This is a genomic window from Candidatus Nomurabacteria bacterium (genome assembly GCA_020632075.1).
Classification (GTDB): Bacteria; Patescibacteriota; Minisyncoccia; order Phycocordibacterales; family UBA918; genus OLB19.
In genome coordinates this window covers 1-55,595 of record JACKGH010000002.1, presented here as the reverse complement: position 1 = coordinate 55,595, position 55,595 = coordinate 1, and the positions used below count along the sequence as shown (strand labels likewise).

59 protein-coding genes, 5 tRNA genes and 1 other RNA gene (1 of these 65 running past the window's edge) are annotated in these 55,595 nt (G+C 49.1%); 33 read left to right on the top strand and 32 right to left on the bottom strand.

Annotated elements, in window-relative coordinates:
• A protein-coding gene (locus tag H6786_05315; GenBank protein ID MCB9816784.1) for a hypothetical protein crosses the window boundary here: on the bottom strand, window positions 1-92 show its beginning. 715 nt of this gene lie to the left of the window's left edge; the window shows 92 of its 807 coding nt (coding positions 1-92); the start codon lies at window positions 90-92; its stop codon lies beyond the left edge, outside the window.
• Between the two features lie 38 nt (window positions 93-130).
• On the opposite strand from H6786_05315, the gene H6786_05310 reads away from it, so the two are divergent.
• From H6786_05310 to H6786_05290, 5 genes are all read left to right on the top strand, one after another.
• Window positions 131-1,105, top strand: coding sequence for a D-glycerate dehydrogenase (locus H6786_05310; GenBank protein MCB9816783.1), 975 nt, complete (start codon window positions 131-133; stop codon window positions 1,103-1,105).
• Between the two features lie 186 nt (window positions 1,106-1,291).
• Window positions 1,292-1,687, top strand: coding sequence for a cupin domain-containing protein (locus tag H6786_05305; GenBank protein MCB9816782.1), 396 nt, complete (start codon window positions 1,292-1,294; stop codon window positions 1,685-1,687).
• A 67-nt stretch (window positions 1,688-1,754) separates the two neighbouring features.
• Window positions 1,755-2,030 carry a hypothetical protein gene (locus H6786_05300; GenBank protein MCB9816781.1) on the top strand — a complete coding sequence of 92 codons (276 nt, stop codon included), beginning with the start codon at window positions 1,755-1,757 and terminating at the stop codon, window positions 2,028-2,030.
• A gap of 156 nt (window positions 2,031-2,186) precedes the next feature.
• Window positions 2,187-2,675, top strand: a complete 489-nt coding sequence (msrA, locus tag H6786_05295; protein MCB9816780.1) for a peptide-methionine (S)-S-oxide reductase MsrA — start codon at window positions 2,187-2,189, stop codon at window positions 2,673-2,675.
• A gap of 48 nt (window positions 2,676-2,723) precedes the next feature.
• Entirely contained in the window at window positions 2,724-4,241 is a 1,518-nt protein-coding gene (locus H6786_05290) for a LamG domain-containing protein (GenBank protein ID MCB9816779.1), read from the top strand.
• Window positions 4,242-4,389: 148 nt separating this feature from the next.
• Here H6786_05290 and H6786_05285 read toward each other — a convergent pair whose 3' ends face one another.
• The gene (locus tag H6786_05285; GenBank protein MCB9816778.1) at window positions 4,390-5,673 is read right to left on the bottom strand and encodes a DEAD/DEAH box helicase; all 1,284 of its coding nucleotides are present in this window, start codon (window positions 5,671-5,673) and stop codon (window positions 4,390-4,392) included.
• Between the two features lie 276 nt (window positions 5,674-5,949).
• Between H6786_05285 and H6786_05280 the strand changes: the two genes are divergently transcribed.
• The 13 genes from H6786_05280 to H6786_05220 all read left to right on the top strand — a co-directional run bounded on the left by H6786_05280 (window position 5,950) and on the right by H6786_05220 (window position 19,830).
• Window positions 5,950-6,441, top strand: coding sequence for a hypothetical protein (locus H6786_05280; GenBank protein ID MCB9816777.1), 492 nt, complete (start codon window positions 5,950-5,952; stop codon window positions 6,439-6,441).
• A gap of 84 nt (window positions 6,442-6,525) precedes the next feature.
• Window positions 6,526-7,914 (top strand): phosphomannomutase/phosphoglucomutase, encoded by a 1,389-nt coding sequence (locus H6786_05275; protein ID MCB9816776.1) that lies wholly within the window; start codon window positions 6,526-6,528, stop codon window positions 7,912-7,914.
• A gap of 77 nt (window positions 7,915-7,991) precedes the next feature.
• Window positions 7,992-8,363, top strand: a complete 372-nt coding sequence (locus H6786_05270) for a hypothetical protein (GenBank protein ID MCB9816775.1) — start codon at window positions 7,992-7,994, stop codon at window positions 8,361-8,363.
• Window positions 8,364-8,496: 133 nt separating this feature from the next.
• On the top strand, window positions 8,497-9,258 hold the full coding sequence (gene rlmB, locus H6786_05265; GenBank protein ID MCB9816774.1) for a 23S rRNA (guanosine(2251)-2'-O)-methyltransferase RlmB: 762 nt from the start codon (window positions 8,497-8,499) through the stop codon (window positions 9,256-9,258).
• A gap of 179 nt (window positions 9,259-9,437) precedes the next feature.
• Window positions 9,438-10,223 carry a SurA N-terminal domain-containing protein gene (locus H6786_05260; protein MCB9816773.1) on the top strand — a complete coding sequence of 262 codons (786 nt, stop codon included), beginning with the start codon at window positions 9,438-9,440 and terminating at the stop codon, window positions 10,221-10,223.
• A 107-nt stretch (window positions 10,224-10,330) separates the two neighbouring features.
• Entirely contained in the window at window positions 10,331-11,584 is a 1,254-nt protein-coding gene (locus H6786_05255; protein MCB9816772.1) for a magnesium transporter, read from the top strand.
• Between the two features lie 21 nt (window positions 11,585-11,605).
• Complete coding sequence (locus tag H6786_05250) at window positions 11,606-12,193, top strand: DUF192 domain-containing protein (protein MCB9816771.1); 588 nt, start codon at window positions 11,606-11,608, stop codon at window positions 12,191-12,193.
• 29 nt (window positions 12,194-12,222) lie between these two features.
• An RNA gene (rnpB, locus tag H6786_05245) (RNase P RNA component class A) lies at window positions 12,223-12,631 on the top strand.
• Window positions 12,632-12,695: 64 nt separating this feature from the next.
• The gene (locus tag H6786_05240; GenBank protein ID MCB9816770.1) at window positions 12,696-15,272 is read left to right on the top strand and encodes a hypothetical protein; all 2,577 of its coding nucleotides are present in this window, start codon (window positions 12,696-12,698) and stop codon (window positions 15,270-15,272) included.
• Between the two features lie 9 nt (window positions 15,273-15,281).
• Window positions 15,282-16,946: an oligosaccharide flippase family protein gene (locus H6786_05235; GenBank protein MCB9816769.1), complete on the top strand. Its 1,665-nt coding sequence runs from the start codon at window positions 15,282-15,284 to the stop codon at window positions 16,944-16,946.
• 39 nt (window positions 16,947-16,985) lie between these two features.
• The gene (lepA, locus tag H6786_05230) at window positions 16,986-18,776 is read left to right on the top strand and encodes an elongation factor 4 (GenBank protein ID MCB9816768.1); all 1,791 of its coding nucleotides are present in this window, start codon (window positions 16,986-16,988) and stop codon (window positions 18,774-18,776) included.
• A gap of 343 nt (window positions 18,777-19,119) precedes the next feature.
• Entirely contained in the window at window positions 19,120-19,503 is a 384-nt protein-coding gene (locus tag H6786_05225) for a septum formation initiator family protein (GenBank protein MCB9816767.1), read from the top strand.
• Window positions 19,504-19,566: 63 nt separating this feature from the next.
• A complete protein-coding gene (locus tag H6786_05220) occupies window positions 19,567-19,830 on the top strand; it encodes a glutaredoxin family protein (GenBank protein ID MCB9816766.1) in 264 nt (87 codons plus the stop codon).
• A gap of 39 nt (window positions 19,831-19,869) precedes the next feature.
• Here the strand turns inward: H6786_05220 and H6786_05215 are convergent, their stop codons facing one another.
• On the bottom strand, window positions 19,870-20,544 hold the full coding sequence (locus H6786_05215; GenBank protein MCB9816765.1) for a hypothetical protein: 675 nt from the start codon (window positions 20,542-20,544) through the stop codon (window positions 19,870-19,872).
• 2 nt (window positions 20,545-20,546) lie between these two features.
• Window positions 20,547-20,618, bottom strand: a tRNA-Arg gene (locus tag H6786_05210).
• A 64-nt stretch (window positions 20,619-20,682) separates the two neighbouring features.
• Here H6786_05210 and H6786_05205 point away from each other — a divergent pair.
• The 4 genes from H6786_05205 to H6786_05190 all read left to right on the top strand — a co-directional run bounded on the left by H6786_05205 (window position 20,683) and on the right by H6786_05190 (window position 22,108).
• The gene (locus H6786_05205; protein ID MCB9816764.1) at window positions 20,683-20,988 is read left to right on the top strand and encodes a hypothetical protein; all 306 of its coding nucleotides are present in this window, start codon (window positions 20,683-20,685) and stop codon (window positions 20,986-20,988) included.
• 45 nt (window positions 20,989-21,033) lie between these two features.
• A tRNA-Phe gene (locus H6786_05200) sits at window positions 21,034-21,106 on the top strand.
• Window positions 21,107-21,183: 77 nt separating this feature from the next.
• Window positions 21,184-21,498 carry a phosphoribosyl-ATP pyrophosphohydrolase gene (locus H6786_05195; protein ID MCB9816763.1) on the top strand — a complete coding sequence of 105 codons (315 nt, stop codon included), beginning with the start codon at window positions 21,184-21,186 and terminating at the stop codon, window positions 21,496-21,498.
• A 406-nt stretch (window positions 21,499-21,904) separates the two neighbouring features.
• Window positions 21,905-22,108 (top strand): hypothetical protein, encoded by a 204-nt coding sequence (locus tag H6786_05190; protein MCB9816762.1) that lies wholly within the window; start codon window positions 21,905-21,907, stop codon window positions 22,106-22,108.
• A gap of 50 nt (window positions 22,109-22,158) precedes the next feature.
• Here the strand turns inward: H6786_05190 and H6786_05185 are convergent, their stop codons facing one another.
• From H6786_05185 to H6786_05165, 5 genes are all read right to left on the bottom strand, one after another.
• Window positions 22,159-22,665, bottom strand: coding sequence for an Hsp20/alpha crystallin family protein (locus H6786_05185; protein ID MCB9816761.1), 507 nt, complete (start codon window positions 22,663-22,665; stop codon window positions 22,159-22,161).
• The gene (locus H6786_05180) at window positions 22,662-23,366 is read right to left on the bottom strand and encodes a PrsW family intramembrane metalloprotease (protein ID MCB9816760.1); all 705 of its coding nucleotides are present in this window, start codon (window positions 23,364-23,366) and stop codon (window positions 22,662-22,664) included. The genes H6786_05185 and H6786_05180 overlap by 4 nt, the downstream gene beginning before the upstream one ends.
• Before the next feature lie 67 nt (window positions 23,367-23,433).
• Window positions 23,434-26,346, bottom strand: coding sequence for a hypothetical protein (locus H6786_05175; protein ID MCB9816759.1), 2,913 nt, complete (start codon window positions 26,344-26,346; stop codon window positions 23,434-23,436).
• On the bottom strand, window positions 26,324-26,680 hold the full coding sequence (locus tag H6786_05170; GenBank protein MCB9816758.1) for a hypothetical protein: 357 nt from the start codon (window positions 26,678-26,680) through the stop codon (window positions 26,324-26,326). Before H6786_05170 ends, H6786_05175 begins: the two co-directional genes overlap by 23 nt.
• Before the next feature lie 97 nt (window positions 26,681-26,777).
• Window positions 26,778-27,563 (bottom strand): hypothetical protein, encoded by a 786-nt coding sequence (locus H6786_05165; GenBank protein MCB9816757.1) that lies wholly within the window; start codon window positions 27,561-27,563, stop codon window positions 26,778-26,780.
• Window positions 27,564-28,229: 666 nt separating this feature from the next.
• Between H6786_05165 and H6786_05160 the strand changes: the two genes are divergently transcribed.
• Complete coding sequence (locus H6786_05160) at window positions 28,230-28,781, top strand: threonylcarbamoyl-AMP synthase (protein ID MCB9816756.1); 552 nt, start codon at window positions 28,230-28,232, stop codon at window positions 28,779-28,781.
• A 51-nt stretch (window positions 28,782-28,832) separates the two neighbouring features.
• Here H6786_05160 and tsaD read toward each other — a convergent pair whose 3' ends face one another.
• Entirely contained in the window at window positions 28,833-30,008 is a 1,176-nt protein-coding gene (gene tsaD / locus H6786_05155) for a tRNA (adenosine(37)-N6)-threonylcarbamoyltransferase complex transferase subunit TsaD (protein ID MCB9816755.1), read from the bottom strand.
• A 55-nt stretch (window positions 30,009-30,063) separates the two neighbouring features.
• Here tsaD and H6786_05150 point away from each other — a divergent pair, with 55 nt between their 5' ends.
• Window positions 30,064-30,948, top strand: a complete 885-nt coding sequence (locus tag H6786_05150; protein MCB9816754.1) for an MYG1 family protein — start codon at window positions 30,064-30,066, stop codon at window positions 30,946-30,948.
• Between the two features lie 216 nt (window positions 30,949-31,164).
• Here H6786_05150 and H6786_05145 read toward each other — a convergent pair.
• Window positions 31,165-31,237, bottom strand: a tRNA-Val gene (locus H6786_05145).
• 142 nt (window positions 31,238-31,379) lie between these two features.
• On the opposite strand from H6786_05145, the gene H6786_05140 reads away from it, so the two are divergent.
• Entirely contained in the window at window positions 31,380-31,658 is a 279-nt protein-coding gene (locus H6786_05140; GenBank protein MCB9816753.1) for a hypothetical protein, read from the top strand.
• Window positions 31,659-31,710: 52 nt separating this feature from the next.
• On the opposite strand, the gene H6786_05135 is transcribed toward H6786_05140, so the two are convergent.
• Window positions 31,711-32,610 (bottom strand): hypothetical protein, encoded by a 900-nt coding sequence (locus tag H6786_05135; GenBank protein MCB9816752.1) that lies wholly within the window; start codon window positions 32,608-32,610, stop codon window positions 31,711-31,713.
• A gap of 93 nt (window positions 32,611-32,703) precedes the next feature.
• Between H6786_05135 and H6786_05130 the strand changes: the two genes are divergently transcribed.
• Window positions 32,704-34,542 carry an ABC transporter ATP-binding protein gene (locus tag H6786_05130; GenBank protein ID MCB9816751.1) on the top strand — a complete coding sequence of 613 codons (1,839 nt, stop codon included), beginning with the start codon at window positions 32,704-32,706 and terminating at the stop codon, window positions 34,540-34,542.
• 24 nt (window positions 34,543-34,566) lie between these two features.
• Window positions 34,567-36,381: a glutamine--fructose-6-phosphate transaminase (isomerizing) gene (glmS, locus tag H6786_05125; GenBank protein MCB9816750.1), complete on the top strand. Its 1,815-nt coding sequence runs from the start codon at window positions 34,567-34,569 to the stop codon at window positions 36,379-36,381.
• Here glmS and H6786_05120 read toward each other — a convergent pair.
• The 8 genes from H6786_05120 to H6786_05085 form a co-directional block, all read right to left on the bottom strand.
• On the bottom strand, window positions 36,355-36,873 hold the full coding sequence (locus tag H6786_05120; protein ID MCB9816749.1) for a hypothetical protein: 519 nt from the start codon (window positions 36,871-36,873) through the stop codon (window positions 36,355-36,357). The genes glmS and H6786_05120 overlap by 27 nt on opposite strands.
• A gap of 22 nt (window positions 36,874-36,895) precedes the next feature.
• Window positions 36,896-36,984: transfer RNA gene (locus H6786_05115), tRNA-Ser, on the bottom strand.
• Window positions 36,985-37,034: 50 nt separating this feature from the next.
• On the bottom strand, window positions 37,035-37,817 hold the full coding sequence (locus H6786_05110; GenBank protein MCB9816748.1) for a protein phosphatase 2C domain-containing protein: 783 nt from the start codon (window positions 37,815-37,817) through the stop codon (window positions 37,035-37,037).
• A 95-nt stretch (window positions 37,818-37,912) separates the two neighbouring features.
• Window positions 37,913-38,422, bottom strand: a complete 510-nt coding sequence (locus H6786_05105) for a hypothetical protein (GenBank protein ID MCB9816747.1) — start codon at window positions 38,420-38,422, stop codon at window positions 37,913-37,915.
• Window positions 38,423-38,556: 134 nt separating this feature from the next.
• Entirely contained in the window at window positions 38,557-39,123 is a 567-nt protein-coding gene (locus H6786_05100) for a hypothetical protein (GenBank protein ID MCB9816746.1), read from the bottom strand.
• 117 nt (window positions 39,124-39,240) lie between these two features.
• A complete protein-coding gene (locus H6786_05095) occupies window positions 39,241-39,468 on the bottom strand; it encodes a hypothetical protein (protein ID MCB9816745.1) in 228 nt (75 codons plus the stop codon).
• Between the two features lie 234 nt (window positions 39,469-39,702).
• Window positions 39,703-40,167: a Gmad2 immunoglobulin-like domain-containing protein gene (locus H6786_05090; protein ID MCB9816744.1), complete on the bottom strand. Its 465-nt coding sequence runs from the start codon at window positions 40,165-40,167 to the stop codon at window positions 39,703-39,705.
• A 24-nt stretch (window positions 40,168-40,191) separates the two neighbouring features.
• On the bottom strand, window positions 40,192-40,716 hold the full coding sequence (locus H6786_05085) for a DUF2127 domain-containing protein (GenBank protein ID MCB9816743.1): 525 nt from the start codon (window positions 40,714-40,716) through the stop codon (window positions 40,192-40,194).
• 14 nt (window positions 40,717-40,730) lie between these two features.
• Between H6786_05085 and H6786_05080 the strand changes: the two genes are divergently transcribed.
• Window positions 40,731-41,273 carry an NADAR family protein gene (locus H6786_05080; GenBank protein MCB9816742.1) on the top strand — a complete coding sequence of 181 codons (543 nt, stop codon included), beginning with the start codon at window positions 40,731-40,733 and terminating at the stop codon, window positions 41,271-41,273.
• A 54-nt stretch (window positions 41,274-41,327) separates the two neighbouring features.
• On the opposite strand, the gene H6786_05075 is transcribed toward H6786_05080, so the two are convergent.
• A complete protein-coding gene (locus tag H6786_05075) occupies window positions 41,328-42,923 on the bottom strand; it encodes a VCBS repeat-containing protein (GenBank protein MCB9816741.1) in 1,596 nt (531 codons plus the stop codon).
• Window positions 42,924-43,109: 186 nt separating this feature from the next.
• On the opposite strand from H6786_05075, the gene H6786_05070 reads away from it, so the two are divergent.
• From H6786_05070 to H6786_05060, 3 genes are all read left to right on the top strand, one after another.
• Window positions 43,110-43,664 carry a sigma-70 family RNA polymerase sigma factor gene (locus H6786_05070; GenBank protein MCB9816740.1) on the top strand — a complete coding sequence of 185 codons (555 nt, stop codon included), beginning with the start codon at window positions 43,110-43,112 and terminating at the stop codon, window positions 43,662-43,664.
• 10 nt (window positions 43,665-43,674) lie between these two features.
• Complete coding sequence (locus tag H6786_05065) at window positions 43,675-44,577, top strand: hypothetical protein (protein MCB9816739.1); 903 nt, start codon at window positions 43,675-43,677, stop codon at window positions 44,575-44,577.
• Window positions 44,578-44,652: 75 nt separating this feature from the next.
• Window positions 44,653-45,165 carry a hypothetical protein gene (locus H6786_05060; GenBank protein ID MCB9816738.1) on the top strand — a complete coding sequence of 171 codons (513 nt, stop codon included), beginning with the start codon at window positions 44,653-44,655 and terminating at the stop codon, window positions 45,163-45,165.
• Window positions 45,166-45,377: 212 nt separating this feature from the next.
• Here H6786_05060 and H6786_05055 read toward each other — a convergent pair whose 3' ends face one another.
• The 3 genes from H6786_05055 to H6786_05045 form a co-directional block, all read right to left on the bottom strand.
• Entirely contained in the window at window positions 45,378-45,617 is a 240-nt protein-coding gene (locus H6786_05055; protein ID MCB9816737.1) for a hypothetical protein, read from the bottom strand.
• A gap of 130 nt (window positions 45,618-45,747) precedes the next feature.
• Window positions 45,748-46,332, bottom strand: coding sequence for a hypothetical protein (locus H6786_05050; protein MCB9816736.1), 585 nt, complete (start codon window positions 46,330-46,332; stop codon window positions 45,748-45,750).
• 86 nt (window positions 46,333-46,418) lie between these two features.
• Window positions 46,419-46,490: transfer RNA gene (locus H6786_05045), tRNA-Glu, on the bottom strand.
• A 113-nt stretch (window positions 46,491-46,603) separates the two neighbouring features.
• Between H6786_05045 and H6786_05040 the strand changes: the two genes are divergently transcribed.
• The gene (locus tag H6786_05040; GenBank protein MCB9816735.1) at window positions 46,604-47,329 is read left to right on the top strand and encodes a VIT1/CCC1 transporter family protein; all 726 of its coding nucleotides are present in this window, start codon (window positions 46,604-46,606) and stop codon (window positions 47,327-47,329) included.
• Window positions 47,330-47,417: 88 nt separating this feature from the next.
• Here the strand turns inward: H6786_05040 and H6786_05035 are convergent, their stop codons facing one another.
• The 8 genes from H6786_05035 to lepB all read right to left on the bottom strand — a co-directional run bounded on the left by H6786_05035 (window position 47,418) and on the right by lepB (window position 54,624).
• Complete coding sequence (locus tag H6786_05035; GenBank protein ID MCB9816734.1) at window positions 47,418-47,816, bottom strand: hypothetical protein; 399 nt, start codon at window positions 47,814-47,816, stop codon at window positions 47,418-47,420.
• A gap of 503 nt (window positions 47,817-48,319) precedes the next feature.
• Entirely contained in the window at window positions 48,320-49,243 is a 924-nt protein-coding gene (locus tag H6786_05030) for an FAD-dependent oxidoreductase (protein ID MCB9816733.1), read from the bottom strand.
• Window positions 49,244-49,386: 143 nt separating this feature from the next.
• Window positions 49,387-50,637 (bottom strand): cell division protein FtsZ, encoded by a 1,251-nt coding sequence (ftsZ, locus tag H6786_05025; GenBank protein ID MCB9816732.1) that lies wholly within the window; start codon window positions 50,635-50,637, stop codon window positions 49,387-49,389.
• A gap of 173 nt (window positions 50,638-50,810) precedes the next feature.
• Window positions 50,811-51,977, bottom strand: a complete 1,167-nt coding sequence (gene ftsA, locus H6786_05020) for a cell division protein FtsA (GenBank protein ID MCB9816731.1) — start codon at window positions 51,975-51,977, stop codon at window positions 50,811-50,813.
• Window positions 51,978-51,979: 2 nt separating this feature from the next.
• Window positions 51,980-52,363, bottom strand: a complete 384-nt coding sequence (gene ybeY, locus H6786_05015) for an rRNA maturation RNase YbeY (protein MCB9816730.1) — start codon at window positions 52,361-52,363, stop codon at window positions 51,980-51,982.
• 78 nt (window positions 52,364-52,441) lie between these two features.
• A complete protein-coding gene (locus tag H6786_05010) occupies window positions 52,442-52,687 on the bottom strand; it encodes a hypothetical protein (protein ID MCB9816729.1) in 246 nt (81 codons plus the stop codon).
• Window positions 52,688-52,787: 100 nt separating this feature from the next.
• Window positions 52,788-53,957, bottom strand: a complete 1,170-nt coding sequence (locus H6786_05005; GenBank protein MCB9816728.1) for a hypothetical protein — start codon at window positions 53,955-53,957, stop codon at window positions 52,788-52,790.
• A gap of 19 nt (window positions 53,958-53,976) precedes the next feature.
• Window positions 53,977-54,624, bottom strand: coding sequence for a signal peptidase I (gene lepB / locus H6786_05000; protein MCB9816727.1), 648 nt, complete (start codon window positions 54,622-54,624; stop codon window positions 53,977-53,979).
• 111 nt (window positions 54,625-54,735) lie between these two features.
• Between lepB and H6786_04995 the strand changes: the two genes are divergently transcribed.
• A complete protein-coding gene (locus tag H6786_04995) occupies window positions 54,736-55,323 on the top strand; it encodes an aminoacyl-tRNA hydrolase (GenBank protein ID MCB9816726.1) in 588 nt (195 codons plus the stop codon).
• The last annotated feature ends 272 nt before the right edge of the window (window positions 55,324-55,595 follow it).

Sequence of the window (55,595 nt, the reverse complement as noted above, 5' to 3'; positions counted from 1 at the left end):
TTGCTTATATATGTATCATACGCGCTTGTGTCGATACTTTGGGCAGAGGAATGTGGATTGTGCGCAGTTGGGTTCTTATGACTTCCTGACATGCTACTATATGTGCATATTGGTAATGTTCTATTAGCATATGGCGTTGATCTTTGTTACTCGAAAAATTCCTGACATCGGTTTGGATTGGATGCGTGACGGTGGTCACGAAGTGGTGGTCAGTGAAAAGGATGGAGTTCTTACCGAAACAGAACTCAAAAAGGCACTTGCGGCGCGGCCGTACGATGGTGTGGTCTCGTTGCTCACTGATACCATCAATATGGATATACTGTCGGCCGCGCCGCAGGCGAAGATCGTGGCTAACTACGCCGTTGGTTTCAATAATATTGATGTAAAAGGTCTCACTGAAGCTGGTATCACGATCACCAACACACCAGGGGTACTCACTGACACGGTGGCTGAATACGCAGTTTCATTGATCTTATCGCTCGCCAAGCGCATTCCTGAAGCAGACAAATTTACACGCGCTGGGAAGTACAAAGGTTGGGCGCCGGAGCTGCTCCTTGGTAGCGACTTGATGGGTAAGACGCTTGGAATCGTGGGTGCTGGTCGGATCGGTTCGGGAGTGGCGAAGCGCCTCGCGAATGGTTTTGGTATGAAGGTGAAGTACTACGACATTGCACGCTCAGAAGCACTCGAAGCCGATGTGGCGTGTGAGTATTATGAATCCCTCGATGAACTACTGCAGGTGGCTGATGTGGTATCAGTCCATGTGCCACTCTTGCCAGCAACCAAGCACCTGATCAATGCTGAACGACTCGCGATGATGAAGTCGTCTGCATACCTGATCAACACCTCGCGCGGTCCGGTGGTGGACGAAAAAGCGCTCGTGAAGGCACTCAAGGCTAAGGTGATCCGCGGTGCTGGACTTGATGTATTTGAGGATGAACCAAAGCTCGCACCGGGTCTTGCGAAGCTCGATAATGTCGTACTGACGCCACATATCGCATCAGCCAGTGAAGAGACGCGCGGTAAGATGTCTGAGCTGGTGGCATACAACATCAATGAATTCTTCCTTGGTCACGATGTGCCAAACCCAGTGTTGCCAAAGTAACTGAAAGAATCGTTTGCTTGCACGAGTACTAGAGGTGTGAGACAGTTGTCTTGACTGTTTATCAGTGTAGCTAATTGTTGAGCTAGTCATTCTTCACACGCTCCGATGTTCACAAACTCGGTGTAGCACTGAGTCCCCGCGGACGCTCAGAATAACTAGCTCAACAATTCAGGTAATATCGAAACTATGAAAAAAGGATATTTTGGAAATATTGAAGATTTAACAACTGAAAACACCAACTTCCGAAAGGTGTTGTATACCGGCGAGAAGATGCAGCTCGTACTCATGACCCTGCAGCCAGGTGAAGAGATCGGTGCTGAAGTGCACGATGGCCATGACCAGTTCTTCCGCTTTGAGGAAGGGGTCGGAAAAGTGATCGTAAATGAATCTGAGTATGAAGTGGGTGATGGCGACTCGGTGATCGTGCCGTCAGGAGCGAATCATAACGTGATCAACACTTCAGACAGTGAGTTGCTCAAGTTGTACACGATCTACACACCGCCGGAGCACAAAGAAGGAACACTACACGCAACCAAAGTTGAAGCGGTCGAAGAACATTTTGATGGCACTACGACCGAGTAGTGAATAAGAAAACAGCCGGCGCCCCTTCGGGGCGCCGGCTGTTTTCGTTGTAGTACAATATCTTCATATGGGATTTTTTACGAAGCTACCAAAACGGGTGCGACCAGAGGAGATGCGCGAGATCATGCAGCGTCTCTACGGCAAACTCGATGAAGATGAACGGAACGAAGTCGAAAAACTGTTTCGAGCTGACCTCTACGAACCGGGCGAAGAAAGTGGCATCAGCCAAGCTGAATTTGATGCGGCGATGGATTGGCTGCAGCAAAATCCAGATAAGCACGTACTAGAAACTGATGATATTGAACTCATCAAGCAATACTTCAAAGAGCATTTACAAGACTAAATTAAAAAACATGACTAGGAAAGCTGTGTTAGCTGGCGGGCGCTTTGGGGGTGAGAAAGCCTGGGAGGCTTTCGCAAGACCTTGCCAGCACGTTTGTGACGTAAGGAAACAAACGGGCGACAAGGTGTACAGCTCCTGTAAGGAGTCGAAGATCGTATGACAAAGAAAAGTGTTTTGGCCGGAGGCTGCTTTTGGGGACTCGAAGACTTAATCCGCACCCAATCGGGGGTGGTGAATACAGAAGTGGGGTACTGTGGGGGAGAAAATGATAATCCGACGTATGAGCATCACCCCGGCCATGCCGAGGCGGTAGAGATCGAGTACGATCCTGAAAAGATTGACTACAAACACCTCCTGGATTTCTTCTTCCAGATCCACAATCCAACCACATTCAATCAGCAGGGCAATGACCGTGGCACTTCATATCGGTCGGCGATCTTCTATGCGAATGATGAAGAGAAGAGGATCGCTGAAGAAATGATCAATGTTGTAAATGAGTCAGAGCGCTGGCCTGATCCGGTGGTGACCACCCTCGAGCCGCTGCGGCGCTTCTGGCCGGCTGAAGAGTATCATCAGGATTATCTGGAGAAGAACCCAGGCGGTTATACCTGCCATGCGATCTATTTTGATAGTTACCTGAAGTAGCAGATGACCGGCGCCCTTCGGGCGCCGGCCATCTGCTATAATTCCACCATGTCTACTCAAGCAGATTTCGATCCGCGCTCCGTTTCCTATGGCAAGTATTTGCTTATTTTAATGCTGTTGGCAGGAGGGGTGTATCTGCTGCTTGGTCCACTGCAAAACTTTGTCTCTGCAACACTAAGAACCTCCACCACACCTTTCAACAACTCTCTCAATGACAGTCTCGTACTTCACTACACCTTCGACGGACCAGATGTTAATTGGAACGATACAGGTTCTGAGGTCAAAGATGCAAGTGGCAACAGCAATAATGCGAACGCGCTTTTAGGAATGAGCGCAACCACCTCTCCAGTCGTGGGAGTGATAGGCCAGGCTATGTACTTTGAGGGTAGTAATCAGGTAAAGAGTGGATCGATCAGTGAAAGTTGTAGTAGAGACCGATCGACTGCTCTGTGGATAAAAGCTGATAGTGATTTTTCAACCGGGGCATTGTTTGAAGGGCAGGGGTGTGGTCTGTGGTTGGTATACTTTGAACAGTCAACCGAGAGGTTGCACTTTTATCCATTTTCAGGCTCTCCGTACACAACAGGAAGCGGAGTTGTTCCGGCGGATGGTGCTTGGCACCACGTTATCTTTACTTCAGAACAGATAAATGGAACCCAAGTCCGTGCTCGTATATACGTGGATGGTAGTTACATTGGGTATCAAGACAAGACTTTTGGTGGCACCTTCTCAACTAATTATTTTTCTATCGGTTCACGTTGGACACCAGGTAATTATTTCAAAGGGTCAGTAGATGATTTTCATTTTTACAATCACACACTTTCCTTCACCGAGGTCAAACAGCTTTACAGTATGAATGAAGGGGTGAAAGTGGCTTCCACCCTAACTGGTCCTGACTCTCTCCAAACCGGTCTCGTCGGCCACTGGACCTTCGATGGACCGGATGTTGACTGGAGTAGTTCGACGGCTGAAATTGAGGATGTGAGTGGCAATGGTAATGATGGTGATGCGCAGGGTGGGATGAGTACGCGGTCTGTTACGCCGGGTAAGCTAGGGCAGGCGATGGGTTTTGATGGCTCTGACGACACAATTGATCTCGGTTTACCGACGGAGTTGGATCTCTCCGGAGAAATGAGTATTGCTGGTTGGATAAGGACCGACAATCTCACAAGCACACAAGGTATTGTGCATAGTGGAACCACACTGCAGCCAACGGGTAGATTTCAGCTGCTCTTTGGGTATACAGACGGTACCTTTGATTGGGTACAGAATAATAATGTTTCAAGTTACGCAACTGCTGGTACTGTGGTCACTGATACAGACTGGCATTTTTTTGCTGCGGTTCGTACCGGTAGTTCGGGTAATTGGACTATTACATTCTATGTTGATGATGCGGTAACAACCGATACTCTCAGTACAGACCCAGCTAGTTTTACGGGTGAAGTATCTATTGGTAGCCTGTACAACGGATTTGGCGCACTGGATGGTGATCTTGATGATATTCGTATTTACAATCGAGCACTATCTGCAAAGGAGGTGGAAATGCTATATCAGCTGGGGCAGTAGATCTTCCGTAGAGCAAACAGTGATCACTGCAGCGAAGTTGTCCGTAGCACAAATACCCTGAGCAAGGACACCACTGAGTTGCAGTGGTCACTGCTTGCGGGAGAGAAAAGCGGCGGCTCCCGAAGGGAGCCGCCGCTTTTTCTTTAAGTTAGTGCTTTGGCACAAAAGTGAGTGCCTCACCACGCATGGTTCCGCGACCAGTACGACCAATACGGTGTACGTAGTCTTCGAAGGTGTTCGGGAGATCGTAGTTGATCACGTGTGACACATTGTCGACATGAATACCGCGCGCGGCCACGTCAGTGGCGACGAGCACACGAGCATTACCGCTCTTGAATGTCTTGAGTGAATTCTGGCGCTGGCCATGACTCTTGTTGCCATGGATCGATTCAGCCTTGATGCCGTGCTTGCAAAGCTCCTTAGAGAGCTTTTCTACACTATGCTTCATGGCACCGAAGATGATGACGCGCTTGAGTTCGTCCTTTGCAAGGAGTGCAAGCAACGTATCGAACTTATGAGCGTGATCAAACGGCACCACGTCTTGTTTGATGCTGTTTGCAGTTTCTTTTTTCTTCACTGAGACAGTGACTGGCTTGATCATAAAATCATTCACTAGCGCTTCAGCCTCTTTGGTCATGGTAGCTGAGAAAAAGAGAGTTTGTCGATCATTGGTCACGTGACTCAAGATCTTGCGCATGTCATGGATGAATCCCATGTCGAGCATACGGTCAGCTTCATCGAGGACGATGTTGTTGATCTTGTCGGTCTTGAGGTCGCCGCGATCAATAAGGTCGAGCACACGCCCGGGTGTACCAATGATGAAGTGTTGGAAACGCTTCAGTGAACGGATCTGTGGGTTGATATTGGTTCCTCCCACGAGACAAGTCGCCCAGAGCTTGAAGTTGCCACCAAACTTTACAAACTCAGCCTTCACCTGAAGGGCGAGTTCACGAGTAGGGCAGAGGATAAGGGTCTGCTGATTCTTCGCCGTCAATGTCTTTTGGATGAGCGGCAAGAGAAACGCAGCAGTCTTTCCGGTACCGGTTTCAGCGAGACCGATCACATCATTGCCATCAAGGATAAGTGGGATCACTTGGTCCTGGATCGGCGAAGGTGACTCGATCTTCATGTCTTTGATCGCACCAACGATCCGTGGATGCAGCCCAAAATCACCAAAATTGTGCTTTGGTACGTACACCTCTTCGGTCACATTGACCGGATTGTGGTTGATGAATTGTGATGGGTCGAACGTTGGTTGCTTACGGCCACCGCCTGAGCGGCTGCCGCTGCGGTTTCGTCCAGCAGAAGAGCGACTGACTCCACCATGGCGTCGGTTGTTGCCACGACGATTACGAGTAAATGATGATCCAGGTCGTCCTGAACCAGCGTGTGTGCGCCGGCCGCTTGACCGTCGCGTAGTTTGAGTTGGCATCTAAATAATTTCTTTTATAGAAAGGGCGCGCAATAGCGCGTCATTTCAGGGCGTGCGGTAGTAAATACAGTCACAGGAAGGTTTCTTGTCATTCCAAGCTGCCGCCAGTGCGCCCACACGAGATACAATAGCGTGCGTACATAATACATTACTCATGGTCGTTGTCAATAGTTTGGTGGATTATATTGACACATTAATAAAAAAATGTCATTATTCATTCTGAATAAGTTGTATTTTAACGCCATTTCTATAGGCAATTATGTAAGGAGGGTCTAAATGGACAGTCAAAAAGCGGTCGTTCTCGTCATTGCAAAAGTCGATCCGCGGAATGTGAATGCCAGGGGTATTCTTACCAGGACACCGGAGCTCGACAGTCTGAGTAGTCACGTCGAGTTTCTGGCCGACACTATGCCTGGTGGTCGGAGACTGACCGTAGAGAGTGGTTTTGCGTACATCACCACTCCGTCTTCACAGAATCGTCTCTTCGAGACTATCGGTAGTCCGAGTGAGGAGGTGGTCGGCATGCTCACGGCTGAAGTGCCGGTCGGTGTGTTGGTCTTCGAGGGAAAGAATGCTCACAAGACGATTGCTAGCATCCTTGGGCGCGGCGATGGTCGCGGTAAGAAAGGGAAGAAAGATTCTTACCGAAATATCCATGTCGGACCGAAGGGCAAGATGCAATACCTGTTCGTTTCGCCGGACCAGGCGAAGTCGACTGCCCTCCTTGAGTTCTTCTTCACTAACCGCCGCGTGCACCGTCTTTCGTAGGCGGATATGTAAGGCAACACCAAATGGGCAGGTCCAGAAATGGACCTGCTTTTTAGTATGTTGGGTACGGTATACTACTCGCATATGACAATGACACTACAAGCAGACTACAAACGAGCCTTTAAGGATGCTGATATCCGTGCGATCTATCCAACTGAAATTGATGATGAGTTGGTATATTTTGTGGCCCGTGCGTTTGTGGAAGAGTTTAAATACAAGAAAGTCCTCGTAGCCCGAGATATGCGCTTGTCGACACCAGCACTTCATGCTGCTTTTGTGAAAGGTGCGACCGATTCTGGAGCTGATGTGATCGACCTTGGACAAGTGCATACACCAGCACTCTATTTTGCTTCTGGCACCATGAACTTACCGGGTGTTATGATCACCGCCTCACACAGTCCGAAGCAGTACAACGGTCTCAAGCTCGTACATGCACAAGCGATCCCGCTCACCGAGAAGTATGGTCTCGGTGCCATTCGTCGGCGGATTGAGCGAGGGAAATTCATTGACGCTGCAAAGCGCGGCAAGGTAACGAGCAAGAATGTGCTCAAAGCGTATCAGAAGTTTGTACTGAAGGGTTATCAAGCCAAGAAACTCGATGGGATCAAGATCGCTGCCGATGCTGGTAACGGTATGGCGAGTGTACTGCTGCCGCTCCTTCAGGAGAAGCTCCCAGCTAAGTTTGATGTGATGTTCGGCAAGCTCGATGGCAGCTTCCCAAATCGCGGTTCTGACCCGACGCTGTATGATCATCAGAAGCCACTCCGCGATCGATTGCAGAAAAAGAAATATGATTTCGGCGTGGCGTTTGATGGAGACTCTGATCGCATCGCGTTTCTCGATGAAAACGGTCGCTACATCAATAGCGCGGTGATTGGTGGACTGATCGCAGAACAATTCTTAAAGCGTCAGCCAAAAGCGAAGATCGGTATCACTGGTCTCACGAGCCGGAGCTTTGAAGAAGCGGTTAAGCAGGCTGGTGGCAAGCCGGTCCTTATGCGCGTGGGACACGCGTTTATTAAGGAAAGTATGCGCAAGAGAGACGTGCTCTTTGCAGCTGAGCACTCAGGGCATTTCTACTTTAAGGATTATTTCTACACTGACTCGGTGACGCTCACGCTGCTGGCGGTGCTTGATGCCTACGCCGAAGCGAAGAAAGGAGGAAAGACTTTTAGTGAGATGATGGCACCGCATCTTGAGTACGAACAGACCGAAGACACGATTGTGATGGTGAAAAGCAAAGAGGTGGCGCTGGCGAAGACTGAACAGTATCTGAAGTCACTCAAACCAAAGTCGCTCAAGAAGTTTGACGGCTACCTTGTCGACTTTGGTGAGGTGTGGGGGATGGTGAAGCCGAGTGTGACGGAGTTTGCGATCAAGATGATGTTTGAATCGAAGAAAAAGAAAGACGCATTGAGGGTGCAGAAGGAGATGGTGCAGTTTGTGAAAAGTGTGGCGAAGGATGTTTCGTGAGTCTGAATCCTGCCGGCGCGTGGAAAAATTGACAATATGCCATTTGTAACGTATTGTTTTGTTTGGTACATAAGCATTTGACAAATGGAGGATGTACAATGGCAGAAGACGTGAAGCGCTATCGTTTAGGTAACCGGCCAGAATCATATCCAGTGCTGGATAGTTATGTTGGCTGGTTGCCGGAGGGCTACAAAAGCTGGGATGATTTTCTGTGGGATGCCCCCGATGGCGAGATTGGCCCCCGGGGTCCATATGAAGTTCCTGAAATGCTTAAGCTCGCGAGTGATAGTGGTGGGCAGATCGTGGATCTGATTCCTTATCAGATTATCAGCAAAGACGCTTTTCCTTTGGAGTTCTATGGTGAAGAACGCGCAAAGGATTGGACACATTTTCTCATCGTCGGTGCAGCAGGCATGCCTGATGAGAGGTTTATCATCCCTATGTATTAGGGTAAGCACAACCGCCAAGGAACGCGCGTTTCTCGGCGGGTTTCTTTTATTCGCATTTTGTACAACAAGTTCGAACATCATTCTATAAGGAGAGCTTTCTTTTAGTCCAACCTTCTGCTACGATGCGCTCATTATGAAAGCAGAGATTGAATATATTTTCGGGAAGCATGCCGTCCACGAAGTGCTCAAGAAGCGGCCGGATGTGGTCGTGGAGGTGCACGCGGCGGCGGATTTTTCAAGTGGGTCAATTTTGGACCTAGTGGATTCGCTGCGCATCAATCTCAAAATTCTCAACCTGAAAAATCCGCCGCGGGGCGTCTCGTCAAAAGCGGCGCATCAAGGTATTGTGGCTGGCATCCTCCCTGAGAAGCTCACTACTCCATATAAAGAATTCAAAAAGACCCTTACTGCTACTCCAGACTCGGCGCTCCTTGTGCTTGGCGAGGTGCAAGATCCCCACAATGTCGGCGCAGTCATCCGCTCGGCAGCAGCTTTTGGTATTAAAGGGGTGCTCATCCCGCCGCACAATCAAGCACCAGTCACCGGCACGGTCGTGAAAGTATCAGCTGGTATGGCGTTTCGCATCCCACTGGTGACCATTTCAAATGTAAACAGCACACTTCATGACCTCAAAGAGATGGGCTTCTGGGTGTATGGTCTTGAGGGTGATGGTACGGTCTCGACGGTGACTGAAAAATACACCAAACCATCGGTCTTTGTGCTTGGCAACGAAGGTTCTGGCTTACGAGAAAAGACCAAAGAAACCTGTGATGACCTTATTTCTATCCCGATTCATCCACAGTGTGAATCACTAAACGCTGCTGCTGCCACCGCGATCGTCCTCGCCAGCTGGAGCGCACAGCATCAAGAGGCGCTTGATATAAAGGCGAAATAGCGTGTTTTGAAGATATTGCGAAGGTTGTATCCTAAACGACTGAGCATAAGACTTGATCTGTGTCTGAAAAGCACGCTATTTCGCCTTTGCAACTAAACCATCCTGCGGTACTATTGTGCCTACGTACGTTGCTCACTCTTTTGCGGTGGCTGCGACATTTAACATAAAGAATTGTAACTATGAGTGAAAACGAAACAACGCAAACTACAGCCGAGACTACCGGGGAGGCCGTAGCCACTACTGCTTCTACTGAGAAAAAGAGTCCGGTCGGTATCATTGCAGCGATTTTGATCGTGGCAGTGATCATCTTAGGTGTACTCTACAAGCTTGAGAAAGAGGGTCGTTCTTCAACCAATATCTTTGCAAGTATTATTGAAAGCCAGCAAGCCAACTCGGTTGTTGCGACTGTAAACGGAGAAGAGATCATAAATTCAGATCTTGAGCTGAGTGTTCGTCAGTTCAGTCAGGCTGCGACAGCACAGGGTGTAGACACTTCAAGCGAAGAAGCACAGTCAGAGATCCGTGGTCAGGCACTTGATGTGTTGGTCAATACCGAACTCTTGAAACAGGCGGCAGAGGAGCAGGGGATCAGTATCTCTGATGAAGAAGTGACTGAGCGACTAAATACGATCACTGAAGAGCTTGGTGGTACTGAAGTGCTCGAAGAGCGAATGGAGGAACTTGGGATCGATCCTGATCGTCTGCAGAGTGATATCAAAGACGAATTGACCATCCAGGCATTGCTTGACTCGATCTTGTCTGAACAAGAGATCGTTGTTACTCCTGAAGAGGTGAATGAGGTGTATGTGAATGCTGGAGGAGAAGAAGCTGGTCTTCCGGCACTCGAGGAAGTACAGCCACAGATCGAGGCGCAGTTGCAAGCTACGAAAGAGCAGTCTGTAATTGAGGCATTTGTGTCTGAACTGCGAGAGAATGCTGAGATCGAGATCAACGAAGAAGCGTAGTTTTGGACTAGAGAAGTAAAAAGCGGCGGCTCCCGAAGGGAGCCGCCGCTTTTTACCATGGTACAACTCAGCAGTTCTTGCAAGAGCGCTTGCTATACTGGTGTCACATGGCAAAGAAGGAGACTGACTATGTGCACGCGCTGACCTATCGTCCAAGTGAACGCATGAAAACTTTGCGGCAATTGACCGTGCCAGAGCGAGCCGCCGCGTTTGAAAAACTTTCACCATACGTACAGCAGTCAATCTTAAAGCAGTTGCGCAACTACGAAGTGGTAGACTTGCTCGATCAGATGGATATGCAGCTCGCGGAGCGTATGTTGACTCGGATCCCGAACGCAAAACGGCGAGAGAAGATCGTCGAGCGTCTCAAGGGTGATATTAAAGAGAAGATGGAGTACTTCCTGCGCTTCCATCCAAAGGCGACACTGTCGCTCATTAATTTCAACTATCTCTTTCTAGATGGCTCGCTTACCGTCGGGAAAGCAGCAGAGATCATAGGAGACCATTACGATGAAACAGCGCGATATCCAGAAGTCTTGGTGCATGATAATGGCACATTGCTCGGAGAGGTGCCACTCTCTTCAGTCGTGCGTGAGCGTAACTCAACATTACTCAGGAAGTTAGCATTACCTGTACAAACGATCACGTATCAATCAGATATAAACCAAGTGATCGAAACTCTGGTGACAACCGACAGCAAGAAGGTGGTAGTGCTTGATCGTGATACGAGCGTACTTGGTATCATCTACGCTGACGCAGCGCGTCAGCTCTTTGGAAATCTCCCGGCAGAATCACTCTATGACTTTGCCGGTGTCGACAACAGTGAGCGACCATTTGATGGTGTGTGGCATAAAGTGCACAACCGATATCGTTGGCTTATCTTAAACTTAGCAACTTGTTTTTTGGCTGGCTCAGTGGTGTTGGTGTTTCAAAGTACACTCGATACCCTTACCATTTTGTCGGTGTATATTCCGATCGTGGCCGGCATGGCTGGTAATGCCTCGACACAGTCGTTTGCGATCATGGTGCGTGGGATCACACTCGGTACGATTTCTTTGCAAAATGCCATGCCGGCCATTTGGAGAGAATTGTGGGCTGGTCTCCTCAACGGTATTCTTATTGGTGCGATCGTGGCGCTTATCTCGACCGTGTGGAAGGGTGACCCACAACTTGGTCTCGTGGCGGGTGCTGCGCTCATTTGTGCACATGTCGTTGCGGCGATCGCTGGTTCGAGTGTGCCGCTTGTGATGAAGCATATAGGCAAAGATCCAGCAGCGACCTCTACTATTTTCATATCAACAGTCACTGATGTGACCAGTCTCTTGTTGCTACTTGGGTTCGCTACACTCTTTCTCGTGTAAGGTGGTATACTGCCTACGTCTATGAAGTATGCAGAAAGGATTGTTCTCGTTTTACTTTTTCTTATTCTAGCTGGCGGTGGAGCCTGGTTTTATTTTGCAGTGCAGCATTCAGTTGAGACCGAACAAGAAGAAATGCGTGCGGCAGTCGCTAGGGGTGATTATGAATTACCGGCTGATCGTGAGTGGGAGATCAAGCCAGAGGATTGGCGAGCGATCTACCCGGTCACGTATCCGATCACCATTGGCGGTGTGGCAGTTGAAGCGTCGGTAGCAGACACGCTTTCAACGCGCATCAAAGGTCTTTCTGATACACCATTTTTACCTGATCACGTGGTGAAACTGTTTGTATTTGGAGTAGAAGGTGATCATTCGATCTGGATGAAGGATATGAACTATCCACTGGATATTATGTGGGTCACTAGAGAAGGAGAGATCGTGCATATTGAAGAGGATGTGCAGCCGAGCACCTACTCTCGCGAAAACCCAATGGCTTCACAGAACTTCAGATCCCCAGTCCCGTCATGGTATGTCATTGAGGCAAATGCAGGCTTTGTTGCAAGTAACACCATTTCTGTTGGTGATGAGGTAGTGTTGCCGACAGCACAGTAGGTTGCTTATTTTTAAGTATTATTGCATAATATTTCCGCACGATGATCGCCTCACTTTGTGAGGAGGAAAGTCCGGACACGCCCACAGCTCGTTGTGGAGCAGAGTAGCGGGTAACACCCGTCGCGGCGGATCGCGGGCAAAATGAAGGACGAGTCCTTCATTTTGCCCGCGATCCGACCGAGAGGTGCGAGCAGAGACGCCCTGACTGAAAGGAACGGGATCCCCTCGGGGATAGTCACTTGGGAGACCAGGTGAGTGAAACGGCTAAATCCTTACTCGCGTGCAAGACCGTGCCTAGCACCACTTTTGCGTCTACAATACAGTGGTTGCAAAAGTGGTGCTAGGAGAGTCGCAAGAGGTGTTTGGTAACAAGCATCCTAGGTAAATGATCATCCGAGCTTCGCTCGACAGAATCCGGCTTATGTGTACAAAAACACCCCTTCGGGGGTTTTTTTGGTGTGTTAGAATCAAGGGTACTTACCAAGTGGGATAGTTTTTATATATGTCGGAAAATGTCTTTATTCCTAAGATGAATCAGAGTGCGCCACCCAAGCAAGAACAGGTGCTAGAAGTTGAATCAACAGGAGCAAATGATGCTGGTGGCACGATGCTGCGTGTCGCACAGTACGCTGTGATCTTATTGGCTGGCAGTATTGCGGTGTTTTTCACGCCGCATCTCTGGGCTTCGCTTGGTTTCGATAAGACCATACTAGCGTTTGGTTTAGCGATCGTTTCGGTCATCTCGCTTAGTTTACTTGCACTGCGACGGGCTAAGGTTGCTACGGTCTTACCAATCTCTCTCGGCATCTTTTGGGTGTTAGTTATGGCTGCGATGGTATCCGGCTTACATTCAGGTGACATCCAAGATGCGATGCGTGGCAGTGTCTTCGATCCGCAGACGGTTGGTTTCCTGGCGATCTTGGCGCTCACAATGACAATTTCACTCTCACTCCAAAACGCAAAGGTCATGAGCATGAAGGCGCTTGCCTTTTTCGGGCTCACGGCGATCGTTGTGTTGCTGTACAATGTGCTGCGTATCATTTTTGGTCCAGCGTTCTTAGGCTTCGACAGCTTTGGGGCCGTGACGGTTTCTCCGATAGGTAGTTTTAATGATCTTGCAATATTTGCTTCATTAGTGATCTTGCTTGGTTTAGTGACACTCATGCAGTTACCGCTTAAGACATGGTTACAATCTATCGTAGCTGGCATGATCGTTTTGGCACTGTTCCTTCTGGGAGTGATCAACTTCTTTAACATCTGGATCATTGTTGGATTCTTCAGCTTGTTGCTTTTTGTCTTTTTGCTATCACGGGACACGCTGTTCAATGGCGCAAAGACTGCGGTTCAGAGTTCTCGTATTCTGCTCGCAACGACAGCGATCGTTTGTATTGTGAGTGCAGTATTTATCGTGGCTGGTGACTACGTTGGCAACAAGATCGGACAGATGACCAGTGTCAACTATGTCGAAGTTCGCCCGTCAGCTGAGGCGACTATTGGCATTGCGCGAGCAGTCTATAGTGACAATCTCTTTATGGGAGTTGGTCCTAATCGTTTTGCTGATGCATGGCGACAGCATAAGGACCCAGCGATCAACGAAACTATCTTTTGGGACACGGACTTCAATGCTGGCAGCGGTTTCATTCCGACGCTATTCATCAATACTGGCGTGGTAGGAATGACACTGCTCGTTTTGTTCCATCTAGTGTTTCTGTATACCGGATACCGAATGCTGCTCCGCACCACACAGCATGATCCGTACTGGTACTACTTCGGTGTTTTCTCATTTACCGCTGCATGTTTCTTGTGGTTGATGTCGTACATCTATGTGCCTGGTTCTGCGATCTTGTTGCTCGCTGCGCTCTTTACTGGTTTCACGTACGTTGCTGCAGGTGCACTGCTTCCAATGATGGTGAAGACGGTGCCGCTCGCAGCCAATCGCCGACGAGGATTCTTTTTGATGGCAGCGATCATCCTTATTATCACTGTATCGATCGGTTCGCTTTTCTCAGTAGGTAAGCAGTATGTCGCACAAGCAAACTTTACCAAGGCGCGCGTGCAGTCCGAATCAGTGGCGGTGTTTGATCAGGCTGCGCTTGCTGCCTTTACGTTGTATGACGATCCTCGTTTCCAGAGCGCTCGAGCACAGGTCCAGATGGCAAATCTCAGTTCACTCTTAGCTGTCGAGCAGCCTTCTGAAGAGCAACAGCAACAGTTCCTTGAGGTGGCTGAGCAGGCGCTCTTGCATGCCGAGCAAGCAGTGTCAGCAGATCTCTCAGATCCAGATCATCATGCGCTTCTAGCTGGGGTGTATAGCAATTTGGCCTTGGCGGGTATTGACGGTGCGGCAGCACGATCAGAAGCAGCACTCGCTGAAGCTGAGCGGCTTGACCCGCTCAATCCGGGCTATCATCTGATCGCTGCACAGATCGCTGCTCGAACTGGTGATGTGGCCACTGCGCGTACTGAAATCGCTGCAGCACTGGAATTGAAGCGTAACTTCACTGAAGCTCTGTATCTTTCTGCGCAGCTTGATATAGCAGAAGGTAAGGCTGATTCTGCGATCGCTACTACTCGCACTATCATCCGGCTGGAACCAAACAATCCAACGCGGTACTTCCAACTCGGTGTTTTGCTTTCAGCAAATGATCAAGTTGATGAGGCGATCGTCGCGTACAATGAAGCCCTTCGACGTGATCCGCAGTATGCGAATGCTCGGTACCTGATGGCTTTGGCACTCTTGAACAAAAATGAACAGGCGGTCGCACTTGAACAGTTGCGTTTAGTGCAGCAGACCAACCAGGAGAATCAGCAGTTACAGCTTTTGATCGAACAAGTTGAGTCTGGAGAGTATCAGATTCCTGAGGTTCCAAGCATCGAAGCGCCAGTTAGTGAAAATGCACCAACTGAAGGGTTTGAAGATGCGGTGATCACTAACAGTGATGTCGAGACAGATCTGGTGACACCGGTAAATACCATTACAAATAGCGAAGGTGCTGAAGGTGAGCCGGTGGTGGATGAAACAGTAGATGCTGCTGAATCAGCTGTCGAGCCACTACCTGAAACAGTTGAAACAGAGTAGTATTGCCGTATGGTTCGTCGCGTCTTTGATTTTGTGTACCAAGAAGTGCGCGGTTTACATCAAGCCGCATATATATTAGCGCTATTTGCGTTTGGTTCGCAGATCTTGGCAATCGTTCGTGATCGGTTGTTGGCACACACCTTTGGCGCGGGAGTAGAGCTTGACCTCTATTACGCTGCCTTTCGTATTCCAGACCTACTTTTCGTACTCTTTGCGTCGGTTCTTTCGGTCTATGTCTTACTTCCGTTTGTAAACAGACACAAAGAATCAGATACTCCTGCTGCAGGGGCACAGGTGCTGTCTCAGATCTTCACCTTATTCTTGTATGTCTATGTCATAGTGGCAGGAGCTTTAGCTATTGGTGCGCCAGTGTATGTTCCATATCTGTTCCCTGGGTTTGCCGGAGAACACGAAACTCTCACGCTGTTGTTGCGTATTTTGCTTTTACAACCTTTGTTGCTTGGTCTATCAAGTCTGTGCGGCGTGGTGACACAGCTGAATCATCGCTTCGTTCTCTACGCCATCAGCCCACTGTTGTACAACATTGGTATTATTCTCGGTATCGTCTTTTTGTACCCCTACTTCGGACTCAGCGGACTTGCGCTCGGTGTGGTGGTTGGTGCCTTTGGTCATGTGCTTATTCAGGTGCCGTTGGTTACGACTAGCGAGTATGCTTTTCGATTTTTACCTACGATCGATTGGCGGCTTATCGGGCAGGTTTTGGTGGTCTCGCTCCCACGCGCATTGACCTTATCGATCAATCAGATCGTATTGCTTGTACTGGTTGGTATCGCATCAGTCATGGCGGCTGGTTCAGTGTCTGTGTTTCAGTTCGCCTTTAATCTGCAGTCGGTTCCGCTAGCAATCATTGGGATGAGTTACTCAGTGGCCGCGTTCCCGACCCTTTCGCTACTGCACGCCAAGCAAGACCAGCTTGGTTTCAATGCCCAGTTGTTAACTGCGCTGCGACATATCATCTTTTGGTCAGTCCCGATCATTGCGCTCGTGATTGTGCTTCGAGCACAGATCGTTCGTGTGCTTCTTGGTAGTGGTGCGTTTGACTGGGGTGACACGCAGCTCACCGCAGCGATACTTGCGATCTTTGTGGTGTCACTCTTGGCACAATCGATATTGCTACTGCTTGTACGTGCATTTTATGCTGGTGGTCGGACTATGGTTCCGCTGGTGGTCGCGGTATGTTCAGGGGCGGTCTCAGTTTTGTTTGCAGTGTGGTTTCAGTCTGTATACGCAGCAGAGCCAGCGTTCAGGGCGATGCTTGATGGTTTGATCCGTGCTGAAGACGTAGCGGGTGTGGAGGTGTTGGTGCTCGCGCTCGCGTTTGTGGTTGGTCAGTATGTCCAGCTTGTATTCCTGATGGCTTTGTCGGTACGCACGTTTAACATCAGTTATCTCTCTCTAGCGCGTTTGTTCATGGTTTCTTTAGTTGCGGCAGTGGCTGGGGCGATCTCTGCGTATGTGACACTCAATTTTGTGGTTAATGGTATCAACCAAGAAACCTTCATCGGTATTACACTGCAGGGTGCTACAGCAGCCATTATGGGTCTCTTAGCAGTCGTTTTGGTCTATGCTGCGAGTAAGTCCCCAGAGCTTGAGGAGATCAAGCGGGCACTCCATAGCAAGATTCTCAAGACCGATGTGATCGCGCCACAGTAGGGCTAGTTTTTTTGCTGAAGTAGGGTAGAGTAGGGCGACATTTCAACTATGGAAATACGGAATTTTAGTATTATTGCGCACATCGATCACGGGAAGTCTACCTTGGCTGACCGTATGCTTGAGGTGACTCAGACAGTCGAGCAGCGCAAAATGAAAGAGCAAGTGCTCGACTCAATGGAACTTGAGCGTGAGCGCGGAATTACGATCAAGATGCAGCCAGTACGTATGCTGTACAAAGCGGCTGACGCTGAGTACGAATTTAACCTGATCGATACACCAGGACACATCGACTTTTCATATGAAGTATCGCGCGCGCTTAAGGCGGTGGAGGGGGTGTTGCTCTTGGTAGATAGTACGCAAGGCGTGCAGGCGCAGACGCTCACCACGCTACAAATGGCGAAGGATCTCGGCCTCACGATCATACCGGTGCTCACGAAGACCGATGTGCCGCACTCGCGCCCAGATGAGGTGGGGGAAGAAGTGATGCGACTCCTTGATTGTGCACGGGAGGATATTCTGTTGGTGTCAGGTAAGACGGGAGCTGGTGTACCGGAGCTCCTTGAAGCAATTCGACTGCGTATCCCACCGCCAGCACCGAGCAAACTCGATACATATCGAGGACTCATCTTCGACTTTCAGTATGACAACCACCGTGGGATCATTGTCTTTATGCGCGTGTTTGACGGTAGTGTAAAGAAAGGCGATATGCTCAAGTTTGCGGCCAGTGGACGCAGTTTTCCAGCGCTTGAGGTTGGGGTCGTGACTCCCGAAGAGCGGCCGGTAGATAGTCTTGGAGCGGGTGAGATCGGCTACATTGTGACCGGTATCAAAGAGCCGGGCGTAGCCAATGTGGGTGATACGTTGATCAGGGATAAGACCAGTACTGACGCACTGTCTGGCTACCAGGAAGCGCATCCGGTAGTGTGGTCATCGGTCTTTCCGGAGAATCAGGATGAGTTTACGCAGCTACGTCAGGCGCTCGATCGATTGCGCTTGTCTGATTCATCGCTTTCGTACGAGGAAGAGTCGTCGGGTGTGCTTGGACGTGGGTTCCGCTGCGGATTTCTCGGCATGCTCCATATGGAGATCATCACCGAGCGACTTCGTCGTGAATTCAATATTGATATCATTATCACTTCGCCGTCTATTTCATATGAAATCACATGGGCTGATGGGAGGGTAGAGAATGTATACGCCGCAAATCGTTTTCCGGACCATGGCGAGAAAGTGAGTGTACGTGAGCCGTGGATCCTTGGACAGATCATTTTGCCTGGCGACTACATGGGAAACGTCATGACCTTGCTTTATGAGCATGAAGCCAGTGTGATCGATACAGAAGTATTTGGTGATGGACGTACGCTTTTGGCGATTGAAATGCCACTGCGCGAGCTCATGCGCGGATTCTTTGATCGGTTGAAGAATGCTTCAAGTGGTTATGCGTCCCTCTCGTACGAGATCGCAGAACTCCGCGACGCAACTGTAACCCGCCTTGATGTGCTTATTGCTGACGAAGAAGTGCCAGCTTTCTCACGAGTGATCGGTATGGCGCGCGCTGAGATCGAAGCGAAGGCGATCACTGAGAAGCTCTATAACACACTGCCACGACAGCAGTTTGCGGTGAAGATCCAGGCGAAGGTGATGGGGAAGATCATCTCGACTAAGAAGCTATCGGCGCTACGCAAGGATGTGACAGCACATCTTTATGGTGGCGATATCACGCGAAAGATGAAGTTGCGTGAGAAACAGAAGAAAGGTAAGGCAAAAGCGTTGGAGCGTGGAAAAGTGCATATTCCACAGGATGTGTTTATGAAGATGATGAAAAGTGACTAAAGAAGAAAAAGCCGGCGGCCCGAAGGGCCGCCGGCTTTTTTCTTAAAACAGACCAGATCCACCTGAGTAGGCGAAGATCATGCTGAGGATGATCAAGATAGCGATCACGCCCCAGATCCACTTGATAGCGGTCTTGGTCCTCTTGTGAAACAAAAGACTCATGCGGGGTATTGTACCTGAAAGAGGTGTTTTTTAAAACTCGGGAAAGGGTAGTATACTTAGAGCTTAAGAGAGGTGGGGCACAGCCCGCCGCCGCTGGATCAAGGGCCTAGGTCAGGGCCCAGATCCAGCGAGGCGTCTGTGTACTTTCACAATAGTCGGCTTCGCCTCCTTTGTTCAAGCAATGTTCGACTTTTATCAAAAAAGAAAATTACGCGCTATCATCAATTCTCCAATCACACAGGGGGCGATTTTACTGTTGGCACTCATGGTCGGCTGGAGTGCGTACGTGCGCTACGACATTGCGATGGAAATGGTTGATCGTCGTGCAGAAGCTGAGCAGCAAGCAGCTGTGTTGCAGGAGCGCTTGAATGACCTGCAGGCGGAAGTGGAGTATCTCTCAAACGATCGTGGTATTGAGGCTGAAATGCGTCGTCAGTTTGATGTGTCGCTCCCTGGAGAGCAAGTGGTGGTGATCGTGGAAGATGAGGATGATGGTCCGGTGGTCGAGCCACTGGCGACCACGACGCCACAGAAGCATAAGCGGTGGTATCAGTTCTGGCGCTAGTCAGCTGGCGAAAGACTGGTATACTAGTAGGCGTTAAGACTAAATTTGCGTAAATCTAATTCTATGGATACTCCAGAACAAGAGACAAGTAGCGAAGCATCAGTAGTGATCTACAGCACCCCTGTATGTCATTTCTGCCAGGCAGCTAAGGAATTCTTTGCTGAAAATAATGTCGAGTACGTCAATCATGACGTAGCTACAGATGCTGAAAAGCGCCAGGAAATGATCGATATGACTGGTCAGATGGGTGTGCCAGTCATCAAGATCGGTGACGACATCATCATCGGCTTCGATGAGCCAAAGTTGCGCGAACTCTTGAAGATCTAATTGAGGAAGTAAAAAGGCGGGCCCTTCGGGCCCGCCTTTTTATTGTCCCTTTTTATATTGCCGTAGCTTGTATCCACCGACGGCGAAGTTAATCATAGCAATAACACTTAGCGACCAAAAACCTTCTTCGTTACTGATGTCTTGAAAATCAATAAACATCGGCACGATAAATGCGTATACTGCAGCCCCCAGTGACGCAATGGTTTTTACGCGCCAGGTAGACCAAAAAACAGAAGACATAGAGTGTCCTTCAGTGATCTGAGCGACTTCGGTATTGGCTCGAAATGCCGGGAACCAGGTGAGGCCAGTATTATCCTCAATCGGCTTGAGATCTTCGATTTTGTCTAGGAATGAGCGTGAGAAATATCGTGCACCAAGAATATTTACGATCCCTGCCAAGAGCCAGCCAAGGTAGATCATCAGGATAGTGCCGGCAAATTGCCACGCGCCACCTACTTGCGCAAAAATGGCAATGAAGAGTACGAGAGTTGAGCCTGGGAAAAAGCTGCCTATGACATACAGTCCTTCGACCAAGATCGCTAGAAACGCTGCTATAAACAGAAACGAACCTTCAGCATTGCTGATGAGTGCTACCAGTTGCTCCACGCCAGGAATATTTGTCTTCGTAAGTCCAAGAGCGCCATAGGTGATCAACGCAGTGCCAGAGATGATCCAGACCAGTGCACTGTACAGTTTGTCTTTATTACTTTTCATTGTGCCCTCACCAGGAATCGAACCCAGATTTCCTCCTTAGGACGGAGTTGTTCTATCCATTGAACTACAAGGGCAAGTGACTGATACTGTAGCACAAATTCACTTTTTAGTTTGTAGTGTTTGCTATACTTACAGTACATGAAACCAGAGAAAGATCACCATCAGATGATACATGAGTTGCTGCTTGAGAATCAGCGTTTGATTACTGAAAATAATCAGTTGCTCAAGAAGATGAATCGACGGTCTATCTGGTCATTTTGGCTCAAGGTGGTTTGGTTTGCGGTTCTTATTGGATTGCCATTCTTGCTCTATTACTACATTGTTGAACCATACTTTACGTCACTTGGTTCATCATTCGAGACCTTTCAGCAAGGACTACAGGAGATCCCTGGCTGGAAACAGTTTTATGAGGCTGCCGGCGGCAATACTCGCGGGGGAGAATAGATTGAAATTATCTCAAAAATCGGTACAATAGCGCGTACATTCCCTGCTTGGGTAGCTCAGTTGGTAGAGCATTCGCCTGAAGAGCGAAGGGTCAGCAGTTCGAGCCTGCTCCCAAGCACAGTAATGACAATGGCCCGAAATGCGAATGCATTTCGGGCCATTGTCATATACAGCAAAGGTTTTATACTCTTCTCTATGACACAACTTCATACACTGACACAAAAGGTCAGACAGATCATGGATATGTACCAAGAAGAATATCCAGAAGTGATCGTTGATCGTGACTACACGCCGTTTAAGATCACTGAAGAGTGGGGAGAATGCTTGCAGGCGTATCTCATGCTCACAGACCGTGGACGACAGAAAGATAAGGGCAAAGAAGAGATAAAAAAGATGCTGCAGCAAGAATTTGCTGATGTATTTGGCTATTTGTTGCTGTTCGCAGAACAGGAGGGTGTGGATCTGGCTGAAGCGCTCGAGCAGAAGTGGTTTGCGTACCTAAAGGAGTAATTGTGCCTCCTACTTATCCACTTGTGGCATTGCGGTTGAATTGATATATTCATCCGCGTTGCCAAACAGTGGCGACGAGTTCCATAACAGCGTCCAAAGGAGGACTACAGATGGATCAAAACACCAAGCGTCCTATCAGTGATGACAGAACCGAAACCGGTCGTCGGCACGACGATATCGAACCGATCGACACCGACCGGATCGATGGCTCCAATGCTCGTCATGACGAGCGGGTCATCATCCCCGACAGCAACGCTGCTGCCTGACCATCCTCCCCCGTGCCCGAAAGGGCTGACCGCCACCCGCTTTCGAGCGGGTTTTTTCTTGCAAACTCTGTTTAGTATGTTCTAATACTTGGTGAAAGTAGTACCTTTGCCACAGTGTCATCTCTGAGGAGAGTAGCTTCATGATTGAGATCCAAATGTACTATCAAAATGGTTCAAAGCGCGGGAGACCGGTCAATGGTCGCCTTTCTGCAGACGCGTACTGCCACACTGAGTCAGTGCAGGCAGAGAATGGTCTCATGTTGCGACTGGCTGATGTCATTCCGGAAGAGTCGGGCAAGCAAACCATTACTGCGTATGTCGATGCAGCGCTGTTGGGTGGGTAGTTAAGATCCAGAACAAAATCGCCGGATTCCGATAGGAATCCGGCGATCTTTTACTTATGAGCAGCGTTGGTGCGAACCTTTAGTTGAGTACTGCGGTGCTTATCAAGCTTTGGTAGTCTGATCTCAAGGAGGCCGTGTTTTTCTTGTGCTTCTGCCTCATCGATCGCGACTTCCTCAGGAAGGAGTAGGGTGCGTGAGAAGCTACCCCAGAAGAGTTCGCGGTGGAAGTAGCCGTCGTCGTGTGCTTCTTGGTATTCTTCGCGGACACCACGGACAGTCACCATGTCGCGCGTAATAGAGATGTCGAGTTCGTTTGGACTCACGCCGGCAACGAGCGCACGAATGATAATTGCATCATCAGTTTGATACATATCAACCGGAAGCTCGCCGTCCTGTTGTGGAGCGCTGCTTGTTTCTTCTTCCCATTCTTCGTCCTTGTAGTCGTCCTCTTCAACAGCAAGTTCATCGGTGTCGTCGTACTCACGATCCTCATCGAGGATATCGTATTCATCAGATTGATTGCCGGTGAGGCGCTCTAAGAATGAAGGTTTTTTCATGATAATTTTTGATGCAAATTATGGTTGCGCTCAAGGAGCTTAACTTTTTCAAACAGAAGAAACAGCAGGATGATGCCCATCCAAACGAAGAGGAAGATCGCGAGAACCTTCTCTCCACTTGTTTCTATTATAGATTTGTTGAAAAGGTAGTGCAATACAATAGCAATGAACAACCCAAAGGTTCCCATGAGTATTTGAGTGGTCTGTGAGCGGTAATAGGAGAGGGCCAAGAACACACCCACGGTGCCAGATGCGAGTACATGTAGCAGTGTAGCGCCAAGGAATCTGAATCCACCAGTAACGGCAGAGCTGAAGTATTCACCCGCCGCGAGTGGGTTGAAGATAAAGAGAGCGTTTTCAAGAGCTGAGAAGCCGAGGGCAACCATGATCATGTAAATGATCATGTCGATCGGCTCGTCGACCTCTCGATTCCAGAAGATGAGTGCGAGTGCAAAGGCGTATTTTAGTAACTCTTCAACAACGACCCACACTAAGACTACATTCCCACCGCTGTATAGATCGAGGGCAAGTTTTTGCAGTGGTAGCGTAACTGGTACAACAGCCATGCCAGCGATAAACGCGATCGCGATCAAGAAGTAAGGTTCGGGTTTACGACTGTCTTCGCGTAACCAAAACCACACCCAAAAAAGAGCCGGCACCAGACCAGCCAGGAATGCTATGGCGAAATTAGTCGCTTCCATTATGAGTATTGTAGCAAACCGCCGCGCGCCCTTTGGGCGCGCGGCGGTCTTGCGGTGGACTGCTCTTCTATCGCATCGACATGAGTCTTGAAGTGTTCAGCGACTGCCACCATGACTGCATAGTACTCCAAGGATTGGTTGGTGGCGGTGGATCTGCTGGTGGATTGCTTGGAGTCACCACTTCTTCAGTGACTATGTCTGCTTCACGTGATGGCGGTAAAGCTGCTGCAGGCGGCGTGACCTCCTCTGGTTTGGCTGGTGTGCCGGTGCCTGTATTGAATGAGAAGCGTGCACGATCTGCTTGTACTCGGCTTTTGAATGATTCGATCTCTTGCTGTTGGTCTGGAGCGAGCGGGAATATAGCCATGCCAGCACACATCATGTCGTTGATCTTCTTTTGAGTGGTGTAGTAGACATACCCTGAGTCACGTTCTAGTCCCCATGGAGTCAGAACCTCATCGCGATGGATGATCTGGAAATCACGCACCGCTTGCTCGGTTGCTAGGTCGAAGTAGCCAGAGACCAGCAAGCCACGATCGAGCTCCATGTTTAGGAATTGTTGCAGCTTCATGACCTGTCCTGCGTCATTCAGTGCACCATAGCGGAGATATTCGGTGAGATATGGTTCACACAGAGAAGTACTGACCCCAAGGACTTCTCCGGCTGGCTTGGTCCCTAGGTGTAGTTCGTGTGACGCAACTGCAGACTCATACGGTGTCTGGCTCCTTTCTCGGCGACTGCCCTGGAAACCGATCAGCTGCGCGTAGTTTGTGTAGGTGCCAGTCGCCATAGCAGAGTCAAATTCCATCTCATAGGAAACATTGATCGTCTCCCAGTTCTTTATCTCACCGAGTGGCCATGACTGTTGCGAAATGATCTCTCCAGCCTCATTTTCAAGCGTATCGACCAGGAGAGCGTCAAAAAGTGGTCCACCACGGTTGAAGAATGAAACAGTGTATTCAACCGTATCCCCTGGCTGTGCAATGTCTCGCGATGCGGTTTTGTTGATCTCGAAGTGTGCCGGGAAGGTTGAGCGTGAATTGGTAGACTCATTGCGGTTTCGTCCTACGTAGACCGTTACTACCTCCTCGTTATCTCTATCATTGGCGTCAGTACGATCGCTACTCACGCGACTGGTGAGTGGTAGGGCAGAGACCAGGTTAGGTTCTATGTCACTTGAGACTCGAGCGACATGTGTGAATTCTCTTGTTTCCTTTGGACCAATGTCCCCGAGTGACCAGGTTTGCTTGGAGTTTCCGTTACTCAAGGCTTGTTGACTTCCTTCGCTAAAAGCAAGACTATCACCAGCGAAAAGACCTTCAAGGTTCACGTTTGGTGCGGTCGTATCCCCGCGGTTGAAGACAGTGAAGGTGTATGTCACCAGTGAACCAGGCATGATCGGATCGTCTGGAGAGGTGGCGGTGACACCAAGCCAGAGGTCGGTCTGGCCAAAGCTCAGATTGCCGTTCCAGTTTCCATAGATATTGAAGATCAAGTTTGACCAGTTGCTACCAATGATATTGGTATTGGCAATGTTCATAATCGAAGCGTCAGCATAGGCGTTACCGGTCGAGATACTGGCGGTGTTACCTGCTGCTGCATTATCACCTGTCAGTGCAAAGACATGCACGTTGTTATTGATTGAAGCGTTGTTAGTGTTTGAGACGGTACCCGCATTCAGTGGAATACCTGGTGTATCGTAAGTGGAAATGATCTCAATACCTCGCTCAGTCTCACGCCAGGTGAGACCTTCAGGTAGTCCATCGATACTACCGGTCCAGTCACCATGGACACGGATCAGCATATTGAACGAACGACCTCCAATGATGTTTTGATTGACCAGGTTGGTCACTTCACCGCTCGCTACACCCGCGCCAGTCGTGATGTTTGCTTCGTCACCGATCGCAGTATTGTCGCCGGTGTTGGCGGTGACTGATACGTCGTTATTGATAGACGCGGTGTTGTTGTTGGTTGCATTGATCGTCGTTGGTGCAGGATTGCTAGTGAAGTATTGGTCGAAGAACGAACTGTTAGGTAGAACAATGTCACCAGCAAAGTCATCAAAATTATTGAAGATCAGGAGTAGATACTGGGAGTCTGAAATATTGGTGTTTGCGACATTGATGACATTGGCTGAAGCATAGGCATTGCCAGTTGTGATGGTGGCTTCATTGCCAACTGCACCATTGCCGCCAGTGTCAGCGACTACGGTGATGTTATTAGTTATGTCAGCAGTGTTGGCGTTTGAATAAAGTTGCGATCCAGTGTTACAGGAATCGGTGCAGGCGCTAGTACTTTGTGCAGTGTCGAAGTCAGCAAAGGCGATTTCAAAGTCGTTGCGCAGATCGAAATTGTTGTAGCCCAAGGTGTCGTTGATGAATGAGATGAGACCGTCGGAGTTGACGATATTGGTGTTCACGACATTGAGGATGTCTGCATATGCGAGCGCGTTTCCGGTATCGATATTGGCAGAACCGCTATAGACCAGATTGTCTCCAGTTTCGGCTGACGTGGTGGCGTTGGTGGTTGTCGTGGCGGTATTCTCTGTCTTTACGGTTGTTTCGTTTTCATCCTGTGTTGCAAACGAAAATGCGGGGGTTTCTGGTTCTGTAGCTTCTGTACTACTGGCTGTTGTTGAAGCAGCTTCGACTTCGGTGGTGTTCACCTCTGAGGTGACTGCGAGCCCCGCGGTTGCGTCGCCAGTTATGACCTCACTGTCACCCTCAGGAGCATCTGCAATAAGTTCTTCAAGAGTCTCTTCAGAGAGTTCGTCCGGTGCGACGATGACTTCCTCAGCAGGAGGTTCCTCAGTTTGTGATTGAGTTTCTGGTTCGGTTGCTGCGGCTGGAGCTTCAGTCGTTTCAGTGTCTTCAACTGCGTACGCAATGGTAGGGAAGATAGCCTGCAAGAACAGAGATCCAATGAGTAGCAGACTGGCCGTGTATAGTGCCACGGCATTAAAGGGTAGTGAGCGTGACATATAGAGAAATTAGCTTTTGTAATTGCTTGAGAAGCATCTCAAGCTGAGCGCGCTCGACCGACGCGTCAGCTGTTTCGGTGGTGTTGGTAATTGAGTTCGAAGGATCTACCGTCGTCTCGCTATACGAGATCGATGAACTACTTGTTTCCGTCCAGTCTACGATTGTCTCACCATTGACCACTGTCTGTACTGTGGCCTGGCTTGTACCGTTGTCGGCACTAACAGAGATAGAGTTTGAGATGACCGTCTCTGCCTGTAGTGTCATTGGAAACAACAAGATCGCTGCGAGAAGCAGTGACTGTCTGAAGTGTGTCTGTGATCTTGTGTTGAGCATATGATTGATTCCCTCGCTCAGACCTTGTCCTGAAGCGGTGGACCAGGTCTGAGTGGAGGGGAGGACAAAGTCCTCTCCTGCCACGGTCAGAGGTCGGCTATACCTCTGGTGCCTCCTCAGCGCCATTAAGTACACGTACTACAGTGGTGTTTACAAGGTTAGTTGCATCACCAGCTGCGTATGCCTCGCCGGTGCGGATAGTGCCGCCATGTCCGCCAGCGCCACCATTACCGCCGTCGCCCCCAGTACTACTGTTGAACCAGTTGAACCAGAGATTCCATGAGTACTTGCTACGGTCATGTCGGTCGCCAGCGTTTCCTCCGTCATCACCGCTACCTCCATCGCCACCATCAACCTCGTTGTAGCCAGTCTTGGCGTCAACGTCGAGGCTGTTGGTTACCATCGCGTTGTTGTGAGTTGAAACGCGGATCTTGTTTCCGTCTTCGTCATTGCCGAAGAACATGAAACGTGAGAGAAGTGGCTCTTCCTCGTCGCAGCCACAACCTTCAACAGTAACGCTGGTGTAGTTCACATCGTTGTAGATCGAGCCGAGAGCAGTAGCTACGCCAGTAGTGATGGTGCCACCATCACCACCGCGACCACCATTGCCACCAGCACCTGCGGTGCCACGACTTGCGTCGCCACCATCACCACCGCGACCACCGTCTCCACCTTCTGCTTCATTACCACCAGTCTTTGCGCTAATGTCTACATTGTTTACAACAGTAGCGTTGTTGTTGGTTGATACTGAGGTGCTGTCTCCGTCGTCACCACCACGGTGATTGTCGTAAGCAGCAGCCTGGAACGTATAAAGTGAGAATGTTGCCAAAGCCATTACTGCAGCAAGGGCGACAGACAACACTCGAGTAGTTGTTCTAGTCATATTTATATTTGCGTATTACCTCCTTTTAATGATGCTCGGCCAATTTTCTTCTCTACATCCCACGAAGAAACAGGTCGATCTGTGAACGGTACAAACTCGTTCGGTACTGTTCACAGACGGGAACGGATAGAGGTCTGTTCTGATCCGTGAACGGTACAGGTCATGTTTTTAAAACGAGAAGAAAAAATGAGAAAACAAAAACCCGCGTTGGCACGCAGGAAGACAGCTGGTATTGGCTGAGAAAACATATGCAGTTTGAATGGAAACACACATAAGCCACACACATGAAGCGAGTCGACTTGGTTTCCCCTCCAAGTATCACTTGTTACTTACAATGATATACCTGTCTTGGCAACTGTCAAAAAAACAGCATAGTCAGATACACAAAAAAATTTTGTCAACCGAGGGTTGTGGAAAAATGAGGTATGATACGTAGCAAGTAGAACTAACAATCAGTGGTCAGAGAACCGAACCAAACCGCACACAGTGGATCAGCGTACCTGGGGAAAACACCCGGATCGAATGATCGGGTGAAGGTTCGCTGATCCACTGTGGGTAGTTTGAACGAGGGGGCGGCCATGGCCGCGAGCTGGTGCTTTTATATACTTTTTTACCAATACACGCAAGGGTTACCCCTTGCGTGTATTGGTTGTATACTGCGAACACATGACAGAGATAATTCTATACCCAACTGAGACTATTTACGGGCTTGGAGTCAACGCATTTGATCAAGCTGCGTGGGAGCATTTGTGTGTACTTAAGGCGAGAGAAACCGCACAAACCGCGAGTTGGTTGGTGCGTGATCTTGGTGATATTGAGCGGCTGGGGGTGGTGACGGAGGCGGCGCGGCAGCTGGTAGAGCGGTATTTGCCGGGGCCACTGACGTTGGTGCTTGCGGCGAGTGACGTGGTGCCAGTGTACTGCCGCGCCGCCGATGACACAGTGAGTTTCCGCATCTCATCTGATTCGCTCGCACAGCAATTGATCGCTGAGTACATGAAAGAAAGTGATGGTGTGCCGCTTACCTGCACAAGTGCGAATGTCCATGGTGAGCCGACGGCAGCATCGCCCGCTGAGATACTTGCGCAGTTTGGCGAGCGGGCACACATGATCACGAAAGTGATCGATGGTGGAGTTCGAGAAGGGCAGGCTTCTACGGTAGTGCGGTGTGTGGGGGGTGGGGTGGAGGTATTGCGGGAAGGTATGGTAAAGATTTAGTTTTCATACAAAGGCGGCCGGAGCAAAGAAAGCTCCGGCCGCCTTTTGTATTTATGCTAAACTCTTATTTCCATCAGCTCTGATCACATCTGTCGCGTTTGGTGCGATTGCTCCTGATGCTTTGGCATGGCCCGCAAGGGCGATCATGATGCTGTTGTCGGTTGAGAGTCCTGGCGGCGGGAAGTAACAGGTGACATCTGGTAGGTCAGTGAGTAGTTTGGCTTCCATCGTTCGTTTGATGTATTGATTGGCGCTTACACCACCACCGACGATCAGAGTTTGTGCGCCATACTCCTCCAGTGCATCACAGGTCTTTTTCACGAGTACTGTAGCAACCGCATCTTCAAAATCCCGAGCGAGTGCAGCGATTTCATCTTGAGTCATGGTGCGGTCTTGTACTGCATAACGTACCGCGGTCTTGAGGCCCGAAAACGAAAAGTCGAGATCGCCGGAGTGGAGCATTGGTGTCGGGAGTTCTGTAAAGGCAGGGAGTTTTCGTTTTCGGGCCTCTGCTGCCAGCCGTGAGATCTCTGGCCCGCCGGGGTATGGGATTCCCACTAAGCGTGCGACTTTATCAAACGCCTCACCGACCGCATCGTCTCGAGTCTGTCCGATCTTTTCATACTGACCCCAGTTCTTCATAAGGATGAGCTCAGTGTGTCCACCAGAGATCAGGAGCGAAATGGCGGGGAAAGAAATATCTGAAAGTTGATTGTCTCGATCGGCATCATAAATGCTGGCCAGCACATGACCTTCCATGTGGTTGGTTGGGATGATCGGTGTGTCCCACAAAAGTGCGAGCGCTTTGGCAAAATTCACACCCACCCATAAGGCTGGCTCGAGCCCCGGTCCACTCGTGACAGCGATCAGATGAATCGGAAACGAACCATGTTCTCGGTGGAAGGTGAGTAATTGATCGGCGAGACCGTGCTCACGATTTAACAGTTCGCGCACTTTTGCCTCGGTCTCTTGATCAAGTCCAGGTGTGTACTCATGAGCTGCCAGCCCGGATTCCTTGATCGCTTTTTCGAGCATGGGTACGATCGTGGCGGCGTGTTCCCGCTTCGCGAGAGCGGGGAACACGCCGCCGTACTCACGATGAACATCGATCTGGCTCCAGAGTGCATCACCAAGCACTTCGTAGGTTGCGTGCGGAAAATCACCGCGGGCCTCGACGAGGCTGACTGCGGTTTCGTCACATGATGTTTCGATCGACAATATCAACATAAAAGCACTATACGAAAAAGACACAAATTAGTCTATCGGGTGTATAGTATCCGACATGCAGACAGTTGTAACGCACGATGGTAGTTTCCATCCCGATGACGTATTGGCAGTAGCCACCATCAAGATACTTTTAGCCGAAGAGCCAATTAAGATCATTCGCACTAGAGAGCGTGATGAGATTGATAAAGCAGATTGGGTAGTTGATGTTGGAGATCGGTTTGATCCAGCGACACAGCGCTTTGATCACCATCAAAACGGTATTCCAGCTCGTGAGAACGGTATTCCGTACGCAGCATTTGGCTTGGTCTGGCGTGAGTATGGAGAGCAGATCTGTGGTTCAAAAGAGATCTCGGACCAGATCGATGCGCAGATCGTCCAGCCGGTTGATGCAGGAGACAATGGCATTGCGCTCTATGAACTCAATGACCGCGGAGTAGCGCCGTACGAACTTTTTAGTGTACTCAGCGCCTTTCGTCCGGTGTGGGGGAGTGAACACGAAAATGATGCCGCTTTTGCCGAGGCAGTAGAATTTGCGAAGCAACTGCTCATGAGGATCATTGCGCACGCACAGGCTTCAGAGGCGGTGCGGCAGGTAGCTGAGTCTGGATATCAGGCCGCTGAAGATAAAGAGCTGCTGGTCTTTGAGGATCCGATCGATCGACATATGTTTATTCAGTATCCGGACGTGCGAATGGTTGTATATCCATCAGACACAACCAAGAAGAAATGGAAAGCATCGACGATTCCGACTGGTGAAGTTGTGTTTGAGTCACGAGTTGATTTTCCGAAAGAGTGGGGTGGTTTGCGTGATGGTGCACTCGCTGAAGTAACTGGTATTGAAGATGCGGTTTTTTGTCACAAGAACGTATTTCTCTTTGTTGCAGCTTCAAAAGAATCTGCGATCAAGGCGGCAAAGATTGCGCTCGGTAGAGAAGTGTAGGGAAGGTTAAACAAAGGCGGCGGCCCGAAGGGCCGCCGCTCTTGTTTATTTTGTGGCGCAGGTTACTAATTCACTTCGTTTATAAGTACCTGCTGCCCCGGCTCAGCTGTATTTTGCTTCAGGAAGTAAGCAAAATACATGCTTCCGCCTGACACAACGGCACGTATGCAAAACAGTTTGTATACTAAAACCCGGCAGAGCCGGGTTTTACCGTTGTGTCCGGTACAAGACTTGAACTTGTGACCTCTACAATGTCAATGTAGCGCTCTACCAGCTGAGCTAACCGGACAACCTGTAAGACTCAATCGAGCTTAGACAGTATAGCGAAAATGGTAAGTTCTGCAATTTTAGCAGCAGGTAATAATTCTTGACAGAACTAGCTTAATGTAGTATTTTCTTGTGAATTTGTTCAATTCCGCGAGGTAATAACTGTGCCGAAGAAAACCCCGGCTCGCATATTGCATGTTGGGCAACAATGGTTGGCTGTTTCAGAAACTCTATACGAAAATTTGATCCGGTTGGCAGACGAGGCCAAGCAGAACGTGGAAGAGTACGCAGCTGCAATTATCGCTGGTGATAAAGTGCGTCTGGCAGATGTCGGGCAAAACGATTCATCAGAAGCCGCCTTGGCAGTTATGAAACTCTATGAGTTTTGTCTCGAAGATTGCCGTGCGAGTTCTCGTGCGACAAAAAACTTGCATAATAACTGATCTGTTTCTTTCGACCAAATGCCTCTGTCGGTTTTCTCGGCAGAGGCATTTTTCATTTTGCACTAATGAGTTGATGCATGCGCTCCGTAATGGCACGATGAACACCATCACCTGTGATCTGTGGGTCAAGTGCTACTACTGCACGCTGCTCCTTTAACTCAGTGTACAATTTTGTAATGGCAGAGTGAACTTTTTCGTATCGCTCAGCAACTTCTTTTTGGTGGTAACGGTTTGCGATAATACTATATACCTCAGATTGCATTTGGATTTGTCTGAGAATAGAAAGAAAGAGTTGGTTATGCTCGAGAACTTGAGAGTCGCCTTCAGTCCACTGCTGAGCAAGTTGTAACAGGTGTGGCGCATCAACCCCAACAATTACTTTGGGTATTCCTTGCAGTTTCCCGTGAATAAGTGGCGGATTTCCAAATGGTGACTCGTAAAACGTTACATCTCTTAGTTTACCAGCTTGTATGTCTGCACAGACACTATCAATTTTGTTATTTGGATTACCAAAAGTGAAGTCTAAAGCACAACCGATGTACGTAGATCCATCTGGGCCATAGCGCTCAATAACTTCATCAATACCTGCATAGTAATCATCAAATGTTGATGTTGACACCCCGCGCACATCTTCTCCAAAGATCCCTTGATTGATCTGGTCATGTAGGATGGCTTCTAGTGTTTTACCAAACACCTCAGCTCTGGCCCAGCTTTCGTTTGTAGCTCGCTTGTGTGCAAACTGTGACTCGCGCTTATCTACATAATCACGACATTTACCCATAAGTTCCTCTGAATAGGTGTCAGCGAAATCTTCAATGTTAATTTTTTGTTCCAGTACAGCTATTGCTTGTTCGTAAGCAGGCGTCATGATCATTTGCTCGTGTTGATCTTTAAATATATTTGAAATGGAAGGCATTCCATTTTGGGTTGGGATTCCGCTGAACTCTTTCATGGTGTTGAATATCTAAGGCTGTAATATGACCTAATACTATCATTTTAACGTACTTTTGTAAGAAAACGCTTATTTATCCGTCTCTTTTACCATATGCAAAAACCAAAAGACAACCTAGTAGAAACTCTTCCGAACACACCGTTTCGGTACTTTTGGTATGTCACCAAGCCATTTAAGTGGTGGGCTGCGGGGGCGTTTTTATTGGTGATCCTTGGATCTGCGCTTGAGCAGGGTTCGGCGTACATATTTAAGTTGATTGTTGACGCGGTTGAATCAAACAATTATCAAGCGGCGATGTGGTTTGCACTGGCGTATCCAGCGTTGAGTTTTGTGGGGCAGCTGCTGTTTCGAGGAAGTGCCTTTGTGGCACGGCGCTGGGTAACGGGGGTGAAGAAGTATGGCTATGATGAGCTCACGAAGTATTTGCTCAAACACAGCCACTCATTTTTCATTAACCGTTTCTCTGGTTCGCTGATGAGTAAGGTGAACAACGTTCAAGGAGCAGTCGATCAGCTTATTCCGGAGATTCTTTGGACTCATCTAAATTCAATAGTGTCACTCATAGTGACACTCGGATTCATCTTGGCAGTTGATGTGAAATCATTCTTTATTTTCTTTGTGTTGATCGTGGTTATCATTGTGATCAATCGCAAGATGGCAGACGAGAAAGCACGCCGCTCACGCGCAATGGCGGATGCCTCGACGCAGCACCGTGCGCGACTGGTCGACACGATCTCCAACGTGCAGGCAGTGCGTCAGTATGCGCGCGGCCGCAATGAAGAGTCGGTACTTGGCACGTACACCACCGCCCTCAAGGATACGAGCAATCGGAGCTGGGGATACACTGAAAAGATGCTCTTTATCAACGGAGTCATTCTCTTTCTCTTCTCATTGGCAATGTTTTGGTCGCTCGTGAGTGGCTGGCAGGCTGGCGAGGTAACGACCGGTGAGCTGGTCTTGATCCTTGCGCTCTATTCACAGATCACCGGTACGCTGACCTTTATTGGCCGTGCCTTTAATGCGACTGCTCGCACGATCGGTGAAATGCAGGAAGGCTTGGAGGAGATCATTGTGCCGTATGAGATCGTCGATGTCCCTGGCGCAGTGGAGCTACAGACTGAACAGTCAGGTATCTCTTGGCAGCAGGTCGGCTTTGCGTTTGATGGTAATCAGGTATTCACAGACTTTGAACTCGACATTCCTTCCGGGCAGCGGCTTGGCTTGGTGGGACGCTCGGGTGCAGGGAAGACGACCTTTGTGTCGTTGTTACTCCGGCAGCATGATGTCCAGGCCGGTGCGATCAAGCTCAATGAGCAGGATATTGCACAGGTGACGCAAGATTCACTCCGACAAGCGATCGCGGTGGTGCCGCAAGAGCCAGCGCTGTTCCATCGGAGTATCAGAGACAATATCTTGTATGGGAATCCAAACGCGACTACTGAGGAAGTCATCGAAGTGGCCAAGAAAGCGCAGGCGCATGACTTTATCTCTGAGTTAACAGACGGCTACGAAACGCTCGTGGGTGAGCGAGGAGTAAAACTCTCGGGTGGACAGAAGCAACGCATTGCGATCGCACGCGCGATGCTGAAGGACGCACCGATCTTGGTGCTTGACGAAGCGACTTCGGCGCTTGATAGTGAAAGTGAGGTAGCTATCCAGAAGGCGCTTGAGAACCTGATGGAAGGTCGTACGGTGATCGCGATCGCGCACCGACTCTCGACTTTGCGCAAAATGGATCGGATCATCGTAATGGAAAATGGTCGTATCATTGAAGATGGTGATCATGATTCTTTGTCTCATGCCGGTGGTGTCTACGAACGCCTCTGGAATCATCAGGCAGGAGGATTTATGCAGGATGGAAGAGAAAGCGGGTCTTCGGCCGCCGGCTTTTTCTCCATGAAACTTTCTTCCAGGAACAGTGGTACTATATAGCATATACGCTATAACAAATTATCTATGTGTGGAATCTTTGGGTATGTAGGGACAAGAACAGCATCACCGATCTTACTAGAAGGGTTGCGCACACTCGAGTACCGTGGCTACGACTCTGCAGGCATCTTTGTGCCCGGCAGTACGCCGATCAAAGCAGCTGGTCCGATCGACAATCTCGCTGCTAAAGTGCCAGCAAGTATCCCAGGTACAACCGGTATTGCGCACACACGCTGGGCAACCCATGGTGTACCGACCGAACGCAACGCACACCCACATCTAGATATGACTGGCAATATTGCTGTGGTCCACAATGGCATTATCGAAAACTACCAAGAACTGCGCGAAGGTCTCCGCATGCGCGGCGTGACCTTTGAGAGTGATACTGATACAGAAGTGCTGATCAAGCTTATTGGCACACGAAATCGCGGTGATCTACTGGCTGCGGTCCAAGAAGCACTCGGCATGGTGCGTGGTACATACGGCATTTTGGTTACTTCCAATCACGATCCAGACACGATCATTACCGCTCGGCTTGGTAGTCCAGTCGTGATCGGTCTTGGTGCCGACGGCAATCTAGTATCTTCCGATCCATCCGCCCTCCTCGCGCACACAAAGGACGTGGTTTTCCTCGAAGACGGGGAGTGTGCGATCGTCACTAAGGATAGCTACGAGATCTTCACGATCGGTGGCAAGCGTCGCGACAAGCAACCAGAAAAAGTGGAGTGGGATATGGAAGCAGTGCAAAAGCAGGGGTACGACCACTTCATGCTCAAAGAGATATTTGAAGGTCCAGAAGTGATCGAAAACACTATCCGAGGTCGCTTGCAGACCGAAAAAGGCCGGGCGAAGCTTGGTGGTCTTGAGGGGGTGCTCGAGCAGCTTACGTCGCTCAATCGACTCGTGATCGTCGGCTGTGGTTCTGCGTACTACTCTGGCTTGGTCGGGCGCTACATGCTTGAAGAGTATGCTGGCTTGCCAGTCGAGGTAGAGCTTGGGAGCGAGTACCGCTACAAGCGAAATTTGCCGGTGAAAAACAGTGCAGTTCTCGCGGTGACGCAGTCAGGAGAGACTGCCGACACACTCGCGTCACTGCGATCTGCGAAAGAACAGGGCTTGCTCACACTTGGGGTGGTGAATGCCGTTGGCTCGACCATCGCTCGTGAGACCGATGCAGGTGTATACAATCACGCTGGTCCAGAGATCGCAGTAGCCTCCACCAAAGCGTTCATTTCGCAGCTGACTGTTTTCGCACTGCTTACGCTGCTCATTGGTCGAGAGAAAGGTCTCTCGCGTGAAGAAGGGAAGCAGATCGCTGCAGAACTCGAGAAGCTTCCAGACACACTCAGAGCATATTTACAAAACACCGACGACATCAAAGCTGTCGCAAAGAAATATGCACAGTATCGCGATGCAATGTTCATCGGTCGCAAGCTTCACACCGCGATCGCACACGAAGGTTCGCTCAAGCTTAAGGAGGTTACGTATATACACGCCGAAGCCTATGCGGGCGGTGAGCTGAAGCATGGTCCGATCGCAATGCTCGATGAAAACTTCCCGATCATTGCCTTGGCACCAAAAGACGACGTATATGAAAAAATGATCTCCAATATCGAAGAGGTTCGAGCTCGTAAAGCACCTGTCTTGGCGATCGCTACCGAAGGAGATCAGCAGATCAGATCAGTCGCTGATGATGTGCTCTATATTCCTAAAGTACACCCGATCCTGCAGCCGATCGTGACTACAGTACCGCTCCAACTTTTGGCGTACTACATCGGTATTGAAAAGGGTCTTAATGTCGATCGACCACGTAACCTAGCGAAGAGTGTGACGGTTGAGTAATGTTTGTATGTGCTGGTCTTTCACGAGAAAGAAAATAAGCATTGCGACCATACCGAGCCCGCACAACCAAAAGACATATCCAACCAGATCGTCGTACGGCAAGAGATGTGACCGAGAAAGAATGTGATACCAGTCGTGCAGGACACTATCACCCCCGAGTAGGGGAAGGAGGCGCTCTTGAGCATCGCTTGCATAAATACTGACACTGAGAAACGCAGTTGATGACCACCAAGCACCAAAGGCTACGCTGATCCAGTGGCGTTGTAATACAAAATGTAGGGTGACAATAAGTGGTATTAGTATCTCGAGCAAGCTCCCTCCGATCAATCCAATGAAGTCACCGAATATACCGAAGATCCAGTGACCGGCTTCGTGGAAGATGAGATTCACATTTTGAATAAACCACCAGGTCTCATGCTGGAATAGTTGCGCTAGTGCGCTGACTGCAAGTGCAATACCAACAAGTAATTTAAAAATTGCACTTACACGCATGTGTACATTATGACATGTCTTGCGGAAGCGGAGGGATTCGAACCCTCGGTACCCGATGAAGGATACAACGCTTTTCGAGAGCGCCCCATTCAACCACTCTGGCACGCTTCCGTACCGAAGAGTCTAGCAGGAAAGTTACAAGGAAGACAAATGGTGTGTGTTTATGCTTCAACAGCAATGATGGTTTGCTCGTGACCGAAGCGTTGAGGATCAATCAGGTTCATCTTGGCTGAGTAATCCTTGATGCGTGTACGAAGTGATTCATCAAATGTTCGGAACAGATCTAGAAACTCAGGCTCTTTGAAATGCTCTTGAAAGCCGTCAGTGAACAGGAAAAGTTTGTCGCCTGGTTCGATCTCACTTGAGCCAGACTCGATGTATTGCTGCATCTCGGGATCACCATTAATAACTGCGTACGGGTCGCAAGAGCCGCTGGTGATCTGCTTGAGCTGCATGTCTGCATTAAAGTGTGCGAAGTATGCATCGCAGATACGCATCCAGTAGACGGTGTTTTCTCTGATGACCATACAGCTGCCGGTAGCTGCGTACTTCTCGGTGATATTGCCGGAGATGATCACTTCTCCGATGAAGTCGTTGTGTTCACGTACTTTCTCGTTGGCAGCAGCAAAGATTTCGATGATGCTTTCTTTGGTAAATGCTTCGTATAGTTTTTCGGCTTGTTCAACGACCTCCTTGCAGAAGAGTTTGGCGACTGCTCCCGAAGGCGATGGGTCAGGGTAGGGGCGACCAGTGAGAAGAAGTTTTTTGAAGTCGAGCGTGACACCGTCGGCAACAGCGAAGATCGGTAGAGACTTTGATTCGGCGTAAGAATCTTCTTGCGGGCTGGTGTAGAGCTTGAGTAAAAAATCGCTGATATGATGCTTCTCACCGTAGACTTCAATGAGTTCTGGGGTGGTTGGGGTGCAGAGGGCGTATGATTTCATTGGTGGCATGATAGCACGGCTGGGCCCGAAGGGCCCGGCCGCACAGAACCGGTCAAATCAAAAAGTCCCGCTCTATGCGGGACAGGTGTTCATCTTCAGATCCTATTGAACTCTCCTGGTGCAACAATCAAGTCAGTATCCAGAAATGCTTTCTGCCGCAGGCGATCGAATTGTTTCATGAATCCTTCGAGCGTAAGCGGTAGTTGTGCGCTGTCAGCCTGGTTGAACTCAATCACTATCTCGTTCTGGTCGAGCTCAAACAACACTTCCTTCACCTCCGGGTATGTATTCAACAGCGCATCGAAGATGTCTGTGATCAAGTCGGCAGTTCGGTCACTGTCTACCGGGAAGAGTTGGTTGTCCCAGTACAAGTAGTTTTGGTTCGTGTTTTCGATTTCTTTTCGTGCCAGTTTCGGGCGAAGTTGGCAGATCTCGAGTTGACGATCTCTGCCACAGTACCGTAGTGCATACAGCAGACTGCGTATCGAGTAGCACTCAACATCGTGGAACGGAAAAGAAGAAGCAAACAATGTCCTGAGCGCGAGTGCACGAGAATCACTTTTTTCGGCTTCAACTCCATCAAAGAATATTTTGTGAGGAAACATGACCTAACTCCCGCGATTGATCAGCTTATTGAAGAACGTTTGTCGGTACTATGGTGTATTTTTCCAGTAATTTCAAGTCAAAAACGTGGAGAATAAAAAAGTTGCTGGCAATGCTGCCAGCAACTGAAGGGACGTTATCCTTTTTTTCTGCGAATGCCCCGAGCGCGGGCCATTTCTTGGCGACGGTCGTTGGCTTTTTCGCGACTTGCCAGGTAGGCGTAGACGTTGAATTCTCGTTCGGACTTAGGTCCGTAGATTGCGAGTATTGCCTCGTCTACCTTTTGGCGTGTGATGATGTCTTCGTGCTTTGCCTCCAACCGACGAATCATTCGGAGGCCATTGTCGGTCAGCACGAGCTTAGTATCAATGATGATGCCAAGTCTCGCATTGATCCAGCCATACGGGTCGGTAGGCGAGATCACCGCGCAGAGTGGTGTTTTTGCACCGAAGATCTGTTCGTGGCGATGTGTACCCTCAAAACGCTTGAAGGTGGTTTGCCCGTCCATGTAGTCGGTGAGGGCAGTTCTCTTGTAGAATCCATTAAGCTCTTCCTGAGTGATGAGTCCCCAATGTTTGAGAATTGGCAGGAATCCGTTCCAGGATCCTGTCCGTCGCAGGTCATAGACCCCCTCTTCTCTCCGGTAGGAGAGGAATATGCAGAAGAGGTTTAACCAGAACCGGTTTGTTTTGCGTATGTGCAATAGAGCTTCTCCATCTTCGAAATTCTTTTAATATTATAACACATTTTCACTAAAAAACAAATAATACGCAATCTAGCAAAAAGCCGGCCTAAGCTTACGCAAAGGCCGGCTTGCATTCTACACAGTGCAACGTTTCATGATGTTTCCACGTGGAATGTGCAGATTCGGTTGCTTACGGACCGGAGTGCCGCCAGGCTTCTCTTGGTGCGGCATACCGATGTCCCAGTGTGGACTGTATCCAGCAGGTCGCCCGCTGACCGCGCAGCCGATCAATGCAGCGACGAGGATGATGCTTCCAACACCGAGGCTGAGGTAATGGTGGGTTACGAAGAAGATTACGCCCATGACAGTTATGATCGACGGCAGAAGCATCCAGTCCGGCAGCCGGACGTTGTCGAAGAAGGTGGCTAGTGCCGATTGTTTCTCGTGCATTTCAGCGTCTCCTAGTAGTTACATGTTTTCAGTTGTTTGATCGCGTTCATAACCACAGCTGATTGTAGAAAAGAGCCTTCAGCTAGCAGTAAGGGTATCAGAAGGTTCTAGGCTCGCAAAGTGTACTTAGGGTGTTCTTGTGGTCGATTAGTTGAGTAGTACTGGAACTTCAAATGCAGCGTCGTGTTCTGGCAATCCTGATGGATTGTCTTTGTGGAAAATGATGGTGCCACTAGCACTGTACGAATCGACTGGAAGAGTGTAATCGATTGTCCCCGAAAACGGCACAAAGTCTTCAGTCATCCATTCTCCCTCAGCAGTCACGTATCCTTCACCAATGATCCGCCCATCCCAGTCGACCACCACTACTGGAGCAGACGCTTCGAAAAACCAATACCCACGAGCTTCACCACTGAGCGATACTGGACTGCTTACTGCCGCTTGTGGTTGCGGAGTAAAGACATGGATAAGCGAGGTGTCAGTTGGGGTTTCAGCTGAAGTGTCTGCGATCGGTGTGGTAGGCGCTTCGCTTTTGTGTGGCCAAAGCAGCGTACAAAAGAATAAGACCAAAAAAATGAAGAGTACCAGCGTGACCATTATTGCTGATTTCATATGATTCTAGTGTATACCTCAAAGCTATTCTTGCGAAGGGGTGAGTGTGTGGTCTACATCAGTTTCGTTGGAAGTGACCAAAGCTTCCTTTAAGGGAAGTTTCTTGTATTCATCATAGACTAGCCACAAGATCAGTGTGTCGATACACATCACACCAAGCAAAATGAGAGAGTGGGTGTGCGAAAAGCGAAACAGTTCGTAGCAGACGAAACCTCCGATCAAGACTAAGCTCACAGGAAATGCCCAGCGTCGGTAGTGCATGAGGTGGTAGGACAGAAAGACATCGGTGACTCCCCAGAAGATCAGATAAAAAGCCATGAAGTAAGAAATGTACAGTGGGTGATGTGCGAAGAACGAGTGTGCGAGTGAATACAATGCGTCTTGAGGATCGGTCACGAGCTCGTGATGGAGTAGGGTGGTGATCACGTCAATCACAGGCATCCCTACCACCTTTAGGACCGCAAGACCAAGTACGATGCGAAGTGCACCATACGCAATCCGCCACCACATACTGATGACAAACAGTCGATCCTCGGTCTGTTGTTTCATGAAGCTAGTATAATATGGAATTTGATCTATCGATAATCTCTCATGTTCGTATGGGTTGTGTATATATCATTATGTGGCATAGTATTGCCCTGCCCGCACAACAGGAGGAAGCTATGGAACGGGTACTGTTCTATGCCGGCGAATTCGGCTATGTGTTCTCAAATTTTTCGGCCTTCATGGTTGATTGGGCTTGTTGCACGTGGATGACTTCCGAACATGCGTATCAAGCTGCAAAGTTCGACGATCCGTACATTATCGACGAGATCCATGCGGCTCGCTCTGCGTATGATGCGCTCATGCTGGCGCGTAAGTACGAAAATCGCATCCGTCCTGGTTGGCACGACCAGAAGATCGATGTAATGCTGTCGATCATCCGTGCCAAGCTGGTGCAGCACGAGTATGTGCAAAAGCAGTTACGGAAGAGCGGCTCAGCCGAGCTCATCGAAAACTCCGAGAAGGATTCCTTTTGGGGTCGTGGTCCTGATTGGAAAGGAGAGAATATGCTCGGCAAGCTGTGGATGCAACTCCGTCAGGAGTACTATCCTGAAGTCTGCTGACAAATGCAAAACACCCGGCACGCCGGGTGTTTTTTTTGATCGTTGCTTTGTTTGTTAGTTTGCAATTTCAGTGATCTCAGTTGCGCTACTCATGAAACCTTCGATAGTTTCTCCTGCAAAGGTGATCTTGAAGTCGGCACTGCCATCGTCTTCGATACTGATCTTGACCAAGGTCATGCCTGGGTACGCTGCGTTGAGTGTAGCTGCGTACGGTGCTTCCTGATCAGTGTAAGTTGGCGCTAGGTCTGCTGGATCAGGTTCAGTTGGCGCTGGGTCGGTCGGTGTGGTGTCGACTGGCGCCGGGTCTGTGACGGTGGTATCAACCGGAGCAGGATCGGTCACTGTGGTTGTGTCAGTTGGAGCCGGTTCAGTAGTCGGCGCTGGATCAGTGACAGTTGTGGTTGTGGTGACCGGTACACGCTGGTAGTACACGTTCACAAACTGTCCGTCAATCTGCACGATATCAAGATAGCCGTCGTTGTTTATGTCAGTGAGTGCTCGTGTGCCAGCAGGCAGTGCTTGCGGTACGTAGTAGAAAGTGCCATCACCCTTGCCGAGGCTGAAACTGTCGACATAGATGTACTCTGTATTGATCTCATCATCAATGCCATCGTTGTTTACGTCAGTGAAGGTTGGAATCTCTACGTCAGGATAGTACGTATCGATCACTTGCTGGAGAGTCATGCCTGTGTACTTTTTCTTGTTGGTGAACTTACTCTCAGCTTTGTAGAGCACAACAGTGTACTCACCGTAGTCTACGAGAATGTCGTTCTTGCCGCGACCATTAAAATCAGCGATTACCATGCTGTGTGCCACATCGCCATCAAGCTCAAAGGTGATCGGGGTAGTTCGGAACTTGACTGGCTTGAACGTGTCGTCCCAGCCGACCAGTGAGCAGGAGATATCAGCTGGATCAGTTTCTGGGTGAGCAATGAAGTATGTCTCGGTGAGATCTGGGTGGCTAAAGGTTCCGTAGATGTTGCCAGCTTCGTCTATGGCTTGTGGAATGGTGTAGGCTGCGCCTGGAACAGTGATGTCGACGCGGCCATTTTGACAATCATACACGTAGCCTTGTTGGGTGTTGTAGGTGCTCCATTTCTGAGCGCCGATAACTTGTCCGGCGTTGTTGATGCCAACCGCAGTCATCAGTGTTGGTTCGATAGCGTCGAGTTGTGTGAACTTGCTGTATACGTGATCGTACACAAAGGCGTGGGTTGAGGCACCCACCTGTACGTACTCTCCAACCGCGAGGCGATCATCGTTTACATCATTGAGGCGCGTGCGCATAACTTGATAGGTTGGGTAGTTGATGCTGCCGCCAGTACCGTCGTAGCCCTTAAACCATGCTGGTGAGGTGCCGTAGATGTTGTATACGTAGCCGACGGTGTCGCCGAGAGAGTTGCTACCAGCGGTGGTGTTGCTTGAGTAGACGGTCATGCTGCGGTATGAAAGGGCGTGTGAACCAGGGACATACGCGCGAACCTGGACGGTTTGGCTCGTGTCGACGGTGGTTGCGCCATCTGTCCATGGCTTTTCTGTAGCAACGTCATAAGTGTACGCGTGTGCTAAGTTGGCGGTGAATAAAAACAACAGCGCGCTTGCCAATAAGGCAAAGATCGAGCCGGGACTGTGAGTGGTAGCTACTCGCATAAATACAATTGATTACGATATAAACAAAGAAGAGTTCCTTCTTGTAGCTTTGTAATGGAGATGGGTTGTGCATTTGTTACAAGACATTCCTATCAGACCACAACATATCAATGTGGCAAATACACGCAAAGTAAGGTGATGTAACATTTTGCCAAAAGTTGCCATCATAGTATAGAGTAGAGTTCCATGAATGAGGCAATGCAAGACAACCTCGAAGAGCTGGTAACGTTGTGTGCGCAACACGATGAAGAAGCTGCTCGCAAACTCTATGACCGCATAGTCGAGTTGGTATACAACTATATATCCTTGCGTACACACGTGAAAGAACAAGCGATCGATCTTACGCAGGATGTTTGTATTGATTTATTTGCTGCGCTGCGTGGATCCTTTCAGTATCAGAGCGAAGCTACTTTTTATGCATTTTTATTTACGATCGTGCGGCGAAAATTGGCGAAGCACTATCATCGCGAGAAACAACGGTTCGAGCAGCAGGTGAATGAATTTGAGGAACACACGGTGCCAGATGAGCACGGGAATGATATAACGCAGGCTGATGCAATTGATGTGCGAAATGCATTGCGAGAATTGGAGGAAACTGCGAGCGAGATCATTATTTTGCGGCACTGGTCTCGGTGTACGTTCGCAGAGATCGCTGCGCTGCTCGATATGAACGAAAGCGCGGTGCGCACAAGACATCATCGAGCAATGAAGATGCTGCAGTCTAAGCTAGGGCAAACATAGTTAGTTAGGTATGAAAAAGATTGAACGGACAATTACTCAAGTAGAACAGGCACGGCCATCATTTACTCAGGCAGATCGTGAGGTAATTTGGAGTGCGGTGAAGACTGCAGATGCACCGGTGAAGTCGCCGTTTCCCTCGTTTGCTTATATGGTCGCTGCTTCAGCTTTAGGAATAGTCTTTTTGGTGGGGGTGGCTTCGTTTAGCATGTATGGACATCCGACAGGCTTCATAAGTGCGTTGACGCAGATGAACAATACCCCTGAAGTAGACCCGTCGCCAGAAGTAATGCTGCAACCTGCTGGGGGAAATCAACACCTGCCAGAGATTGAGATTGTCACCCCAACAACTACTGAGTCAGAAATGCAGCCAGAAGAAGTTAGTGAGATCAGTGAAGTTGCTTCAAGCACTGAGCCACAGTTCAAGTTTGCACCAGAAGCTGCCGAAGCAACCGTCGCTCGATTGACGAGTCTCTCTGAAAAAAATGAAGATAGGGAAGTGGTTGAGAGCGAGCATGAACTTGAAGTGTCTGATGATGAAGATGATCACGAAGCAGAATCCGAGGACGATGAAGAAGCGCAGGAAGATGACGAAGAGGAAGAAGTTGAGCGTCACAAAGGAGGGGCAGGCGATCAAGCTGAGTCTGAAACAGCTCACCTGACCGAGGAGGAAGAGTCTGAAGATGATGAAGCGGGAGAAATTGTCGATGAGACTCAAAGTGGAGCAGAAGAGTCGGAAGAAGAACAGGAAGATCATGTCGAAGGGGAGTCAGAGCATGAAGAAGAACAGGAAGTTGAAGAAGAAGACGACAGTGAAGAATCTGATGAATCTAAAGAACAAGATCTCGAAGAAGAAAGTGAGGAAGATGAGCCAGAAGAAGTTGAGAAGGTAGAAGTTGAAGAATCAAACCCGTAAGGTTGCTCTGCCGACGGGCGTGGGATATAAATAAATTGGCAAAAACGCACAAAACCAGAGGAAAGGAGGATTTGTATGATCACTCATACGACCAGAAGTGTAACGTTGTTGCTGCTGTGCTCACTACTGCTTGGTGGCTGTATCAATCAGTCGCGGCTGCGGCAAGATGCGCCACGGGCTGATTGGTTTCCGGCCGTCGGAGACGAGACTGATCCTTTCGTAACATGGGTCTCTACTGATGGTGTCGAGATCAAGCTTGCGCGTCAATCGCCGATTACGGCCGTGGTGGCGTATCATCCCGAAGCAGAGATGCAGGTGTATGCCAACAACGCCATGCACCGCGTGGGGAAGGTGACAGTCACCGTGACTCTCACCAAGCTCCTGATCGAAAAGACGTTTCGTGATGCTTGGCAGCCCAAGCAGCCGATCGTCACGATAGAGGATGATCGCGTCGTCGTATCGGAACGGATGGCACGTTCGGTCGCCGACTTCGTCGATCAGTATGCGCTCAGTGGGGCAGAAGGAGACTCGGCCCAGTTGCTGCGGAAGCTCCGTTACTCCAAACGGATCACAGTGCGAAGGTTCTAAGTATAAAAATACACCCAGGCTTGCCGCCTGGGTTTTTCAAAGCTGAAAATGCTACGAAAAAGACCGGAACACTAAGTGTTCCGGTCTTTTTCGTACCTGCTGTGACCCACTGTAGTACGAATTGGAACCGGATTGTTAAACAAGTGTTCAGTTTTCCATTAGAAAAGGCCGAAAAGCTGGTTTGCTTAACGGCCTCGTAGGTTTGCCTTGTGTTAGGCAGTTGCTTCCTTCTGTTCCTGGAAATGAACAATTGTGTATACCACAATGAATGTCAGTACGGCAGGGATGACGGCAGGGGTGCCAATCAGGCCGAACTGAACCATTGCTTGCAGTCCAGGAATTGCACTCGACACGGACATGAGAGTCCCGGAGAAGTGCAGGAACATGAGCAGCAACCAGAAGGTGCTGAACACTGCAGCAGAAGCGTAAAGGGCAATTTTTTCTTTGTTCATGAAGGTATGTCCCCCGTAAATGAATTATCTATAGTTTCTGAAACTACTAATAGTATACACTAAAGTAGTGCACTTGTCAATGCTTTGTGACCCACTGTAGTACGAATTGGAACCAGATTGTAAAACAAATCTATGAACACGATATCCATTTCCAGTTGTTACCCAAATCAATATCGTCAATTACGTCACAACCCAAATCTCTTTTCGGGTCAGCATGGCCGTAAACATATCCTGAAAAATTATCTAGAACACCTCTAAAAGTGAAAAAGAAGACATAATTTTCACCAACCTCGATGTCTCCACCACCCTTTGAAAGATGCCTGTAACCTAAGGGTAAATGTATCATTGAACGATTATAATCAGTATTTGGATAAATCTCTCCAGAGTGAACCATTTCCACAGTCCGATTGAATTGATATTTATTAACGTAAAAATCAATGTATATTTTAGCTTCAACAAATGGAAAAGCTGTCAGCAGAATTAACGCAATATAACTAGCACCAAAAGGAATCATTGCGTTATACTTCAAAGACTTCCATTTTTTAAATAGGTAGACAACTGAGAGTACGAGGGTAACTAAGTAAAAAATATAAACCGGCCCCGCAACAAAGATAATAAGAAACGGTGTCACGATGTTGATAATGTCCCATTGAAAGTAGGTGAAGAGTAAGACTACAACAGCGGCAAAGTAGCAGAGTCTTGGCACGTTTTTCATACTGAAAATATAGCACGGTTCCAAGTATCAAAAATTTCCCTTTAGGTTGTCCTGAAGAGTGTTGAAATGTAAGGCTGAAAAATCTGTGACCCCACGGGGAATCGAACCCCGATTTCCAGAATGAAAACCTGGCGTCCTAACCGTTAGACGATGGGGCCAGGACTTGCTTGTAGCGAGACCGCCACAAGTGCGCCACATAATAGCAAACTATGCAAAAAATACCAGCCCTTTGGTCTGAAATCAGCCTTGCTTTATGCTATGATGCTCGCGTATGCATGGACTCAAATTACGGCTTACCGGAGCCTTCGCTGATTATTTTAAAGAAGTCATTTACGGCGGAATTGACGGTATTGTCACTACCTTTGCGGTGGTGGCTGGTTTTGCAGGAGCTGCGCTTTCAAGTGATGATGCGACACAGTTCACGTTTGTGATCGTTCTTTTGTTTGGTCTCGCGAATCTTTTTGCTGATGCTGCTTCGATGGGCTTGGGCAACTTTCTCTCAGTTCGTTCGGACAAAGATCTGTACTTGGTGCAGCGACAAGAAGAACGTGCTGGCTTACAGAACAATCCAGATGCAGAGCGAACACAGACTATTAAGATCTTAGAGGAGAAAGGATTCAGCGCAGAAGACGCAGCAAGGCTAGCTGATACCTACAAGCACAACGAAGAGTACTGGCTTGATTTTATGATGCATCACAAGCGAGAGCTTTCTGATCCGCGTGGGGATAATGAAGTCCTGACTGGTTTGGCGACATTTTTCTCCTTCATGGTGTTCGGCTCTATCCCGTTGTTGCCATTTATTCTCGATACAACTGGTGATGCAGGAACAGCATTTTGGTATTCGTGTGTTGGTACGTTCATTGCGCTTGTGCTGCTCGGCGTGCTTAAGTGGCGAGTCATTGGCGGGAAGGCGGTTGCGTCCTTGGTGGAAGTAGTGCTCGTTGGCGGTACTGCAGCGATACTCGCATATCTTGTTGGTACGTTCTTTGCAGTATAGGAGATCTGTACAACATAAAACGAAAAACGGTCCCGAAATACTGGGGCCGTTTTAGGTGGAGAGCTGCAAGTACTTTCGTACGTGCATATTACGAGATCAGCTCTAAATGGTCGACAAGACCTCGGGCTGGTACTGCAGTGAGCGGAGAAGGTATCGACTGCATACGAGCTTGGTGCAGCTTTTCGGTCTGCGGAAAGGCAAAACCAATTCGGACTGAACCAACTTCTTTAGGCACAACACTCGCTGTCACGAGCGTCTGGTGCTTGTAGCTCTTGAGGTCGATCTTCTTGAGCTCGAGCTGAGCAGGATCGAAGATCACTTGCAGCTTCTCGAATTGCTTCTCGGTGAGCGCGGTCTGGAGGAGAAACGTGACCGTCTCAGTCTCGCCACGGTGGAGTGTGAGATCGTGGAAGACATTGAACCGGCGAATATATGGACTCGCCAGGAGTTCGTCATCAGTGACGAACAATGAATAGAATCGAATCATAGGCATATCGCTATTGCGTGATTATGCTGATAATTCGCTCTGCGTTGTTGCGTATGATGAAACGTGAGTTTCGGTAGTGAGCTACTTCGTGCAGTCTGGTGACGGTTCGCTATACGACTATCTTCATGCTAGCGCTGCTCTGTGTAATGTCAAGAGAAGAGAGGGGTACTTTTGCACGGAGTTTTACCCCAGTTATATACACACTTATGCACAAGTTATACACAGAAGTACCTTGAAATAAGGTTTTTCATGTAGTATTGACTTATTTGCTGTAAGTGAGAAACTATACGTAGGTTTGCGCGGTGGTGAAGTATCTTTATACTTATGCTCGAGGCTACGAGCAAAGCGCGCAAGCCGAAGCTCTACGTTGTACAAAGCAAAGGCGCCCTGGAGGGGGCGCTTTTGCGTTGCTTGAGAGAACGAGCGTAGCGACTATCTCGAAAGTACACAGGCGCCTCGCTGAATCTGGACTTTTCCATGGCCTTTTGATTTTTGTAGTGTGACTATTTTGCTTTCAAAGTCACGTAGATATCTTCGAGCGCGCGTACTGCGTCACCTGAAGCGATGTTGTTCTGATGGTATCGCACATTAGTACAATCTCCAGCAGCCCAGATATTTTCAGCAGAAGTTTTCTGTGTCCATGGGTCGATCACGATTCGCTTGTAGTCATCAAGTTCAACTAGGTCACCCACAAAATCTGTGCTTGGGATCATGCCGATCTCGACAAACACACCAGTTACCGGAAGAGTCTTTTCTTCGTCAGTGGTCATGTCGCGATAGGTGAGACCTGTTACGAATGATTCTCCTTCTACTCCCTTAGTCTCTGCGTTGAGGATACCGGTCATATTCTCGTGAGCGAGTACTTTCTCAACGGTCACTGGATCAGCCTTGTAGGCGTCACCATATTGAAGCAAGGTTACACTCTTACAGTATGCAAGAAGCTGTGCAGCGGTTTCAAAACCCGCATTCCCGCCGCCGATCACTGCAACATCCTGACCAGCGAAGACTGGTCCGTCACAGCTAGCGCAGTAGGTAAGACCCTTGTGTTCAAAGGTGTCAGCGCCTGGTACTCCGAGTGTGCGGCGCTTAGAGCCGGCACAGATGAGTATTGCTTTTGCTACGTGAGTACTGTCGTCTGAAAGGGTTACTTGGTACCCGTCTTCAACTTTTTCTACTTTGGTAACGATCTGGTTTGCAATGATATCTACGATACCCTCTGCGTACGTTTCAAGGTGTGTCTTGAGATCGTCAGCGAGCTTGGTGCCGCTGATCGATGGGGTGCCGATCCAGTTTTGGATATCTGTAGAGACAGTACTTTGACCACCCCATTCTTTGGTAACAAAAAGCGTCTTGAGCTGCTTGCGTGAAGCGTAGACACCAGCTGAAGTTCCTGCTGGGCCGCCGCCAATGATGACTAAGTCGTACATAATCAGAAATGTGCTGAACGATGATTAAAACTAAAAATCGGCTATAGGATACCATGGATGGGGTGAGATACCTATGATGCTCGTGCAGGGTGGGGAATCAAAAGGCCGGGCGCTTCGCGCCCGGCCTTTTGATGTCTATACTTTTACTTCAACTTCGAACGTCGTAGAAAAGCTGGCACTGCACCCCAATCGTCATCGTCGTCATCGTCTGCTGGATCAACTGGTTTTGGCTCTCGCTTGGGCAGGTCATTGTTTGAAGCAGTGCTACTTTTAGTTGTAGGAGCTGGTTCTGGTTTCATCGACTCAACTTTCTTGGTAGGCAGGGAATTGAAGATTTTGCCGCGTGTAGTCTCTTCTGGTTCGGGCTCAGGTTCTGGTTCACGAGGCTCGCGTGCGATCGGTGCGCGTCGAGCAATGTTGTAACTGTCATTAGAACTTTCTTCTGGGAACCCGGTTGCTATCACAGTTACCTTGAGTTCATTCTTCTTGAGCTTCTCGTCCTTGATCGCACCAAAGATCACGCGAGCCTGTGGATCGATCGACTCAGTAATGATGCGTGCTGCGTCTTGGATCTCAAGCATCCCAAGATCATCACCGCCGGCGATCGCAAAGAGGACACCCTTAGCACCAGTGATCGATACTTCAAGTAGTGGGGAGTTGATGGCAGCCTGTGATGCTTCTTCCGCACGCTTTTCTCCTGATGAGACGCCGACGCCCATAAGTGCTGAGCCAGCATTTTCCATAACAGAACGAATGTCAGCAAAGTCAACGTTAATGATACCTGGCATAGTGATCAGGTCAGAGATACCTTCTACTGCTTGCTTCAAGATATTGTCACACTGCTCGAATGCATTACTTACGGTTGTCTCCTTGTCTACGATCGCAAGGAGTCGGTCGTTAGGAATCGTGATGAGCGCATCGACTTCTTGCTTCAGCTCATCAATACCTTGGAGAGCAAGTCGCATACGTTCTTGTCCCTCAAAGAGAAAAGGTTTGGTGACAACGCCTACGGTGAGCGCACCACTCTCGCGGGCGATCTTAGCTACGACCGGTGCTGCACCAGTACCAGTACCACCACCCATACCACCGGTGATGAAGATCATGTCAGAACCCTTGATCGCGTTTGCGATCTCCTCGCGAGTTTCTTCGGCAGCACGTCGACCCATGTCAGGATTACCGCCAGCTCCAAGACCGCGGGTGAGGTTCTTCCCAACATGGATCTTACGCTTGGCTAGGGAGTGGTGAAGGTCTTGTGCATCGCTGTTGATCGCGATGAACTCCACGCCACGGACTTTAGATCCGACCATGTGGTTTACAGCGTTACCGCCAGATCCTCCAACACCGACCACGCGGATCCGTGCAAATGACTCTACGTCTGACTTGATTTGTTCCATACAGAAATAATTGCTATGTGTCTTGTTCGCGCACCCACCCTGAGTACGAAATGACTAATGGCTACATCATACACGGACTAAAAATATCTGTCACGATATTGACAGACCTGAGATTCATGTAATTGACAAGCAGAGAAGATATTGAAAATAAAGGCTTATTTCTCTTGTTATCTTTATGGCAAGAACTGACTAAGCCAAGAAAGGATACTGTGACGAGTTTGCTTTACGATACCGATTGCGGAGGTTTCTTCCGCGTCTGAGGCTCCCCACATACAAAGTCCATATGCCACTGCCCATGACGCGTCCCGTACTTTTGTGCCTTTGCCGATGTCGAGTGTTGCAATGCGGGCCGGCAGTTCAAGACTGCTCTTTGCAGTTTCTACGATGCCTGATACATTCGCACCGCCGCCCGTGAGGATTGCTCCTGCAGGAAGAAGCCCATCACGCTTGATCTTTTTGAGGTGGGTGTCGATGAGGAGGAAGATTGAAGCTAAGCGGTCCCTAATGATCTCGTCGAGCTTTTTCTTTGAGTACGTTGCGCTGGTCATAGCGCCTCGCTTGATCTTCTCAGCGTCTTCAAGTGGCACACGCAAACCAAGCGCGATGTCGTTGGTAACATCGTTTGAGCCAACCGGGAAGATCTTAAGTGAGATCGGAGTAGAGTCTTCAAAGATCACGATAGAAGTGGTCTCAGCACCGACATTTACCAAGACACACCCGGCACGCTTTTGTGCTTTTGAAAGCATCACAAAACTCGCTGCAAGTGGGGAAGCAATAACGTCTTCGACATACACTCCAACTCCTTCGATCGTACTGATAAGATCGTTTACGTGCTGTTCGTACGTGGTGATGAATAAGCTGTCAACTTCGAGTTTGGTCCCCTTAAGGCCAAGTGCTCTGCCAAGTACTTCAGTGCCGTCGATCATGTGTCGCAGTGGGATGCTATGGAGGATGCGTCGGTTAGGAATGTGATCAGTGATACGCTCCTCACTGTCTTGCATTACCTTTTCCAGATCAGAAGCTGTGATCTCTGAGTCTGCGCGTGATGGAATGATCTCTCCGTGTGAGTAGATTTCCTCAAGACCAATACTACCGATGGCAACGTGCGCGCGCTTGATGGTCACGCCAGCGCTCTTCTCGGCTTGTGTGATCGCGCTTTTGATGCTACGCGCTACGTCTGCTTCATTGAGGATGTATCCACTCTTGAGTCCACGACTTTCAGAGAGTCCGGTACCAATTATCTCCGGCTTGGCTGCGCCACCTTTCTTTGACACGCGAGCAACCGCCACTTTAACGTGGTAAGTTCCTACATCGATACCGGTGATAATGTGCTCTGCCATGACTATGAAATATCGAACGCTTTACAGTACTTGCGCTCTAGTTTCTCCATTGTATCTCCATGGTCGTAGCCTTTCAAATGGAGGCACCCGTGGATAAACAGGAAAGCCATGTAGCCGTTCACAGACAGATCAAACTCCTTTGCTTCTTTTGCTGCAACCTTCGGACAAATGTATACCTCACCAGCACTTTCTGAGAGAGGGAAGGAGAGTACATTCGGCACATAGGTTTTACTGCGATATGACTCATTGAGCTGCTTAGCTCGAGTGGCGCCAACAAAAACGAGCGAAAGCTCGTACTTTTTACCAAGGATCATATCCTTGATTTCTCTAAATGGAAGTCGCTTGGGATATGATCTGACTGTGCTGGTGATTGAAAAAGTGTCCATGTGGTCTCTTATTATACCGTGTGATAGACAGAAAACAGCCGATGCTATGCACCGACTGTTTTCCCTCGTCTGCGCTATTTAGCGACGACGGCCTCGAAATTCTTGAACCTTACCAAGCTTCACGAGCTTTTCGTATACAGCACGCTTTTCAAGCTTCTTCAGCTTAGCGGTTCGCTGTACATTGCGGCTCTTCGTGCGGCTGAAGTATCGTCCACCACGTACTTTTGGTACGATGCCTGCCCCCTGGACACGCTTGGTGAAACGACGAATGACATTCGCACTGCTTTCGTTGGTGTTCTTTTGTACTTCAACGTTGGTTGCCATATGTGGGCGACAGCATAGCATCTTGCTTCAGAAGGTGCAAGTGCTTTTTTGCTGAAATAGCGTGTAACAAAAGAACCTCTGGCGAGGTTCTTTTGATTCTCTAGGCTGTGGTGGTGCTTTTTCGCTTGAGTCGTCGCAGAAGTGCTTCCTGGTCCACGAATTCTTGATTTCTGACCTGCATATCACGGAATATGACCGTATTTTCGACGAATTCCTTCTGGCCGATGATAAGAGTGTATTTTACCTTGCGTCGCTCAGCGTCACGAAGCTGTGCAGAGAGTGAGTCGCTGGCAAGGTCGTGGTAGACCGGAATGCCAGCGCGACGAAGTGAATCGATAAGAAGGAGGCTTTTGATCTTTGGTCCAAAGCCAAGCTGTACGACGTACACTGATGGTCGCTTGGCTTTTGGACGAGGTGCTCGTGCTGGCGCCTTACTATTCTTGAGAATGACCACAGCGCCTACTGCTGGGGTGCGTGTGCGCGTAGTGCGGTAGACAAACTCGTCAAATCGACCGCCGCGCGCAGTGACTGGTACTTCAGCATTAGGATCTTCGTTCATGATGTCGAGCGAGAAGATCGCGTCGGAGTAGCACTCATGATGACCGAGCATTTTCGGGTCGATCTCATATGGAGTCTCGCTCATGTCGAGATATTCAATGATCTCGCGGAAGTGCTTACGACTCGGGTCGCTGAGGTACTCGAGTGGATTTGGGCTACGGTAGGCAAGGTCGTGGTCTTGCGCTACGAGGTCTGAGAGTGCCATGAGAGGGTGTTCCTTCATCAACTCTCGAGCAGAGCCAGGCATAATATCAAGCCGCTTCTTGAGGAAGTTGGTCAGTTCGCGGCTATAGCGGGTGAGTGAGTCAGTGTCACCAAGAGAGTTGATGCGGACGGTGTGGTTGGTGTACCCAAGTTCGGTTACGAGTGCGCGGGTAGCGTGAATGAGAATCGCTTCAGCAATACTTCGTTCAACATTGAAAATATGGAATGTTACTGCAGTTTCGCCCGTGCGTGGCACTTGTTCAAATGAATACAACAGCACCGGCCGCTTAAGTGCGTGCAGCTTTTCGTCGCAATATGTTGCTATTGCAGAACTGAGAAGTCCGTTGTGGTTGTCGATCCGCTTGTTTGTGCCGTTTACCGTATGCGGCATGACCTTTTCGCACTTCTTGCACTCGGGAGATTTCCGTAACTGGTCGATCGTCTGAAAGCCGAAGTGCTCGGCTGTGTTGTTCGCGACTTTGAGAAACTCCGTTGGTGAGTGTGACATACGCAATAATGCTATTTGATCAATCTATAATGGTTCTTGGTGCTACTAATTCCTCGGTGATCGTGACGCCTCCGGGTAGGTAATCAATGGCACTTGGCGGGAAGAGGCGGAACAGTGCCCGGCCAATGATGCGTTCTTCCTGCAGCACTCCCCAGATGCGTGAATCTGAACTTTCGTCACGATTATCGCCCATGACGAAGTATTCGCGATCACCTAAGATCTCCGTCATCGGTTCTTTTGCGGGCGCCATTGATTTGATGTATGGCTCGTCGAGCACAAAGCCGTCTGGGTGCTCAGCATTGATGATAGTGACTACCGCATCTTCGATCGTGATCGTGTCTCCGGGTACGCCAATGACCCGCTTGATGAAGAACTTCGACGGATCACGCGGGTAGCGGAAAATCACCACGTCGCCTCGCGATGGATCGTCGAAATAGTAGGTGACTTGGTCAACAATGAGATACTGACCATCATGGAAGGTGTTATCCATTGATGCGCCAGAGACAATAAATGGTTGGGCTACGAACATGCGGATCGGTAGGACGATCAAAATAGCAATAATAGAGAAGCGAACGATCTCAGTGAGTGGGTGTTCCTTATGCTCAACGACAGTACTCTCTGTATGAGAAGTATCTGATGGAGGGTTTTGTTGAGAGAATGCAGACATAAGTAACTACGTTGACACTAGTTTACTAAAAATTTTGATGCAAAACAAATTTTGTAAAACTGGCGCGCAAAACGAAGTTTTGCGCGCCAGCATTTGGTGTATGATGTGAACATGTTTTACATCGTTGCGCTTGGTAATCCCGGAGAGAAATATGAAAACACTCGACACAATGTCGGGTGGCTAGCGATGGATCATTGTCTTCGCGAGTGGCAGCTGCCAGGACTGGTTGAATCAGGTGGATTGTCTGGGCGATTGACTGAAGGTGTTGTGTCTGCGCAAGAGGTGACGGTGTTGTATCCGACTACTTTTATGAATAATTCTGGTGCTGCAGTTGCTAAGTTGGTCCCGAAGGGTGAGACAGAGAATTTGATCGTGGTTCACGATGACATCGATCTGCCGTTTGGTGAGATCAAAGTGGTGCGAGGAAGAGGAGCAGGGGGTAACAACGGTGTTGATTCGATCATAAAAAAGATCGGTACGAAAGATTTTGTACGAGTGCGGATCGGGATCGCACCAAAGAGTTTTTGGACGGGAAAAACCAAGCGGCCCGCCGGAGGCGGGCCGCTTGAACGCTTCGTGCTCAAGCCGTTTACCAAGAGTGAGGCTAAGCAACTGCCTGAAGTATTTGAAAAAGTAAAAACTGCCATTGAGGCAGTCGTGAGTAGTGGAGTAGAGACAGCAATGAATCGATTTAACTAAACGAATTTCCGCCCCAAGATCTTACGATCAAGGGGCGGGGTGGATGGTGCACCATCTCAGCGACGATGCGTCGTTTGTGGAAGGCGCCGGAGCGGCCTCCCGATCCAGAACATGATAGGTGCCATCAGCCCGATCAGGCCGAGAGCACCGAGAATCTGTAAGAAGAAGGTCATGACAGACTCCTTATTTGCTGACAGAACGAATTACTTTATACCATATTTTACATAAAAAAGCAAGTAATCTGGGGATAACTCAGGCGCGAAAAAGCCGGG

What these genes read in the sequence shown, in the direction of transcription:
- H6786_05205 (MCB9816764.1), top strand. Translation starts at nt 20,683, where the DNA reads ATGAAACCAGAGAAAGATCACCATCAGATGATACATGAGTTGCTGCTT.
- H6786_05215 (MCB9816765.1), bottom strand. Translation starts at nt 20,544, where the DNA reads ATGAAAAGTAATAAAGACAAACTGTACAGTGCACTGGTCTGGATCATC.
- ybeY (MCB9816730.1), bottom strand. Translation starts at nt 52,363, where the DNA reads ATGGACACTTTTTCAATCACCAGCACAGTCAGATCATATCCCAAGCGA.
- H6786_05080 (MCB9816742.1), top strand. Translation starts at nt 40,731, where the DNA reads ATGGAATTTGATCTATCGATAATCTCTCATGTTCGTATGGGTTGTGTA.
- H6786_05190 (MCB9816762.1), top strand. Translation starts at nt 21,905, where the DNA reads ATGATTGAGATCCAAATGTACTATCAAAATGGTTCAAAGCGCGGGAGA.
- H6786_05175 (MCB9816759.1), bottom strand. Translation starts at nt 26,346, where the DNA reads ATGTCACGCTCACTACCCTTTAATGCCGTGGCACTATACACGGCCAGT.
- msrA (MCB9816780.1), top strand. Translation starts at nt 2,187, where the DNA reads ATGACAAAGAAAAGTGTTTTGGCCGGAGGCTGCTTTTGGGGACTCGAA.
- H6786_05250 (MCB9816771.1), top strand. Translation starts at nt 11,606, where the DNA reads ATGAAGTATGCAGAAAGGATTGTTCTCGTTTTACTTTTTCTTATTCTA.
- rlmB (MCB9816774.1), top strand. Translation starts at nt 8,497, where the DNA reads ATGAAAGCAGAGATTGAATATATTTTCGGGAAGCATGCCGTCCACGAA.
- H6786_05135 (MCB9816752.1), bottom strand. Translation starts at nt 32,610, where the DNA reads ATGAAAGAGTTCAGCGGAATCCCAACCCAAAATGGAATGCCTTCCATT.
- H6786_05030 (MCB9816733.1), bottom strand. Translation starts at nt 49,243, where the DNA reads ATGTACGACTTAGTCATCATTGGCGGCGGCCCAGCAGGAACTTCAGCT.
- H6786_05120 (MCB9816749.1), bottom strand. Translation starts at nt 36,873, where the DNA reads ATGCGTGTAAGTGCAATTTTTAAATTACTTGTTGGTATTGCACTTGCA.
- H6786_05280 (MCB9816777.1), top strand. Translation starts at nt 5,950, where the DNA reads ATGGACAGTCAAAAAGCGGTCGTTCTCGTCATTGCAAAAGTCGATCCG.
- H6786_05160 (MCB9816756.1), top strand. Translation starts at nt 28,230, where the DNA reads ATGACAGAGATAATTCTATACCCAACTGAGACTATTTACGGGCTTGGA.
- H6786_05105 (MCB9816747.1), bottom strand. Translation starts at nt 38,422, where the DNA reads ATGTTTCCTCACAAAATATTCTTTGATGGAGTTGAAGCCGAAAAAAGT.
- H6786_05065 (MCB9816739.1), top strand. Translation starts at nt 43,675, where the DNA reads ATGAAAAAGATTGAACGGACAATTACTCAAGTAGAACAGGCACGGCCA.
- H6786_05010 (MCB9816729.1), bottom strand. Translation starts at nt 52,687, where the DNA reads ATGGCAACCAACGTTGAAGTACAAAAGAACACCAACGAAAGCAGTGCG.
- H6786_05225 (MCB9816767.1), top strand. Translation starts at nt 19,120, where the DNA reads ATGTTCGACTTTTATCAAAAAAGAAAATTACGCGCTATCATCAATTCT.
- H6786_05185 (MCB9816761.1), bottom strand. Translation starts at nt 22,665, where the DNA reads ATGAAAAAACCTTCATTCTTAGAGCGCCTCACCGGCAATCAATCTGAT.
- H6786_05070 (MCB9816740.1), top strand. Translation starts at nt 43,110, where the DNA reads ATGAATGAGGCAATGCAAGACAACCTCGAAGAGCTGGTAACGTTGTGT.
- H6786_05310 (MCB9816783.1), top strand. Translation starts at nt 131, where the DNA reads ATGGCGTTGATCTTTGTTACTCGAAAAATTCCTGACATCGGTTTGGAT.
- H6786_05060 (MCB9816738.1), top strand. Translation starts at nt 44,653, where the DNA reads ATGATCACTCATACGACCAGAAGTGTAACGTTGTTGCTGCTGTGCTCA.
- H6786_05240 (MCB9816770.1), top strand. Translation starts at nt 12,696, where the DNA reads ATGTCGGAAAATGTCTTTATTCCTAAGATGAATCAGAGTGCGCCACCC.
- H6786_05285 (MCB9816778.1), bottom strand. Translation starts at nt 5,673, where the DNA reads ATGCCAACTCAAACTACGCGACGGTCAAGCGGCCGGCGCACACACGCT.
- H6786_05055 (MCB9816737.1), bottom strand. Translation starts at nt 45,617, where the DNA reads ATGAACAAAGAAAAAATTGCCCTTTACGCTTCTGCTGCAGTGTTCAGC.
- H6786_05130 (MCB9816751.1), top strand. Translation starts at nt 32,704, where the DNA reads ATGCAAAAACCAAAAGACAACCTAGTAGAAACTCTTCCGAACACACCG.
- H6786_05075 (MCB9816741.1), bottom strand. Translation starts at nt 42,923, where the DNA reads ATGCGAGTAGCTACCACTCACAGTCCCGGCTCGATCTTTGCCTTATTG.
- H6786_05290 (MCB9816779.1), top strand. Translation starts at nt 2,724, where the DNA reads ATGTCTACTCAAGCAGATTTCGATCCGCGCTCCGTTTCCTATGGCAAG.
- ftsA (MCB9816731.1), bottom strand. Translation starts at nt 51,977, where the DNA reads ATGGCAGAGCACATTATCACCGGTATCGATGTAGGAACTTACCACGTT.
- H6786_05255 (MCB9816772.1), top strand. Translation starts at nt 10,331, where the DNA reads ATGGCAAAGAAGGAGACTGACTATGTGCACGCGCTGACCTATCGTCCA.
- H6786_05165 (MCB9816757.1), bottom strand. Translation starts at nt 27,563, where the DNA reads ATGACTAGAACAACTACTCGAGTGTTGTCTGTCGCCCTTGCTGCAGTA.
- H6786_05035 (MCB9816734.1), bottom strand. Translation starts at nt 47,816, where the DNA reads ATGATTCGATTCTATTCATTGTTCGTCACTGATGACGAACTCCTGGCG.
- H6786_04995 (MCB9816726.1), top strand. Translation starts at nt 54,736, where the DNA reads ATGTTTTACATCGTTGCGCTTGGTAATCCCGGAGAGAAATATGAAAAC.
- H6786_05220 (MCB9816766.1), top strand. Translation starts at nt 19,567, where the DNA reads ATGGATACTCCAGAACAAGAGACAAGTAGCGAAGCATCAGTAGTGATC.
- H6786_05300 (MCB9816781.1), top strand. Translation starts at nt 1,755, where the DNA reads ATGGGATTTTTTACGAAGCTACCAAAACGGGTGCGACCAGAGGAGATG.
- tsaD (MCB9816755.1), bottom strand. Translation starts at nt 30,008, where the DNA reads ATGTTGATATTGTCGATCGAAACATCATGTGACGAAACCGCAGTCAGC.
- H6786_05170 (MCB9816758.1), bottom strand. Translation starts at nt 26,680, where the DNA reads ATGCTCAACACAAGATCACAGACACACTTCAGACAGTCACTGCTTCTC.
- H6786_05050 (MCB9816736.1), bottom strand. Translation starts at nt 46,332, where the DNA reads ATGAAAAACGTGCCAAGACTCTGCTACTTTGCCGCTGTTGTAGTCTTA.
- H6786_05150 (MCB9816754.1), top strand. Translation starts at nt 30,064, where the DNA reads ATGCAGACAGTTGTAACGCACGATGGTAGTTTCCATCCCGATGACGTA.
- H6786_05095 (MCB9816745.1), bottom strand. Translation starts at nt 39,468, where the DNA reads ATGGGCGTAATCTTCTTCGTAACCCACCATTACCTCAGCCTCGGTGTT.
- H6786_05305 (MCB9816782.1), top strand. Translation starts at nt 1,292, where the DNA reads ATGAAAAAAGGATATTTTGGAAATATTGAAGATTTAACAACTGAAAAC.
- H6786_05110 (MCB9816748.1), bottom strand. Translation starts at nt 37,817, where the DNA reads ATGAAATCATACGCCCTCTGCACCCCAACCACCCCAGAACTCATTGAA.
- H6786_05195 (MCB9816763.1), top strand. Translation starts at nt 21,184, where the DNA reads ATGACACAACTTCATACACTGACACAAAAGGTCAGACAGATCATGGAT.
- H6786_05275 (MCB9816776.1), top strand. Translation starts at nt 6,526, where the DNA reads ATGACAATGACACTACAAGCAGACTACAAACGAGCCTTTAAGGATGCT.
- H6786_05090 (MCB9816744.1), bottom strand. Translation starts at nt 40,167, where the DNA reads ATGAAATCAGCAATAATGGTCACGCTGGTACTCTTCATTTTTTTGGTC.
- H6786_05180 (MCB9816760.1), bottom strand. Translation starts at nt 23,366, where the DNA reads ATGGAAGCGACTAATTTCGCCATAGCATTCCTGGCTGGTCTGGTGCCG.
- H6786_05235 (MCB9816769.1), top strand. Translation starts at nt 15,282, where the DNA reads ATGGTTCGTCGCGTCTTTGATTTTGTGTACCAAGAAGTGCGCGGTTTA.
- H6786_05040 (MCB9816735.1), top strand. Translation starts at nt 46,604, where the DNA reads ATGCATGGACTCAAATTACGGCTTACCGGAGCCTTCGCTGATTATTTT.
- lepB (MCB9816727.1), bottom strand. Translation starts at nt 54,624, where the DNA reads ATGTCTGCATTCTCTCAACAAAACCCTCCATCAGATACTTCTCATACA.
- H6786_05260 (MCB9816773.1), top strand. Translation starts at nt 9,438, where the DNA reads ATGAGTGAAAACGAAACAACGCAAACTACAGCCGAGACTACCGGGGAG.
- H6786_05085 (MCB9816743.1), bottom strand. Translation starts at nt 40,716, where the DNA reads ATGAAACAACAGACCGAGGATCGACTGTTTGTCATCAGTATGTGGTGG.
- ftsZ (MCB9816732.1), bottom strand. Translation starts at nt 50,637, where the DNA reads ATGGAACAAATCAAGTCAGACGTAGAGTCATTTGCACGGATCCGCGTG.
- H6786_05005 (MCB9816728.1), bottom strand. Translation starts at nt 53,957, where the DNA reads ATGTCACACTCACCAACGGAGTTTCTCAAAGTCGCGAACAACACAGCC.
- glmS (MCB9816750.1), top strand. Translation starts at nt 34,567, where the DNA reads ATGTGTGGAATCTTTGGGTATGTAGGGACAAGAACAGCATCACCGATC.